Source organism: Pedococcus cremeus, from assembly GCF_900111375.1.
Lineage (GTDB): Bacteria > Actinomycetota > Actinomycetes > Actinomycetales > Dermatophilaceae > Pedococcus_A > Pedococcus_A cremeus.
In genome coordinates, this window is sequence record NZ_FOHB01000005.1 from 225,697 (window position 1) to 283,367 (window position 57,671).

General features: G+C 72.3%; 47 protein-coding genes and 2 tRNA genes (1 of these 49 running past the window's edge). 25 read left to right on the top strand and 24 right to left on the bottom strand.

The features are described 5' to 3' along the window. The 8 genes from BMW78_RS11875 to BMW78_RS11910 all read right to left on the bottom strand — a co-directional run. On the bottom strand, positions 1–463 hold the beginning of the coding sequence (locus BMW78_RS11875; protein WP_091759727.1) for a pirin family protein. The gene continues 527 nt to the left of window position 1, outside the view; 463 of the gene's 990 nt are visible here — the first part of the coding sequence; its start codon is at positions 461–463; its stop codon lies beyond the left edge, outside the window. A 219-nt stretch (positions 464–682) separates the two neighbouring features. Next, positions 683–940 (bottom strand): hypothetical protein, encoded by a 258-nt coding sequence (locus tag BMW78_RS11880; protein ID WP_143056237.1) that lies wholly within the window; start codon positions 938–940, stop codon positions 683–685. Further along, positions 937–1,539, bottom strand: a complete 603-nt coding sequence (locus BMW78_RS11885; protein ID WP_091759734.1) for a hypothetical protein — start codon at positions 1,537–1,539, stop codon at positions 937–939. Before BMW78_RS11885 ends, BMW78_RS11880 begins: the two co-directional genes overlap by 4 nt. A 104-nt stretch (positions 1,540–1,643) precedes the next feature. After that, positions 1,644–3,272 carry an AMP-binding protein gene (locus BMW78_RS11890; protein WP_091759737.1) on the bottom strand — a complete coding sequence of 543 codons (1,629 nt, stop codon included), beginning with the start codon at positions 3,270–3,272 and terminating at the stop codon, positions 1,644–1,646. Between the two features lie 74 nt (positions 3,273–3,346). After that, positions 3,347–4,174: an SDR family oxidoreductase gene (locus BMW78_RS11895; RefSeq protein WP_091759740.1), complete on the bottom strand. Its 828-nt coding sequence runs from the start codon at positions 4,172–4,174 to the stop codon at positions 3,347–3,349. A gap of 161 nt (positions 4,175–4,335) precedes the next feature. Then, a complete protein-coding gene (locus tag BMW78_RS11900) occupies positions 4,336–5,226 on the bottom strand; it encodes an ABC transporter permease (protein ID WP_091759743.1) in 891 nt (296 codons plus the stop codon). Next, positions 5,213–6,163: an ABC transporter ATP-binding protein gene (locus tag BMW78_RS11905; protein WP_245735809.1), complete on the bottom strand. Its 951-nt coding sequence runs from the start codon at positions 6,161–6,163 to the stop codon at positions 5,213–5,215. The genes BMW78_RS11900 and BMW78_RS11905 overlap by 14 nt, the downstream gene beginning before the upstream one ends. 44 nt (positions 6,164–6,207) lie before the next feature. Next, positions 6,208–7,359, bottom strand: a complete 1,152-nt coding sequence (locus BMW78_RS11910) for a LolA family protein (RefSeq protein WP_091759746.1) — start codon at positions 7,357–7,359, stop codon at positions 6,208–6,210. Positions 7,360–7,487: 128 nt separating this feature from the next. Here BMW78_RS11910 and BMW78_RS11915 point away from each other — a divergent pair, with 128 nt between their 5' ends. Further along, positions 7,488–8,144: a response regulator transcription factor gene (locus BMW78_RS11915; protein ID WP_091759749.1), complete on the top strand. Its 657-nt coding sequence runs from the start codon at positions 7,488–7,490 to the stop codon at positions 8,142–8,144. Then, positions 8,141–9,622 (top strand): sensor histidine kinase, encoded by a 1,482-nt coding sequence (locus BMW78_RS11920; protein WP_218144330.1) that lies wholly within the window; start codon positions 8,141–8,143, stop codon positions 9,620–9,622. Before BMW78_RS11915 ends, BMW78_RS11920 begins: the two co-directional genes overlap by 4 nt. On the opposite strand, the gene BMW78_RS11925 is transcribed toward BMW78_RS11920, so the two are convergent. Then, positions 9,561–11,030 carry a pyridoxal phosphate-dependent decarboxylase family protein gene (locus BMW78_RS11925; RefSeq protein ID WP_091759752.1) on the bottom strand — a complete coding sequence of 490 codons (1,470 nt, stop codon included), beginning with the start codon at positions 11,028–11,030 and terminating at the stop codon, positions 9,561–9,563. The genes BMW78_RS11920 and BMW78_RS11925 overlap by 62 nt on opposite strands. Then, a complete protein-coding gene (locus BMW78_RS11930; protein WP_091759755.1) occupies positions 11,027–12,445 on the bottom strand; it encodes an MFS transporter in 1,419 nt (472 codons plus the stop codon). Before BMW78_RS11930 ends, BMW78_RS11925 begins: the two co-directional genes overlap by 4 nt. Before the next feature lie 23 nt (positions 12,446–12,468). Between BMW78_RS11930 and BMW78_RS11935 the strand changes: the two genes are divergently transcribed. The 6 genes from BMW78_RS11935 (at position 12,469) to BMW78_RS11960 (ending at position 16,370) form a co-directional block, all read left to right on the top strand. Then, the gene (locus BMW78_RS11935; protein WP_091759758.1) at positions 12,469–13,116 is read left to right on the top strand and encodes a hypothetical protein; all 648 of its coding nucleotides are present in this window, start codon (positions 12,469–12,471) and stop codon (positions 13,114–13,116) included. Positions 13,117–13,230: 114 nt separating this feature from the next. After that, positions 13,231–14,445, top strand: coding sequence for a pyridoxal phosphate-dependent aminotransferase (locus tag BMW78_RS11940; RefSeq protein ID WP_177180365.1), 1,215 nt, complete (start codon positions 13,231–13,233; stop codon positions 14,443–14,445). Continuing rightward, entirely contained in the window at positions 14,445–14,852 is a 408-nt protein-coding gene (locus BMW78_RS11945; RefSeq protein WP_091759760.1) for a fluoride efflux transporter FluC, read from the top strand. Before BMW78_RS11940 ends, BMW78_RS11945 begins: the two co-directional genes overlap by 1 nt. Then, complete coding sequence (locus tag BMW78_RS11950) at positions 14,849–15,220, top strand: fluoride efflux transporter FluC (RefSeq protein WP_177180366.1); 372 nt, start codon at positions 14,849–14,851, stop codon at positions 15,218–15,220. The genes BMW78_RS11945 and BMW78_RS11950 overlap by 4 nt, the downstream gene beginning before the upstream one ends. 65 nt (positions 15,221–15,285) lie before the next feature. Further along, entirely contained in the window at positions 15,286–15,744 is a 459-nt protein-coding gene (locus tag BMW78_RS11955) for a VOC family protein (RefSeq protein ID WP_091759769.1), read from the top strand. A 179-nt stretch (positions 15,745–15,923) separates the two neighbouring features. Then, positions 15,924–16,370, top strand: coding sequence for an SRPBCC family protein (locus tag BMW78_RS11960; protein ID WP_091759773.1), 447 nt, complete (start codon positions 15,924–15,926; stop codon positions 16,368–16,370). Here the strand turns inward: BMW78_RS11960 and BMW78_RS20815 are convergent. Together BMW78_RS20815 and BMW78_RS11965 are read right to left on the bottom strand one after the other, a co-directional pair. After that, positions 16,360–16,524 carry a hypothetical protein gene (locus BMW78_RS20815; protein ID WP_177180354.1) on the bottom strand — a complete coding sequence of 55 codons (165 nt, stop codon included), beginning with the start codon at positions 16,522–16,524 and terminating at the stop codon, positions 16,360–16,362. The genes BMW78_RS11960 and BMW78_RS20815 overlap by 11 nt on opposite strands. 253 nt (positions 16,525–16,777) lie before the next feature. Further along, a tRNA-Arg gene (locus tag BMW78_RS11965) sits at positions 16,778–16,850 on the bottom strand. Between the two features lie 437 nt (positions 16,851–17,287). Between BMW78_RS11965 and BMW78_RS11970 the strand changes: the two genes are divergently transcribed. The 7 genes from BMW78_RS11970 (at position 17,288) to BMW78_RS12000 (ending at position 31,256) form a co-directional block, all read left to right on the top strand. Next, positions 17,288–19,144 carry a phosphoenolpyruvate carboxykinase (GTP) gene (locus BMW78_RS11970; protein WP_091759776.1) on the top strand — a complete coding sequence of 619 codons (1,857 nt, stop codon included), beginning with the start codon at positions 17,288–17,290 and terminating at the stop codon, positions 19,142–19,144. Between the two features lie 135 nt (positions 19,145–19,279). Beyond that, positions 19,280–22,969, top strand: coding sequence for a DUF4132 domain-containing protein (locus BMW78_RS11975; protein WP_091759779.1), 3,690 nt, complete (start codon positions 19,280–19,282; stop codon positions 22,967–22,969). Further along, positions 22,969–24,072 (top strand): ATP-binding protein, encoded by a 1,104-nt coding sequence (locus tag BMW78_RS11980; RefSeq protein WP_091759782.1) that lies wholly within the window; start codon positions 22,969–22,971, stop codon positions 24,070–24,072. Before BMW78_RS11975 ends, BMW78_RS11980 begins: the two co-directional genes overlap by 1 nt. A gap of 16 nt (positions 24,073–24,088) precedes the next feature. Beyond that, entirely contained in the window at positions 24,089–26,509 is a 2,421-nt protein-coding gene (locus BMW78_RS11985) for a DUF5682 family protein (RefSeq protein ID WP_091759785.1), read from the top strand. Beyond that, positions 26,506–27,624 carry a VWA domain-containing protein gene (locus BMW78_RS11990; protein WP_091759788.1) on the top strand — a complete coding sequence of 373 codons (1,119 nt, stop codon included), beginning with the start codon at positions 26,506–26,508 and terminating at the stop codon, positions 27,622–27,624. Before BMW78_RS11985 ends, BMW78_RS11990 begins: the two co-directional genes overlap by 4 nt. Continuing rightward, a complete protein-coding gene (locus BMW78_RS11995; protein WP_091759792.1) occupies positions 27,621–29,690 on the top strand; it encodes a hypothetical protein in 2,070 nt (689 codons plus the stop codon). Before BMW78_RS11990 ends, BMW78_RS11995 begins: the two co-directional genes overlap by 4 nt. 93 nt (positions 29,691–29,783) lie before the next feature. Beyond that, the gene (locus tag BMW78_RS12000; RefSeq protein ID WP_091759796.1) at positions 29,784–31,256 is read left to right on the top strand and encodes a hypothetical protein; all 1,473 of its coding nucleotides are present in this window, start codon (positions 29,784–29,786) and stop codon (positions 31,254–31,256) included. Between the two features lie 97 nt (positions 31,257–31,353). Here BMW78_RS12000 and BMW78_RS12005 read toward each other — a convergent pair whose 3' ends face one another. Genes BMW78_RS12005 through BMW78_RS12020 form a run of 4 tightly spaced genes read right to left on the bottom strand, consistent with a single transcriptional unit; the run spans position 31,354 to position 34,758 of the window. Further along, a complete protein-coding gene (locus tag BMW78_RS12005; RefSeq protein WP_091759798.1) occupies positions 31,354–31,761 on the bottom strand; it encodes a universal stress protein in 408 nt (135 codons plus the stop codon). Beyond that, positions 31,758–32,597: an ATP-binding cassette domain-containing protein gene (locus BMW78_RS12010; RefSeq protein WP_091759802.1), complete on the bottom strand. Its 840-nt coding sequence runs from the start codon at positions 32,595–32,597 to the stop codon at positions 31,758–31,760. The genes BMW78_RS12005 and BMW78_RS12010 overlap by 4 nt, the downstream gene beginning before the upstream one ends. After that, a complete protein-coding gene (locus BMW78_RS12015; protein WP_091759804.1) occupies positions 32,594–33,619 on the bottom strand; it encodes an ABC transporter permease in 1,026 nt (341 codons plus the stop codon). Before BMW78_RS12015 ends, BMW78_RS12010 begins: the two co-directional genes overlap by 4 nt. A 5-nt stretch (positions 33,620–33,624) precedes the next feature. After that, positions 33,625–34,758: a substrate-binding domain-containing protein gene (locus BMW78_RS12020; protein ID WP_091759807.1), complete on the bottom strand. Its 1,134-nt coding sequence runs from the start codon at positions 34,756–34,758 to the stop codon at positions 33,625–33,627. Positions 34,759–34,864: 106 nt separating this feature from the next. Here BMW78_RS12020 and BMW78_RS12025 point away from each other — a divergent pair, with 106 nt between their 5' ends. Continuing rightward, the gene (locus BMW78_RS12025; protein ID WP_245735810.1) at positions 34,865–35,911 is read left to right on the top strand and encodes a LacI family DNA-binding transcriptional regulator; all 1,047 of its coding nucleotides are present in this window, start codon (positions 34,865–34,867) and stop codon (positions 35,909–35,911) included. Between the two features lie 149 nt (positions 35,912–36,060). Here BMW78_RS12025 and BMW78_RS12030 read toward each other — a convergent pair whose 3' ends face one another. Beyond that, entirely contained in the window at positions 36,061–36,537 is a 477-nt protein-coding gene (locus tag BMW78_RS12030; protein ID WP_091759812.1) for a hypothetical protein, read from the bottom strand. Between the two features lie 141 nt (positions 36,538–36,678). Between BMW78_RS12030 and BMW78_RS12035 the strand changes: the two genes are divergently transcribed. From BMW78_RS12035 to BMW78_RS12055, 5 genes are all read left to right on the top strand, one after another. Then, complete coding sequence (locus BMW78_RS12035; protein WP_091759814.1) at positions 36,679–37,419, top strand: response regulator transcription factor; 741 nt, start codon at positions 36,679–36,681, stop codon at positions 37,417–37,419. A gap of 68 nt (positions 37,420–37,487) precedes the next feature. After that, positions 37,488–38,885 carry a sensor histidine kinase gene (locus BMW78_RS12040; protein ID WP_091760102.1) on the top strand — a complete coding sequence of 466 codons (1,398 nt, stop codon included), beginning with the start codon at positions 37,488–37,490 and terminating at the stop codon, positions 38,883–38,885. A gap of 70 nt (positions 38,886–38,955) precedes the next feature. Then, positions 38,956–39,870 (top strand): LLM class flavin-dependent oxidoreductase, encoded by a 915-nt coding sequence (locus BMW78_RS12045; RefSeq protein WP_091759818.1) that lies wholly within the window; start codon positions 38,956–38,958, stop codon positions 39,868–39,870. Between the two features lie 80 nt (positions 39,871–39,950). After that, positions 39,951–42,014, top strand: coding sequence for a glycosyltransferase family 39 protein (locus BMW78_RS12050; protein WP_091759821.1), 2,064 nt, complete (start codon positions 39,951–39,953; stop codon positions 42,012–42,014). After that, positions 42,011–43,267: a bifunctional glycosyltransferase family 2/GtrA family protein gene (locus tag BMW78_RS12055; protein ID WP_091759824.1), complete on the top strand. Its 1,257-nt coding sequence runs from the start codon at positions 42,011–42,013 to the stop codon at positions 43,265–43,267. The genes BMW78_RS12050 and BMW78_RS12055 overlap by 4 nt, the downstream gene beginning before the upstream one ends. Positions 43,268–43,405: 138 nt before the next feature. Here BMW78_RS12055 and BMW78_RS12060 read toward each other — a convergent pair. After that, a tRNA-Ser gene (locus BMW78_RS12060) sits at positions 43,406–43,498 on the bottom strand. Positions 43,499–43,700: 202 nt separating this feature from the next. Then, a complete protein-coding gene (locus BMW78_RS12065) occupies positions 43,701–45,329 on the bottom strand; it encodes an LCP family protein (RefSeq protein ID WP_245735811.1) in 1,629 nt (542 codons plus the stop codon). 301 nt (positions 45,330–45,630) lie between these two features. On the opposite strand from BMW78_RS12065, the gene BMW78_RS12070 reads away from it, so the two are divergent. Beyond that, complete coding sequence (locus BMW78_RS12070; protein ID WP_177180368.1) at positions 45,631–47,544, top strand: penicillin-binding transpeptidase domain-containing protein; 1,914 nt, start codon at positions 45,631–45,633, stop codon at positions 47,542–47,544. Positions 47,545–47,726: 182 nt separating this feature from the next. Here BMW78_RS12070 and BMW78_RS12075 read toward each other — a convergent pair whose 3' ends face one another. Together BMW78_RS12075 and folP are read right to left on the bottom strand one after the other, a co-directional pair. Further along, positions 47,727–47,930: a cold-shock protein gene (locus BMW78_RS12075; protein ID WP_056915917.1), complete on the bottom strand. Its 204-nt coding sequence runs from the start codon at positions 47,928–47,930 to the stop codon at positions 47,727–47,729. Positions 47,931–48,398: 468 nt separating this feature from the next. Further along, entirely contained in the window at positions 48,399–49,316 is a 918-nt protein-coding gene (gene folP, locus BMW78_RS12080) for a dihydropteroate synthase (protein ID WP_425439055.1), read from the bottom strand. Positions 49,317–49,394: 78 nt separating this feature from the next. Between folP and BMW78_RS12085 the strand changes: the two genes are divergently transcribed. Together BMW78_RS12085 and BMW78_RS12090 are read left to right on the top strand one after the other, a co-directional pair. Next, the gene (locus BMW78_RS12085) at positions 49,395–50,600 is read left to right on the top strand and encodes an acyl-CoA dehydrogenase family protein (protein ID WP_091759831.1); all 1,206 of its coding nucleotides are present in this window, start codon (positions 49,395–49,397) and stop codon (positions 50,598–50,600) included. Continuing rightward, a complete protein-coding gene (locus BMW78_RS12090; RefSeq protein WP_218144331.1) occupies positions 50,597–51,667 on the top strand; it encodes a phosphotransferase family protein in 1,071 nt (356 codons plus the stop codon). Before BMW78_RS12085 ends, BMW78_RS12090 begins: the two co-directional genes overlap by 4 nt. An 84-nt stretch (positions 51,668–51,751) precedes the next feature. On the opposite strand, the gene BMW78_RS12095 is transcribed toward BMW78_RS12090, so the two are convergent. From BMW78_RS12095 to BMW78_RS12105, 3 genes are read right to left on the bottom strand one after another with little or no spacing between them, the layout of a single operon-like run. After that, positions 51,752–53,170, bottom strand: a complete 1,419-nt coding sequence (locus BMW78_RS12095; protein ID WP_425439056.1) for an NAD(P)/FAD-dependent oxidoreductase — start codon at positions 53,168–53,170, stop codon at positions 51,752–51,754. A gap of 31 nt (positions 53,171–53,201) precedes the next feature. Then, a complete protein-coding gene (locus tag BMW78_RS12100; RefSeq protein ID WP_091759838.1) occupies positions 53,202–54,572 on the bottom strand; it encodes an aspartate aminotransferase family protein in 1,371 nt (456 codons plus the stop codon). 36 nt (positions 54,573–54,608) lie between these two features. After that, positions 54,609–56,108, bottom strand: coding sequence for a CoA-acylating methylmalonate-semialdehyde dehydrogenase (locus BMW78_RS12105; protein ID WP_091759841.1), 1,500 nt, complete (start codon positions 56,106–56,108; stop codon positions 54,609–54,611). 61 nt (positions 56,109–56,169) lie between these two features. Here BMW78_RS12105 and BMW78_RS12110 point away from each other — a divergent pair, with 61 nt between their 5' ends. Then, positions 56,170–57,519, top strand: coding sequence for an aminotransferase class I/II-fold pyridoxal phosphate-dependent enzyme (locus BMW78_RS12110; protein ID WP_218144332.1), 1,350 nt, complete (start codon positions 56,170–56,172; stop codon positions 57,517–57,519). Positions 57,520–57,671: the final 152 nt, after the last annotated feature.

Consider the following 57,671-nt stretch of genomic DNA (forward strand, 5'->3'; position numbering starts at 1 on the left):
GCTTGTCGACCCGCGGCAGGTTCACCCACAGCTGGAAGCCGTGGAACAGGCCACCCGAGACCACCAGGTGCTCCGGCGGGGCCTCGATGTGGAGGATGCCGGCGCCCGCGGTCATCCACTGGGTGTCGCCGTTGGTGATGGTGCCGCCGCCACCGAAGGAGTCGTGGTGGTCGAAGACGCCGTCGATGATGTAGGTGACGGTCTCGAACCCACGGTGCGGGTGCCACGGGGTGCCCTTGGGCTCACCGGGCGCGTACTCCACCTCCCCCATCTCGTCCATGTGGATGAACGGGTCGAGGTCGCGCAGGTCGACGCCGGCGAAGGCCCGCTTCACCGGGAAGCCCTCACCCTCGAGGCCGCCCGGGGCGCTGGTGATGGAGCGCACCGCTCGCTGGCGCGCGGCGGGGGCCACGGCTGCGACCCGCGGCAGGATGGTGAGGTCGGGGACGGTCACAGCAGGCATCTCGGCTCCTCGAGTGTGGGTCGTTCAGGCTGGGTAGTTCATATTTCAACTACTTGCCTGAACGTGCACCGGTGCAGATGCATTCCCAGGAACACGTCATTCCCGGGGAGTCACGACGGGGGTCCTGACCCGGCGGAAGCGCACCGGAAGGCCAGTATCGGCATTCCGGTGCGCTTCCGGCATACGTCGAACCACGTGGGCGTGCGCCCACGGCCGCGCTCAGCGCTGGTCGGGGTCGGGGTGGGTGCCCGGTGGCGTGCTCGGCGGGTTCCCCTCGCCGGTGTCGCCGGCGTCGGGGTGCTTCGGCGTCCACGCGGCCCCGGAGGGCCCTCGCAGGTCCTTGGGCTCGTCCAGGTGGCCGGTGTCGCTCTTGGCCAGCCGGCTGTAGAGGAACCACAGGAGGCCCAGGACGACGACGAACCCGAGCATCCAGATGAGCGGAGAACCCACGAGGGGGTCCCAGGGAGCTGCTTTCATGCACCCTCTCCGCGGGGGGCGTCACTACGGGGAGCGTCGGCGGGGCCGGCACCGCCCACGCGGTTGCCCTCGTCGTCGACCCAGCCCTCGTGCCTGCCGGACTGCTCGCTCTCGAGGCGGTTGGAGTCGTCGACGCGGTTGGCGTCGTCGAGGCGGTTCGTGTCGTCGACCCGGTTGGCGTCGTCGAGGCGGTTGCCGTCCTCGATCCGGTTGCCGTCCTCGTCGATCCGGTAGCCCTCCTTGTCGGTGCGCACGTCGGGGTCACGGGCGTCGGCGCGGCGCAGCTGCTCGTCGCGGTCGACCCGGACGGCCTCGGCGTGCTCGCCTCGCCGCTCGGCCTCCGCCTCGAGGCGCTTGGCCTCGGCCGCCCGCTCGTCGGCCTCCGCGCGGGCCCGACGGGCTTGCGCCTCCGCCTCCTCGGCGTGGGCCTCCCGCTCGCGCAGCTCACGGTCGTGCTCCTGCGCCTCCTGGCGGATCTGCTCGGCCTGGTCGCGGTGGACCTCGGCGCGCCGCTTCCGCGACATCGACATGAACAAGGCCACGGCGATGATGACGACCACCGCCACGAGCACGATCCAGATGATGGTGCTGCCGTTCATTGAGCCCTCCTGGGTCCGTTGCTGCCGGGGACACCGGCACTGGCAACGTATTGCGGGCTCAGGCGCTGCGCGACTCGAGCGACCGGCGCGCCGGTGCGGCCGGCTCAGCGCTGGTCGGCCAGCCCGAGCTCCGCGACGGACTTCTCGCGCATCTCCACCTTGCGCACCTTGCCCGTCACCGTCATGGGGAACTCGTCGACGACCTGCACGTAGCGGGGGATCTTGTAGTGCGCCAGCTTGCCGGTGGCGAACTCCCGGAGCTTGTCGGCGGTGAGCGGCTCCGCGCCCTCCTTCATCCGGATCCAGGCGCACAGCTCCTCGCCGTACTTCGCGTCGGGCACCCCGATCACCTGGGCGTCGAGGATGTCGGGGTGGGTGTAGAGGAACTCCTCGATCTCGCGCGGGTAGATGTTCTCGCCGCCGCGGATGACCATGTCCTTGATGCGCCCGGTGATCTGCACGTAGCCGTGCTCGTCCATGACCGCGAGGTCGCCGGTGTGCATCCAGCCGTCCTCCAGCACCTCGTTCGTCTTGTCGGGCTGGTTCCAGTAGCCCAGCATCACCGAGTAGCCCTTGGTGCAGAACTCTCCGGTCTGGCCGCGCGGCACGGTCTCACGGGTGAGCGGGTCGACGACCTTGATCTCCAGGTGCGGCCCGACGGCCCCGACCGTGCCGACCTTGCGCTCGAAGGTGTCGTCGGTGCGGGTCTGCGTCGACACCGGTGAGGTCTCGGTCATGCCGTAGCAGATGGTCATCTCCTCGATGCCCGACGCGATGAGCTTCTTCATCATCTCGGCCGGGCAGGGCGAGCCGGCCATGATGCCGGTGCGCACGGTGGAGAGGTCGTAGGACTCGAAGTCGGGCAGGGCCCACTCGGCGATGAACATCGTCGGCACGCCGTACAGCGACGTGACCCGCTCGTCCTGGGTGGCCTTCAGCGTGGCCACCGGGTCGAAGCCGGCGGCCGGGATGACCATCGCCGCCCCGTGGGTGGTGGCCGCCAGGTTGCCCATGACCATGCCGAAGCAGTGGTAGAAGGGCACCGGGATGCAGATGCGGTCGGCCTCGGTGTAGCGGCACAGCTCACCGACGAAGAAGCCGTTGTTGAGGATGTTCCGGTGGCTGAGGGTCGCGCCCTTCGGGAAGCCCGTGGTGCCCGAGGTGTACTGGATGTTGATGGGCTCGTTGCGGTCGAGCCCCGCCTGCACCTCTGCGACCTGCTCGGCGGGGACCTCCTGCGCCCGAGCCAGCAGCCCGTCCCACGACGGCGTGCCGATGAGCACCACCTCGCGCAGGTCCGGGCAGTTCCCCCTGACCTCCTCGACCATCTCGGCGTAGTTCGAGGTCTTGAACTGTGCGGCCGAGACGAGGAACGAGATGCCGGCCTGCTTGAGCACGTACTCGAGCTCGTGGGTGCGGTAGCTCGGGTTGATGTTGACCAGGATCGCGCCGATGCGGGCCGTGGCGTACTGGGTCAGCGTCCACTCGGCGCAGTTCGGCGCCCAGATCCCCACCCGGTCACCCTTGCGGACCCCCGCGGCGAGCAGGGCGCGGGCGAGCTCGACGGTGCGGTCGGAGAACTCGCGGTAGGTCCAGCGCACACCCTCCTGCACGTCGACCAGCGCCTCGCGGTCGGCGAACCGGGCGACGGTCGCGTCGAGGTTGTCGGGGATGGTCTCTTCGAGCAGCGGGATGTCGGTCCGGCCGGAGGTGTGCGAGGGCTGCGCGGTCATGGGGTCATCCCACCGCCTCGCACCCCGCCCGACAACCCCCCGTCCGCGAGCGGCGGACCGCCAGCGGCGAGCGGTCAGCCCAGGAAGATGTCGGGAGCCAGCCCCTCGTCCTTGCCGGTCATCGAGTACGCCGCGAAGTCGCTGACGCCGCGCTCGCGCAGCAGGTCCTCGTCGATGACGGTCTTCCCGTTGAGCTCCTGGCCCTTCGTGGTGAGCACGGCGTATGCCGCGTCGGCGACGATCTCGGGCTTGCGCGAGACCGCGACCATCTGCTCGCCGCCGGGCAGGTTGCCGATGGCGTCGGTGGCGACGAGCGTGGCCGGCCACAGCGCGGTCGAGGAGATGCCGAGGTCGGCCAGCTCGTGCGCGAAGCCGAGGGCCGCCATCGTCATGCCGTACTTCGCCATCGTGTAGGCCGGGTGGGCGCGGAACCACTTGGGGTCGAGGTTGATCGGCGGGCTCAGCGTGAGGACCTTCGGGTCGTCGGCCTGCACCAGGTGCGGGATCGCCGCTCGCGTCAGCATGAAGGTGCCGCGCACGTTGACGTCCTGCATGAGGTCGTAGCGCTTGGGGTCGAGGGCGGTGGTGCCCGAGAGGTTCAGCACGCTGGCGTTGTTGACGACGACGTCGATGCCGTGGAACCGCTCGACGCACTCCTCCACCGCCCGCTCGATCGTCGCGTCGTCGCGGACGTCGCCGACGATGGGCAGCGCCTGGCCTCCGGCTGCCTCGATCTGGGCCGCGGCCGTGTGGATGGTGCCCTGCAGTCGGGGGTCGGGCCGGTCGGTCTTGGCGATGAGGGCGATGTTGGCCCCGTCGGCCGCCGCCTTCAGCGCGATGGCCAGGCCGATGCCGCGGCTGCCGCCGGACATGAGGATCGTCTTGCCGCTCAGCGTCGTCATGCGGGCACCTTAGTTACCGACAGGTAGCCAAGGGAACCGCCATCGGTCGTGTCTCCCGTCACCCAGCAGACTGACCGACTTCGTATGCCGCCTGCCGCCCATGGGCGGTGCGGCGCCCCGTCTCACCGGCTCGCGGCATACGGAGTCGCACCTCCAGGTCGTCAGCTGGTGATGTCCTTGGACGAGAACCGGGCCCAGGCCGCCAGCCAGAACACCAGGGCGTACACGCCGTCGACGAACAGGCCGCGCAGCACGTTGGCCCAGGCGATGGGGTCGCGGAGCAGGTCGCCGAAGGACATCCACTCGTGGACGATCAGCCACGGATGCAGCCAGCTCAGCTGCGGCACGCTGTCGAGGATCCACGACAGGATCGTGAAGATCAGCAGCGCGATGGACGCCGCGATCGGCTGCTCGGTCAGGGTCGAGATGAACAGGCCGACGGCCGCGAGCCCGGCGAGCCCGGCGGCGAGGTAGAGCATCACCAGGACGACCCGCCAGACCGCGACGCCGAACGAGATCTGCGAACCCGACAGGGTCGTCAGGTCACCCGTGCCGAACAGCGCGATGCCGATCACCGCCCCGGGCAGCGCCACCGCGGTCACGCCCCAGAGCGCCCCGATGCACAGCGACACGTACTTCACCGCGAGCAGGCGGGTCCGGCTGACCGGCACGGTGAGCAGGTAGCGGAGCGTGCCGAGGTTGGCCTCCCCCGCGACCGCGTCGCCCGACAGCATCGACATGGCCAGCGGCAGGAACATCGCGATCTCGACCCCGAGCGCGGCGAGCGGCACGAACAGCCCGTTCGAGGTGATCGACGACAGGAAGTTCGGCCCCTCGCCCGGCCCGGGCGTCGACACCTTCACCGCGATCGCCATGATGATCGGCACCGCGGCCAGCACCAGCAGGCCCATCTGGTTGCGCCGCCGGCCCGCGATCAGCCGCAGCTCCGAGCGCAGGAACCGGGTCGACCAGCGCCGTCGCGGGCGGATGGCGGAGCCCGCGCCGACCCCGGCGTCGACGGCGGTCCCGGACCCGACCTCAACCGCTGACATCGAAGCCCTCCCCCGTGAGCGAGACGAACAGGTCCTCCAGGCTCGTGACCGCCACGGTGAACCCCTGCACGCCCACACCGGCGTACACCAGGGCGGAGACGATCTTCTCCGGCTCGAGGTCACCAGGCGTGCCGTGCACCTCACCGACCGTCGTCACCACCTGGGTCACCCCGAGCTCGCGGAGCACCGCGGCCGCCGCCTCGGGCTGCCGGGTCTGCACCCGCACCAGCATGGGCCCGGCACCGCGGACCTCCGCCACGGTGCCCTGGGCGACGAGCCGGCCCTCGCGCATGACGCCGAGGTGGGAGCAGATCTGCTCGACCTCGGCCAGCAGGTGGCTCGAGACCAGGACCGTGATGCCCTCGGCAGCCAGGGAGCCGATCAGCGAGCGCACCTCCCGGGTGCCCTGCGGGTCGAGGCCGTTGGTCGGCTCGTCGAGCACCAGCAGGTCACGCGGCGCGAGCAGGGCTGCGGCAATCGCGAGCCGCTGCCGCATGCCGAGCGAGTAGGCGCGGTACCGCTTCTTGGCCGCGGCGCGCAGCCCGACCCGGTCGAGCGCGGCGTCGATGCGACCGGCCGCCGTGCGCGGGTCGGCCAGCGGGTCCGCCGCGTCGAGGCGGGCGAGGTTGGAGCGGCCCGACAGGTAGGGGTGGAACGCCGGCCCCTCGACGAGCGAGCCCACCCGGGGCAGCGCCTGCCCTGCGCCGCTCGGCAGCGGGAGGCCGAGCAGGCTGCGGCTGCCGGAGCTGGGCTCGACCAGGCCGAGCAGCATCCGGATCGTGGTCGTCTTGCCCGAGCCGTTGGGCCCGAGGAACCCGTACACCGCACCACGCGGCACGGCCATCCCGATGGCGTCGACCGCCACCTGCTGGCCGAACCGCTTGGTCAGCCCCTCGGTGTGGACCGCCAGGCCCGAGGCGTCACCCGTCGACGACACCGCTCCCCCCTCTCCGACCAGCCCAGTGGACAACCGAGCCCGCGTCACCGCGCCTTGAGCGCGGCATACAGGCCCTCGGGCTTGACCGCACCGACGGCGTAGCGGCCGTCGTCGGTGAGGACCGCCGAGAACAGTGTGCCGTTCAGCAGGCGCCCGCTGCCCCAGCTCCCGGAGACGCGCGGCAGGTTCTTGAGCAGGGCCTGCAGCTGGTCGCCCTGGCCACGCTGACCGGGCTTGGTCGAGCCGGAGGTCAGCGCACCCGGCGGCAGCGACCCGACGGCCACGGCCGTCCAGCCCTTGCCGACCACGGTCGGGGCACCCTTGGTGCGAGTCTTGTCCTTGCCCTGCGCCTTCGCCTTGTCGGGTGCGGTCACGGGGTGCTCGGTGACCTTCGTGCCCGGAGGCGGGTTGAACGCGAACTGGCGGGCGTCGGGCCGGCCGAAGTCGATGCTGGTGAAGCCGACCTCGAACGCCGGGTTGGCGCGCTTGGTCGAGTAGGCCTGCACGCGCAGCGGGATGTGGCGCTTGGCGTCGACGGAGATCCGCACCGACGCGACGAGGGAGGCGGGGTCGCGCGGCTTGAGAACGAGGTCGTAGGCGCTGCGCCCGGCGACCACGGAGGAGCCGGAGGTCGTGACCGCGGTGGTGGGGTCGAGGGCGGCGAGCGCCCGCTTCGCCGCCTCCTCCGGGGTCTTGGGCAGGTCGGTGGCCCTGGGTGAGGCGGAACCACCGGCCTGCTCGTCATGGGTCCGACCGGCCGGCTTGGCAGGCAGCCGGTAGTGCTCTGCCGTCTTCTGGTCACTCGACCAGAGCCACAGGTCGCGGCCGTTGCGGATGACGTCGGACTCGCCGAGGCTGCCGACCAGGGCGAGTCGCTGCTGCTGCTCACCGCCGTACCAGACCCGCCACGTGTGGGTGCCGGTCACCACCGACTGGAGGGAGGAGCTCCCCTGGCGGCCGCCGCCGAGTGCCGACAGGTCGGGCAGGCCGAGGTCGGCCGACTGCACGACCGTGCCGGAGACGTAGGCGAGCTGGGCCCGCTGGACGTCGGCGAGCAGCTGGGCCGCGCTGCGCGGGGGCAGGCTCGGGTCGGCGCTCGCGGTGAGGTTCGTGACGAGCGTGCCCGCCGCCACGACCGCGACGGCAGCGGCGGGTGCGGCCCAGCGAGCGCGGGGGTGGTCGGTGAACAGGCTCATGACGCCATCGTGCTGGGCGACCGCTGAGACGACCCTGAGAGCAGGGGGGCCTCGGCCTTGCCGCGGCGCAGACAGGGGCAGTGCCCGTAGGCGGCCCGACCGACAGCACCGCGTGTCATGGTGTGCACGTGCGACTGCTCGTGGTGGAGGACGAGGCCCGGATGGCGGCTGCGCTCGCCCGCGGGCTGGAGGCCGAGGGCTTCGTCGTCGACGTGGCACCCGACGGGCCCTCGGGCCTGGAGGCCGCCCGGTTCGGTTCCTACGACGCCGTGGTGCTCGACGTGATGCTGCCGGGGATGTCCGGCTACACCGTGGTGCGCACCCTGCGCTCGGAGGAGAACTGGGTGCCGGTGCTGATGCTCACGGCCAAGGACGGGGAGTACGACGAGGCGGATGGCCTCGACTACGGCGCCGACGACTACCTCACCAAGCCGTTCTCCTTCGTGGTGCTGCTGGCCCGGCTGCGCGCGCTGCTGCGCCGCGAGCCCACCCGTCGCCCGGCGCTGCTGACCGTCGGGCCGGTCACGCTCGACCCCGCCTCGCACCGCGTGGAGCAGCACGGCGAGGAGGTGCAGCTGTCGCGACGCGAGTTCCTCGTGCTCGAGCACCTCATGCGGGCCCACCCGACGGTGGTGAGCAAGGAGTCGGTGCTCGACGCCGTGTGGGGCGCTCCCGACGAGGCCGATCCCAACATCGTCGAGGTCTACGTCGGCTACCTGCGCCGCAAGCTCGGCCGCGACCGCATCGAGACGGTGCGCGGGGTCGGCTACCGGCTGGCGCCGTGACCGGCCGGTGGGCGCGCCTCGGCCTGCGGCCGCGCCTGCTCGTGGTCAGCGTCGTCGGCGTCGCCGTGGCGCTGCTCGTCGGTGGCCTGCTCCTGTATGCCGTGATGACGGCCGCGCTGAACCGCGCCGTCGAGGGCGAGGCGAGGTCCACCGCCCGCGAGGTGGCGGCCCTGGTCGACGCGGGCCGCCTGCCGGAGTCGCTGCCGGTGACCGGCGCCCAGGTCGTGCAGGTGCTCGACCGCCAGTACCGGGTGGTCGCCGGCTCGCCCATGGCCGACCGGCTGACGCCGCTGGTGAGCGCCGACGAGCTGCAGCAGCTGAAGGGCGGTGGCTCGATCACCGTGCCGGGCCGGCGGACGGGTCTCTCCGGCGACCTGCAGGTCGCGGCGGTGCAGGCGGGCCCGGCGACCGAAAGGGTCACCGTGGTGGCGGCGCTGCCCACCGCCGACCTCGAGACCAGCCAGCGCCTGCTGCGCCGCCTGCTCCTCGTCTTCTTCCCGCTGTTCCTGGTGGCGCTCGCCGCGATCGTCTGGCGGGTCAGCGGCTCGGCCCTGCGTCCGGTGGAGGAGCTGCGCGAGGGCGCCGAACGCATCGGCGCCGGTGGCGCCGCGACGAGCGGAACCTCCGAGCGGCTGCCGGTGCCCCCGACCCGTGACGAGGTGGCCGCCCTCGCCACCACCCTCAACGGCATGCTCGACCGGCTCGCCGGCGCCCAGGAGCGGCAGCGTGCGTTCGTCGCCGACGCCGCCCACGAGCTGCGCAGCCCGCTGGCCACCATGCGCACCCAGCTCGAGGTCGCCGAGCGGCTCGGCGACGGCGGCGACCTGCCGAAGGAGCTGCTGCCCGAGGTCGAGCGCCTCAGCGCCCTCGTCGAGGACCTCCTCGTGCTCGCGCGGTCGGCCGACCGCACGGCCCGGCGTCCGGTGGTGGACGTCGACGTGCGCGGCCTCCTCGACGACGTCGCCCGCCGGTATGCCGCGGCGCGCGTGCCCGTGGTGCCCACCGCGCCTGCCGTCCCCGGCTCCCTCGCCGTCCCCGGCACGTCGTCGGCTGGCATGCAGTCCGGTGGCATGCCGTCCGGTGGCACCGCTCCGCTGGTGGTCAGGGCGGTCCGCGACGAGCTGTTCCGCGCCGTCGCCAACCTGGTCGACAACGCCGTGCGGCACGCCGACTCGCGCGTGCAGCTGGCTGCTGCCAGGCGCGGCGGGACGGTGGAGGTGGTCGTCACCGACGACGGGCACGGCATACCCGAGGGTGAGCGTGAGCGGGTCTTCGACCGGTTCGCCCGGCTCGACGAGGCGCGCGACCGCGACTCCGGCGGCACGGGGCTGGGGCTGCCCATCACCCGCGAGCTGGTCCGGCGGGCCGGTGGTGCGGTGCGCCTGGAGGACGCCGCGCCCGGGGTGCGGGCCGTGGTCAGCCTGCCGGCGGCGCCTGCGCAGTCGGACCCTGCGGCTCCTGTGGCGTCGGGCGGCTGAGCCGGTCGAGCACGGCCACGAGCAGCGCCTCGCGCAGCGCCGGTGGCGCGAGGTTGAGCAGGGCGTTCACCGGGGCCAACCGCTCCGGCAGGGCGAGGCGCCCGTCGTCACCGGCCAGCCCGGCGAGCTGCAGCAGCCCGGCGAACGCCGCCTCGTCGAGGGTCGCCGGGTCGAGGGACGCCGCCGCCTGCGCCAGCTCCGGCGCCACCCGCACGGGACCCGCCTCGACCGCTGCAGTGACGGCCTCCTCGAGCGCCACGAGGAACTCGGGCACCAGCGGCGCGGTGGCCGCGCTGAGCGTCAGGTGGAGCGTCGGCGGCAGGTCGCGGAACGCCATCTGCGGCTGGACGAACCAGCCGCGGGACAGCATCTCGTCGCTGATCGTGAACACGTCACAGGTGTCGTCGGCCGCGAGGGCGAGCAGCGTCGAGTCGGGTACCGCCACCGGTGCGACGTGCGCCTGCTCCGCCACCCCGGCCACCAGCTCGCGCAGGCCGTCGGCGACCTCACCGGCGAGCCGCTCGTAGCCGTCGTCGCCGATCGCGTTCACGACCGCCCAGGCCGCCGCGAGCGGGCCGCCGGACTTCGTCGACTGGGTCGTGGAGTTGAGCATCGTGTAGCCCGGCCAGTCGGCGCAGGCGAAGAACTGCGGCCGTCGCAGCTCGGCGGTGCGGTGGAGCAGCAGCGAGACGCCCTTGGGGGTGTAGGCGTACTTGTGCAGGTCGACGGAGATGCTGGTGACGCCGTCGACCGCGAAGGTCCACGCCGGCACCTCGGCACCCGACCGCTGCAGGTACGGCAGGACCCAGCCGCCGATGCAGGCGTCGACGTGGCAGCGCGCGCCGGCCGCCGCGGCCGCTGCCGCCACCTCGGTCACCGGGTCGACGACACCATGGGCGTAGGACGGCGCCGACGCCACGACCAGGACGGTCCGCTCGTCGACGGCCGCCGCCATGGCCGCCGGGTCGGCGCGGAAGGTGCGGGGGTCGACGTCGACGACGACCGGCTCGACGCGGAAGTAGTGGGCGGCCTTCTGGAACGCCGCATGCGCCGTCGAGGGCAGCACCATCCGGGGCCGCTCGACGTCGGGCCGTGAGTCGCGGGCCGCCTGCACCGCCAGCAGGATCGACTCGGTGCCACCGGAGGTCACCGACCCGGCGAAACCGTCGGGGGCGTCGAGCAGCCCCCCGGCGAACCCGACCAGGTCGTTCTCCATCTGCAGCAGGCTCGGGAAGGCCGTCGGGTCGAGGGCGTTGGACGACGCGAACAGCTCGAGGGCCCGCCGCCCGACCTCGTCGGCCTCGGCGATCCCGGAGTCGTAGACGTAGGCCAGGGTGCGACCGCCGTGGGTCGGCAGGTCGGCGGACTGCAGCTCGTGCAGCCGGTCGAGCACCTCGTCGGGGGTCATGCGTCCTCCTTCGGTGAGCGGGCTGGGGCGGCGTGGGTGGCTGCCGCGACGGCCCGCTCGTCGAGCCGGTAGCGGGACAGGGCGGCCAGGCTGGCGAGCACCAGCACCGCGGGCACCAGGGAGAAGCCGAGCGTGATGGCGGTGACGGCGGAGCCCGGCTGGGTGGCGGCCGCGTCGGTCGACGAGACGTAGCCACCGAGCGCCAGCACCAGCGCGTAGAGCCCCGGGCCGAGGGCCAGCCCGAGGGTCTCGCCGGCCGTCCAGACGCCCGTGTAGACCCCGACCCGGTTGACTCCGGTGCGGGCGGCGTCGACCGCGGCGGCGTCGGGCAGCATCGCCATCGGGAACATCTGTGCCCCGGCGTACCCCACCCCCACCACCGCCACCGCGGCGTAGACCCCGGCCGCCGGCAGCTCGCGGGCGGCGACCAGGGTGAGTGCCCCGACGGCGAGCAGGAGCGAGGCGACGGCATACCCGGTCTTCTTGCCACGCGCCTGCCCGATGCGCTGCCACAGCGGGGTGACCACCAGCGCAGGCCCGACGAAGCAGACGAAGAGCAGCGTGGAGGCCGCCCGGGTGCCGATGACGTGGCGCGCGACGTAGTCGACGCCGGCGAGCATGGCGCCGGTGGCCAGCGCCTGGAGCACGAAGGTCAGCAGCAGGAGCCGGAAGTCGCGGGCCGCGGCCACCACGGCCAGCTGCGTGCGCAGGCCTCCTGATGCCGAGAGCCGGTGGCCGGTCGGCGCGGCCGCGGTGCCCCACCACGCGCCGAGCGCACCGACCAGGATGAGGAGCCCGATGGCGAGGCCCATCAGCCGGTAGCCCTGCTCCGGCCCGACGGCGTCGCGGATGGCCGGTGCCGAGGCCCCGCTGAGCAGGATCGCCAGGGCCAGCACGGCCACCCGCCAGGTCATGAGCCGGGTGCGCTCGTCGTAGTCGTCGGTCATCTCCGCGGGCATGGCGACATAGGGCACCTGGAAGAACGCGTATGCCGTGGCGCACGCCAGGAAGGCGACGACGACCCAGGCGGCCGCCACGCCCTGGGGTGCGGCGGGGCCGGCGAAGAGCAGCGCGAAGCAGGCGGCGAGCGCAGTGCCCGCGCGCAGCAGGAACGGCCGCCGCCGGCCCTGCGGCGACTCGTGGCGGTCGGAGACGCCGCCCGCCACGGGGTTCAGCACGACGTCCCACGCCTTCGGCAGGAACACGATGACCCCGGCCAGCGCGGCCGCCACGCCGAGGCGGTCGGTGAGGTAGGGCAGCAGGAGCAGGCCCGGCACGGTGCCGAAGGCACCCGTCGCCACCGAGCCGAGCGCGTAGCCACGGCGAGCCCGCGGGCTGAGCGTCGCACTGCGCGCGGCGCCGGACACGGCACCGGTAACGGCACCGGGCACGGCACTGGGCTCGGCACCGGTCACCGGGCCACCCTAGGGTTTCCCGCATGGGTGACGGGCGGCATCGGCAGAGGTTCCACGGCCAGATCGCCGGCCTGGGCAGCGCCAGCGGCACCCGCGTCGTCGTCGGCCGGTGGGCCACCTCGCCGTTCGGGTCCTTCGCCGACGTCATGCTCGAACGCGCCGACGGTCACCGGGTGCTCTACGCGCCGTCACGGGAGGTCGGTGACTTCATCGCCGACACCTACGTCTTCGACGAGATCCGCACGCTGCCGGTGGTGGTGGAGGTCGTCGACGGACGCTGGTCCGTGCACGCCGACGACCTGCACCTGCAGTTCACGACCGGCCGGCGCCTGCCCCTCGGCTGGGCGCTGCACGTCGTGCCGCGACCTCTCGCCCAGAGCACCACCTGGGCCGGGCTGGTCGACCCGGTCGCCCGGCGGGTGCTGCGCGGCGTCAGCACCCGCGGACAGGCGAGGTCGGGGCGCCGCGAGTGGTACGGCGCCACCGACCTGCACGCCGTCACCTCGCTTCGCGGAAGGCTGGGCGGCGTGCCGCTGGGCGCCCTGACGAGGGTCGACCCGCCCACCCGCTTCGGCTTCTCCTCCACCCCGCCGCGACCCTCGGTCACCACCGTGGTGACCACCGTCGAGGTGCTCCAGGCACTGCGTCGACCGGGTGGCGCCGTGCCCTGAGCACTGCGCCGAACAGCAGGCGCCGTCCCACGATGCGGGAGCAACACGGCATACCCGCATGTCCTGGGGCACACCTCCCCTGCCCCGTCGCGGACGCGGTGCGAGGATGGGCGCGTGCGCCCGATCCTCCAGTCGTCCAAGCTCCAAGACGTCCGCTACGACGTGCGCGGACCGATCCTGGAGGAGGCCCACCGGCTCGAGGCCGAGGGCCACAAGGTCATGAAGCTCAACATCGGCAACCCGGCGCCGTTCGGCTTCGAGGCGCCCGAGTCGATCCTCGTCGACATGATCCACAACCTGCCGGAGTCGCAGGGCTACAGCGACTCGCGCGGCATCTACTCGGCGCGGACGGCGGTCGCGAACTTCTACCAGGGCGAGGGGCTGCGCGACGTCACGGTCGACGACGTCTTCGTCGGCAACGGTGTCTCCGAGATGATCTCGATGACGCTGCAGGCCCTGGTCGACAACGGCGACGAGATCCTGGTGCCCGCGCCCGACTACCCGCTGTGGACCGCGGCCGTCACCCTCTCCGGAGGCAAGGCCGTGCACTACCTCTGCGACGAGGACAACGACTGGAACCCCGACCTCGAGGACATCGAGCGGAGGATCACCGAGCGCACCAAGGGCATCGTGCTGATCAACCCCAACAACCCGACGGGGGCGGTCTACTCCGAGGCGGTCGTCAAGGGGTTCGTCGACATCGCCCGGCGGCACGACCTCGTGCTCATGGCCGACGAGATCTACGAGAAGATCCTCTACGACGGCGCCCGGCACGTGCACGCCGCCGCGTACGCGCAGGACATCCTCTGCCTGACCTACAGCGGGCTGTCCAAGGCCTACCGGGTGGCCGGGTTCCGCAGCGGCTGGGTCGTGGTCACCGGAGCGCGCGAGCGGGCGGCCAGCTTCCTCGAGGGCCTGACCCTGCTGGCCAACATGCGCATGTGCGCCAACGTGCCGGCGCAGCACGCGATCCAGACCGCACTCGGTGGCTACCAGAGCATCAACGACCTGATCCTGCCCGGCGGCCGGCTGCTGGCCCAGCGCGACGTGGCGCACAAGCTGCTCAACGACATCCCCGGCGTCTCGTGCGTCAAGCCCCGCGGCGCGCTCTACCTCTTCCCGCGGCTCGACCCCGAGGTCTACCCGATCGAGGACGACCAGGCGTTCGTCATCGAGATGCTGCGGGCGACGCACATCCTCATCACCAACGGCACCGGTTTCAACTGGCCGACCCCCGACCACGTCCGCGTCGTCACCCTGCCCAGCGTCGAGGACCTCGAGTACGCCATCGACCGGATCGCGGGCTTCCTGGAGACCAAGCGCCGCTGATGGCCCGCGACGAGGTGGGGCCGGGGCTCCTCGCTGCCATCGGGGCCGGCGGCGTGCTCGGGTCGCTCGGCCGGTGGGCCGTCGGGCTGGCCCTTCCGCACACGCCCTCCCAGGTGCCGTGGGGCACCTTCCTCGTCAACGTCACCGGCTCGGCGGCGATGGGGGTGCTCGTGGTGTGGGTGCTGTCGATGGACCGCCCGCACCCCTGGCTGCGCCCCTTCCTTGGGGTCGGCGTGCTGGGCGGCTGGACCACCTTCTCCTCGTATGCCGTGGAGGGGCGCGACCTGTTCGCCTCGAGCTCGCCGTGGCTGGGGCTGGGGTACGTGCTGGGGTCGCTCGTCGTCGGCCTGTTCGCGGTCGGCGTGGGGGTCACGGCCGGCGAGCGGCTCTTCGGGCGGCGCCGGTGACCGCGCTGCTCGTCGCCGCGGGCGCCGCCGTCGGTGCGCCCACCCGCTTCCTCGTCGACCGCTGGGCGCGCCACCACTACCGCGCCGGCACCATCCTCGGCACCCTGCTCGTCAACGTCGTGGGCTCGTTCGTGCTCGGGCTGGTCGTGGCCGTGTCCCGCGAGCCGGGCGCCCCCTCGTGGCTGCTGCCGCTCGTGGGGGTCGGGTTCTGCGGCGCGCTGACCACCTTCTCGACGCTGGCCGTCGAGACGTGGGTGTTCTGGGAGGAGCGGGCGTGGAGGCCGTTCGTTGCCAACCTCGCCCTCAGCCTCGTCCTCGGCGGCCTGGCGGCCGTCGCCGGGTATGCCGCGGGGGCCGTCCTGTCCTGACCGACCGCCGGTGTCGACCGCCGCTGTCGACCGCCGGTGTCGGCGGCCGGTGCCACACTCGCGGCATGACGACGACGTGGCAGCTCACCATCGACTGTGCCGACCCGCAGAGGCTGGTGGCCTTCTGGTGCGAGGCCCTCGGGTACGAGCCGGAGCCGGCACCGGAGGGGTGGGAGAGCTGGCTGGCGTACTGGCGCTCGCTCGGCATCCCCGAGGAGGACCTCGAGGGCGCGGAGAACGGCAGCGGTGGGGTCATCGACCCGAGCGGGCGGTACCCCCGCATCTGGTTCCAGCCGGTCCCGGAAGGGAAGGCCGTCAAGAACCGCCTGCACCTCGACCTCAAGATCACCGGTGGCCCGCTGGTGGTGCCCGACCGTGCCCAGCGCAAGGAGCGGGTCGACGCGGAGGTGGAGCGCCTCGTCGGGCTGGGCGCGTCCATCGCCTACCTCAACGCCCCCGAGGGGGCCAACTACTACGCGGTCACCCTGCACGACCCGGAGGGCAACGAGTTCTGCCTCGTCTGACGACTGCCGGAGTCGGACGCGGGTGTGCCGACGGCCCGGGCTGCTGCGCCTGCGTCACTGCTCCGCCCGGCGGAGCAGTGACGCAGGCAGGCGCAGGGAGGACTTTCCGCCCTGCCACGGGCCCCCCAGACGGGTGACCGTCGTGTTGAGGGGCGTACGAACCGTCCGGGGAGGGCTCCATGGCCAGGATCAGCGGAGAGGTCGTCATCCGGCGCACCCCGAAGAAGGTCTTCGAGTGTGTCGCCGACGAGCGGAACGAACCGAGCTGGAACCCGCGCATGAAGCGGGTGGAGCTGCTGACGCCCGGCCCGGTGGGAGTGGGCACGCGCTGGGCCGCGACGGCCGGCACCCCACGCGGTTCGACCGACATGGTCATCGAGGTGACGGGTTACGAGCCCGCGCGCCGGCTGGACTCGGTCACCCAGCTGCCCGGGATGGACATCGTGGGCTCGGTGCTGTTCCAGGGCGCCCCTGAGGGGACCCGGCTCCGCTGGCGGTGGGACGTGCGGCCCCGTGGGGCCCTTCGGGCAGTGGGGCCGCTCCTGGGCCTGGTGGGGAGGCGTCAGGAACGGCAGGCCTGGGAGGGGCTGAGGCGCCACCTCGAGCGTGAAGGGGTCAGGCGCTGAGGCGGTGCCGACCGGCCAACCCGAGGAGCTCGTCGATCTCCGACTCGCTGAGCCGGCTATGGCTCGCGGAGGCCACCACGACGAGCTCGGCGACGAGCTCGATCTCGTCGCGCAGTGCGGTGTCGGTCAGTTCCCGGGTGTAGCCCTTCATCACGTCGAGGACCGTACGTCGTCCGCCGGACACCTCCCGACCGCTTCCCGGGGTGTCGCGGGAGATTGGCCCGCAAGATGACCCGTTGTAGCCACGAGGACTAGTCACTCATCCGTCTGCAGTAGTCAGAAAAGGCGATTGCCCGCGACCGACCTTCCCGCCTCCCCGGGGAGACAGCAGAAGCCCCGGTCCACTGGACCGGGGCTCCTCACTTCTGTCTCAACACAGACCTGGCTGGTCGCTCTCGCAACCGACGCGCGCCCGAAGGGATTCGAACCCCTAACCTTCTGATCCGTAGTCAGATGCTCTATCCGTTGAGCTACGGGCGCAGGTGTCGCACCGAGGATCACCCAGCGCAACGGGTCGAAAGATTACCCGGTCAGCGCCGGGGGACGAAATCCGGGGTCGGGCGCACGGTCCGGGGCCGCGGCATACGACGTCTGGTGGAGGACCAGTCACCGTTCCGGGCGCCGACGCAGCTGAGAGGTCGAGGTCACGAAACCACCTCTCCACGACCCGATCTCGTCGGTTTCTTGCAGCCGCCTGAAAGAACCCGACAAGCCTCTGACCTGTACCGATGGGTTGTGAGCAGATTCACGAGCGCCCGCACCGTCTGCGGTTTCGCCGCCCCTCGGCCCCGGGCTACCGTGGCTGAATCAGCGCGCCCACCATGTGGACACCCTTGGGTGCCGCTTGGGGGCACACAACCTCACTGATCCGGGGCCGAGCCGAGCAACAGGCACCGGGCGAAAGGGACGGCCGAGCAATGACGATCGAGTCGACGGAACCCGCGAAGGCGGAGAACCCCAACACCGAGAGGGTCGGCGGCACCACGCACGCCGGCCTCCAGCAGTGGGTGGACGAGGTGGCCGCCCTGACCACCCCTGACCGCATCGAGTGGGTCACCGGCTCCGACGCCGAGTGGACGCGCCTGACCGACAAGCTCGTCGAGGCCGGCACCTTCGTGCGCCTCAACGACGAGAAGAAGCCGAACTCCTTCTACGCGGCCTCCGACCCGACCGACGTCGCCCGCGTCGAGGACCGCACCTTCATCTGCTCCGTCGACGAGAAGGACGCCGGGCCCACCAACAACTGGATGGACCCGAACGAGATGAAGACCCTCATGCGCGACCTCTACCAGGGGTGCATGAAGGGCCGCACGATGTACGTCATCCCGTTCGTCATGGGCCACCTGAACGCCGAGAACCCGATGTTCGGCGTCGAGATCACCGACTCCGAGTACGTCGTCGTCTCGATGCGCGTCATGGCCCGCTGCGGCGTCAACGTGCTGCGCCGCATCGAGGAGCTCGGCGAGGCCGCCAACTACGTCCCGGCGCTGCACTCCCTGGGTGCCCCGCTCGAGCCCGGCCAGCAGGACGTGAAGTGGCCGTGCAGCGACACCAAGTACATCGTGCAGTTCCCCGAAGAGCGCGCCATCTGGTCCTACGGCTCGGGCTACGGCGGCAACGCTCTGCTCGGCAAGAAGTGCTACTCGCTGCGCATCGCCTCGGTCATGGCGCGCGACGAGGGCTGGCTCGCCGAGCACATGCTCATCCTCAAGCTCACCTCCCCGGAGCAGCAGACCTACTACGTCGCGGCGGCCTTCCCGAGCGCCTGCGGCAAGACCAACCTGGCCATGCTGAAGCCGACCATCCCCGGCTGGAAGGTCGAGACCCTCGGCGACGACATCGCCTGGATGCGCTTCGGTGAGGACGGCCGGCTGTATGCCGTGAACCCCGAGTTCGGGTTCTTCGGCGTCGCGCCCGGCACCAACGAGAAGACCAACCCGTACGCGATGGAGACCATCGCCAAGGGCAACTCGGTCTTCACCAACGTCGCGCTCACCGACGACGGCGACATCTGGTGGGAGGGCATGGAGAACACCCCGGCCCACGCCACCAGCTGGAAGGGCCAGGACTGGACGCCCGACTCGGAGGAGCTGTCCAGCCACCCGAACAGCCGCTACTGCACCCCGATCGAGCAGTGCCCGATCCTCGCGGACGAGTACAACGACCCGAAGGGTGTGCCGATCTCGGCGATCTTCTTCGGTGGCCGCCGCGCCTCCACGGTGCCGCTGGTGACCGAGTCGCGCGACTGGGTGCACGGCACCTTCATGGGCGCCACGCTCTCCTCGGAGACCACGGCCGCCGCGACCGGCCAGGTCGGCGTCGTCCGCCGCGACCCGATGGCCATGCTGCCCTTCATCGGCTACAACGCCGGTGACTACTTCCAGCACTGGATCAACCTGGGCAAGGACGCCGACGCGCACAAGCTGCCGAAGATCTTCTACGTCAACTGGTTCCGCCGTGACGCTGACGGCAAGTTCGTCTGGCCGGGCTTCGGCGAGAACAGCCGCGTGCTGAAGTGGGCCATCGAGCGCATCGAGGGCAAGGCTGCCGCGGTCGAGACCCCGATCGGCCACGTGCCGACCCCTGAGGCGATCGACACCGACGGCCTCGACATGGACCCCGCCGAGCTCGCCAAGGCGCTCCACGTCGACGTCGACGAGTGGAAGGCCGAGATCCCGCACATCGAGGAGTGGTTCGCCAAGTTCGGCGACAACCTGCCGACCCAGCTGCGCGTCGAGCTCGACGGCCTGAAGGCCCGCCTCGGCGTCCAGTGACGTGAGCTGACCCGTATGCCGCGTTGGCGGCATACCAGCCGAACGGCCCGGAACCTCTCGGTTCCGGGCCGTTCGGGTCTCCTCCTCGGCTAGGTTCCGCTCCGTCGGTTTCGACGCGGCGCAGGAGGGGACGCCATGGCGGCGTGGTTCAGCAGGGGGACCCAGGTGGGCACGACCAAGGAGTTCCGGCGCGCACTCGACGCAGTGCTCGCACAGGTGCATCCGCCGCTCGCCGGGAAGATCCGTGACTTCGTGCTGAGCGGAGGAGACTCGGGCTGGCTCCCGCAGCTGGCCCCGGGCGCCTTCGGGCAGCAGCAGGTGCTGCTCACCGGCCACATCTACGGGATCCACCCCCAGGCCGGCCCGTACCAGCAGCTCACCACGGCGATGGGCGACGTCTCCCCTGATGTCCTGCTGCGCTGGGCCCAGGTCGTCGAGGCGTGTTTCGGCCCCTCGGCGTGGGCCTTCGAGCTGGCGGACCTGGACGGAGGACACACGGTCGAGAGCCTGCTCCTCGTCGTCGCGAACACCCACCAGGCGCAGCTGCAGAAGCCGTCCGGCACCGTGCCGCTCGCCCACTCGACGCTCGAGGACGTGCTCGCCACGGGTGGCAGCCCGCGGTCGTCGATCCTCGTCCGGGCGTTTCACCAGAACCCGCAGCGCTACATGTCGGGGCTGGGCCGTCTGCGACCGCTGCTGCGCCGCATGCCCGGCTATGAGGACGCGGTGCAGCGCCACGCCCCGGAGCTGCGTCCGCATGTGGCGGCCGGTGACGTGCGCGACCGCCTCGTCGCCGCCGAGATGCTGCAGGGCCTCTCGCGCGAGACGCTGGCGCTCTTCGCCGACGAGCTCGCCCAGCTCGCGACCGCCTCCGGCGCACAAGTGCGGGAGGTGGCCGCGCCTCTCGTCATCACCTGCGGGTCGGCCGCCTCTGAGCCGCTGCGGGCGCTGGCCACGAACGGGAAGCCGGACCAGCGGCTGCAGGCTCTGCGACTGCTCTGGTCACACGCCACCGACGAGGAGGACCGGGCCTGGGCGCAGCGCACCGCTGCAGAGGACCGCGCCGCCAGCGTCCAGGCCCTCGCCGTCGAGTGGGCCGCGGAGGCCTCGGCCGCAGACGAGCCCGACATCCCGTTGGAGGCCGGGCCGCGTCCGGTCATCGACTGGGCCGTGACCGCGACGCCGGCCTTGCACGTCCTCGTCACCCAGCTGTGGGAGGACGCGAACCGCGACATCGAACGGACCAACGAGATGACCCGCCGCGCAGCGGACGCCTGGGCTGCCCAGCACGGTCAGCGACCCGCGTGGGCCAACGTCACCGCGCCCATGGCTGCCGCCGATGCCAATGACCTGCTCCGTCGCATGACGAGCGGGCGGCCACCACGCGCGAGCAACGAACCGAAGCCACGGGTCGAGGCCCACCACGTACGAGACGCGTTGCCGAAGCTGGCGACGAGTCCCGAGGCGAGCCTGCCCGTCCTGGGGCACCTGCTCCACCACTTCGGACTGCTCGTGGACTGGCGTGGAGGGCTCAACCACACCGCTGCGGCCTGCTTCAACGGCCGCCAGAGAGCCCTCGCGGAGCCATCGCTCAGTCAGGTCGCCGTCCTCTACGACGACATGGGCCTCGACGGCACCAATGCAGTGATGCGCTCGTGGAGCTCCACCTGGGGCGAGCGCGTGGGGCAGGGCTGGCCACGGGAGGCGGTGGCCCCCTTCGTCGCAGAGCACCTCGACGCGTTCGCCGCCGGCCTCGGACGGCAGACCGACTGGTACTCCCGTACGGATGCGGTGTACGAGGCGCTCAGCGCACTCGACCGATTGCCCCGACAGGTCACCGAGGCGCTGTGGCCCGTGGCCCTCACCGGCCTGAAGGCACACCGCCGGCTGGCGCAGGACGTCCTGCGGGCGACGCCGGACCGAGACGCGCGTGTGGCCACGGCCCTCGCGGACGGGAAGGGGGACGTGCGCACCGAGGCGGCGCGGTGGATCGCTCGCGACCACATCAGCAGCGCGGTGCCGGCCCTTGAGGCCGCCTTCGCCAAGGAGAAGCAGGACGTCGCCAAGGGCGCGCTGCTCGACGCCCTCGAGGCCCTCGGCCAGCCGGTCGAGACGTACCTCGACCGCGACCGGTTGGCGGCCGACGCCGCGAAGACGGTCGCCAAGGGACTGCCCAAGGACGTCGACTGGTTCCCGTGGGACGCACTGCCCGAGGTGCGCTGGGCCGACAACGGGCAGCTGGTCGCGCCCATCACGCTGCAGCACCTGTTCGCGCAGGCCGTCAAGGCCAAGTCGCCCGAGCCCAACGCCCTGCTGCGGCGCTACTGCTCACTCTTCGAGCCTGCGGACCGCGAGCGGCTCGGGCAGCTCGTCCTCGACACCTGGGTGGCGCAGGACCTCAGGCCGGTCGACCGGGCCACCGCCGAGGCCGCGGCTGCGCGGCAGGCCTCGAGCACCTTCCACTGGATGCAGACCTACCCGCAGCACTTCAAGGACGACCCGACGTACGGCCTGTCCGTCGATCAGCTGACGGCCCACTTCCTGCCGGGCGCCCTGAGGCAGCCCGCCGGGTCCGCCACGGCATCGAAGGGCCTGCTCGCCGTGGCCGCCGCCTGCGCCGGCGAACGCGCCGCGGCGACCGCCTCGCGCTACCTGCAGGAGTGGTACGGCATGCGCGCTTCGCAGGGCAAGGCGCTCATCGCCATGCTGGCGTGGGTCGACCACCCGAGCGCGACCCAGCTGGTGCTGTCGGTGGGGTCACGGTTCCGCACCAAGTCGTTCCAGGACGAGGCGACCCGTCAGGCCGAGGCCCTCGCCGAGCGGAAGGGGTGGACGCTGACCGAGCTCGCGGACCGCACCATCCCCACTGCCGGTCTCGACGAGGACGGCGTGCTGCGCCTGAGCTACGGCGACCGGACCTTCACCGCGGCCCTCCTGCCCGACCTGTCCCTGGAGCTGCGCAACCCCGACGGCAAGAAGGTCGCCTCGTTGCCCACCCCGCGCCAGACCGACGACGAGGGTAGGGCCAAGGAGTCGAAGAAGGCGCTCGCGGCAGCTCGCAAGGAGGTCAAGGCCGTCCTCAAGCTCCAGGCCGAGCGGCTCTACGAGGCCCTGTGCACCGACCGCGACTGGTCGTTCGAGGACTGGGACCGCTACCTGAACCACCACCCGTTGATGCACCTGCTCGTGCAGCGCCTGGTCTGGACCGCTTCGACCAGTGACGAGGCGCCGGTCGTGTTCCGTCCTCTCGACGACCACACCCTCACGGATGTCGACGACACCGAGGTGGTGGTCAAGCCAGACGCCCGGGTCCGCCTCGCCCACGACAGCAACCTCTCGCCCGATGACGTGCAGGCATGGCAGGAGCACCTCGCCGACTACGAGGTCTCGCCCCTGTTCCAGCAGTTCGGCAAGGGCATCTACGCGCTCGACGAGGCCAAGGCGGATGCGAGGGAGATCGAGGACTTCCGCGGGTCGCTCGTCGAGGCCTTCCGGCTTCGGGGCCGGGCCACCCGGCTGGGGTACACCCGCGGCGCCCCGGGCGACGGCGGCTGGTTCTCGACCTACGAGAAGCGGTTCCCCACGCTCGGCCTCACGTCGGTGGTCAGCTTCTCGGGCAACTCCCTGCCCGAGGAGAACCGCACGGTCGCCCTGATCTCACTGTCCTTCGAGCGACGCGCCGAGCAGGCGGGTGCGGCCACGACGACGCTGCGGCTCCGGGAGGTGCCGGAGGTGCTGCTCTCCGAGGCGTGGAACGACGTGCGCATCCTCGCGGGTGAGGGCACCGGGCCCGACCCGGACTGGGAGAAGAAGGTGACCTACTGATGGCGGCTCCCTCGACCCAGGCGGTCCTCCGGGCCCCCGCCGAGCAGGTGTATGCCGCCGAGCTCGCCTCCCTCGTCGAGCGCGACGCCGGGGCGCGGCCCGAGGGCTGGCGGCTGTCACCGCGAGCGGTGCGTGCCTTCGTCCTCGGCGACGAGAAGGCAGGGGTTTCCCGGAAGTACTACGGCGACGACGCCCTCGTCGACCGTTGCGTCGTCACCCTGATGAGCAACCGCGGGCTGCTCCTCGTCGGCGAGCCGGGCACCGCGAAGTCGATGCTCTCCGAGCTGCTGACGGCGGCGATCACCGGTGACTCCACCTGCGCCGTCCAGGGCGCGTCCGGGACGACGAGCGACCAGATCACCTACTCGTGGAACTACGCACTGCTCCTGGCCGAGGGGCCCACGCAGCGCGCCCTGGTCAAGGGACCGGTCTACCAGGCGATGGAGCAGGGGCGGATCTGCCGCTTCGAGGAGGTCACCCGGGTCCAGCCGGAGATCCAGGACACCCTCATCGGCCTGATGTCCGACAAGGTGCTCCACGTGCCCGAGCTCGACGGGGCGGAGGCCACCGTCTTCGCAGGGCGGGGTTTCAACATCGTGGCCACGGCGAACCTGCGCGACCGCGGCGTCCACGAGATGTCGAGCGCGCTGAAGCGCCGGTTCAACTTCGAGACCGTGCGCCCCATCGGCGACCGACGGCTCGAGGCCCGCCTGGTCCGTGAGCAGACCGACGCCCTGCTGGCGCAGGCTGATGTCGACACCCGGGTCGAGCGTGACGTGGTCGAGCTGCTGGTCACCGCGTTCCACGACCTCCGCGACGGCGTGACACCCGAGGGCACGGTGGTCGAGAAACCGACCGCCGTCATGTCCTCCGCCGAGGCGGTGGCCGTGGCCTACGCCGCCGCGCTCGACGCGCACTACTTCGGCGACGGTGACGTGGGTGGCGAGCACGTCGCCCGGCAGCTGATCGGCACGGTCCTGAAGGACAACCCCGAGGACGGCACGAAGCTGCGCCACTACTTCGACGTCGTGGTCAAGGAGCGCGCCCGCCGCGACCGCCAGTGGAAGCGGGTGCTCGAGGCGCGACGCGAGCTCGACCGCTGAGCGACCCAGCCTGCCCGTGACCACCCCCGCCGCCCTGACGTCGCACGACGTGGGCACCGTCGCCTCCCGGCTCCTCACCGAGGAGCTCGTGGTGCTGCCGGTGCGGCACCACTCGCCGGCATGCGCCCTCCAGGTCGAACGCGTGGTCCGCGAGCGCCGGCCGTCGGTGGTCCTCGTCGAGGGACCGCGGAGCATGACCTCGCTCGTGCCGCTCCTCACCCACCCCGAGGCGCGGATGCCCCTGGCCGTCTACACGTATGCCGTGCGGCCGCCCGGCGACGGGGCTCCCGCCGGGCGGTGGGCCGGGTACTACCCGTTCTGCGACTACTCCCCCGAGCTCGTCGCCCTCCGCGAGGCGAGCGCCCGCGACGTGCCCGCGCGGTTCATCGACCTCGACTTCGCCGAGCAGTGCCTGGTCACCGAGCCGAAGGAGAACGGCTCGCTCCTCGACGAGGGGCACTACCAGCACAGCGAGCGCCTCCAGGCGCTCGCCGAGCAGCAGGGCTGCCGCGACCACGAGGACCTCTGGGAGCACCTCTTCGAGGCCGACGCCGGCACCACGGCGACGTCGGAGCACATCGCCCGCGTCGCGGCATACTGCCTCCTCGCCCGGCGTGACCACACGCCCGGCCAGCTCGACGCGGACGGCACCACGGCCCGTGAGGCGGAGATGGCCTGGCACGTCCGCCAGGCGCTCGCCGAGCGGCAGCCCGATGACGGGCCGGTGCTCGTCGTCCTGGGCGGCTTCCACGCCGTCGCCCTGCCCGCCCTGCTCGACGACCCGCCGCAACGGCCGCGCGTCGCGACCACGGACGTCACCGGCGACACCGCGCTGATCCGCTACACCTTCGAGCGGCTCGACCGGCTCAGCGGCTACGCGTCGGGCATGACCTCTCCGGCCTGGCACCAGCACCTCTGGACCCTGCTGACAGCGGGCGCCGACGAGCCGCGCGCCACGGCCACCCTGACCGCGCTCCTCGACATCACCGCCGAGCTGCGGCAGCGCCACCGGATGCCCGTGCCGACACCGGCCGTCGCTGCCGCCTACGAGCAGGCCCTGCGACTGGCGGTGCTGCGGGAGCGGGTCGCACCCCTGCGCAGTGACCTCCTCGACGCCCTCACGAGCTGTTACGTCAAGGGCGACGTCGACGTCGACGGTGCCATCGTCCGTGCGGCGGCCCACCACGTGCTGACCGGCACGGCGGTCGGCACGGTGCCGCCGGGGGCCGGCACGCCGCCGCTGGTGGCCGACGCGACCACGCGGCTCACCCGTGCCCGGCTCAACCTCGACGGCCTCGAGCGGCGGACCGCCGCCCTCGACCTCTACCGGCGGTCCGAGCACCGCGACACCAGCCGGCTGCTGCACGGGCTCACCCTGCTCGCCGTGCCGTTCGCGCACCGCACGGCCGGCCCGGACTTCGTGCGTGGCCACGGCCTCGGACGCCTCCAGGAACGCTGGGACTACCTCTGGACACCCGCGACCGAAGGAGCGCTCGTGGAGGCGGCGGTGCTGGGGTCGAGCGTGCCGGAGGCGGTGGCCGCGAAGTTCGACGAGCACCTCGCCACAGCCCGCGAGGCCGGCGCTCGTGACGGCGCGCGCGAGGCGACGGCCCTGCTCGCGCAGGCCTGCGTCCTGGGCCTGCACGACCACGCGGCCGAGGCCCTGGTGCTCGCCCGGGAGGCCGTCTCGGCCGATGCGGTCTTCGACGCCGTCGCGGATGCCGCGGTGCGGCTGGCCCTGCTGTGGGAGTCGCGCGAGCCGCTCGAGGCGCGTCGCCTCAGCGAGCTCGAGCCGATGGTCCGCACCGCCTACGAGCGCGCGATCTACCTCGGGCGCGAGCTGACCTCGTCGCAGGGCGAGCCCCTCGCCGCAGCAGGCGCACTGGTGGCCCTGCGCGAGCTGCTCGTCAGCGCTGCCGGCGAGGGCCTCGACCCGGAGCCCTACTGGCAGCTGGTGGGGCGGCTGGCAGACCAGCACCCGGCCGCCCTCGTCCGCGGTGCGGCCGCCGGGCTCTGCTACTCCTCCGGACGCCTCGGGTCCGCAGACCTCGGCAGGGCCGTCAACGGTCACCTCGCCGGCACGGTCACCGCCGCCGAGTCGGTGGGGTTCCTCCGCGGGCTGCTCATGACGGCCCGTGAGGCAGCGTGGCAGGAGCTCGAGCTGGTGTCGCGTCTCGACGGGCAGCTGGCCGCCTGGGACGCCGGGACCTTCGTGGCCCACCTGCCCGAGATGCGGCTGGCGTTCGCCGGCATGACCCCGGCCGAGACGGACCGGGTGGCCCGGCTCGTCGCCCGCCTGCACGGCCTCGAGGAGCTCGGTGCGCTGATCCACCGCGACACGGACGAGACGGGCGTCCAGCACCACCTGCTCGTGTCGCGCACGGCGGCCGACCTGCTGGCCCGCGACGGGCTCGGTGGCTGGGTGGGACGGTCATGAGCGGCGTGGAGCGGTGGCGGCTGGTGCTCGGACGGTATGCCGCGCGGAGGCTCGGGCAGGCGGCCGCCGGCACCGAGGCGGCCCGGATGGAGACTGCGCTCGAGTACCTCTACGGACGGGAGTACGAGGAGCGCGACGTGCGCACCGACGAGCTCGGCCCGGGTTCGCTCAGCGACTCCGCCCCGTCGCTCGTGACCTGGCTCGGGGAGGTGCGCGACCTCTTCCCGCGCGAGACCTGCGAGGTGCTCGAGGGGCACGCCCTCGACCGCTACGGGCTGACGGGTCTCGTGACCGACCCCGAGACGCTCGAGCGGCTCGAGCCCAACGAGAACCTCCTCAAGACCCTGCTGGCCCTCAAGGGCCACCTCAACGGCGAGGTGTTGGCGGTCGCCCGCCGCATCATCCGCCAGGTCGTCGACGAGCTGCGCGCCCGGCTGGAGATGGACGTGCGGCGCGCCATGGCCGGGCGCCTCAGCCAGCACCGGCACTCCCCGCACGCCGTCGCCGCCAACTTCGACGCCCTCGGGACGGTGCGGCGCAACCTCAAGCACTACGACGTGGAACGACAGCAGCTGGTGCTCCAGGAGCTGCTGTTCTTCGAGCGCAACACCCGGCGGCTGCCGTGGGACGTCATCGTCTGCGTCGACCAGAGCGGCAGCATGGTGGGCTCGGTGATCCACAGCGCCGTCATGGCCGGCATCCTCACCGGCCTGCCGTCCTTCCGCGTGCGGCTGGTCGTCTTCGACACCAACGTCGTCGACCTCACCGACCAGGCCGACGACCCCGTCGAGGTGCTGCTGCGGGTCCAGCTCGGGGGCGGCACCGACATCGGGCAGGCGGTGCGCTACTGCAGCCAGCTCGTCGAGCACCCCGAGCGCACGGTGCTGGTCCTCGTGACCGACTTCTGCGAGGGAGCGCCGCCGGGGGAGCTCGTCCGCGCCGTGCGGGGCCTGGCCGAGTCGCGCGTCACCCTGCTGGGGCTGGCCGCCCTCGACGGCCAGGCCAACCCCTTCTACGACCGGGGCATCGCCCAGCGACTGGCGGACTGCGGCATGCGCATCGCCGCGCTCACCCCCTCACAGCTGGCGTCGTGGCTCGTCGAGGTGACGTCGTGACCGCGGGCCGACCGGTCCGCGAGGCGCTGGCTGCCCAGCTCCGGGCCTGGGACGACGAGGCGTGGGTCGCACTGGCGAACCGGGGGCTGTTGCGCCGGGCCCGCAAGGACCTCGAGCAGACCCAGCCCACCCTCGAGGAGGAGGGCCAGGAGGAGCTGCGGGTGCGGATCGGGACGCACGTGGTGCGGTTCGACGCCCGAGGTCCGGCGCAGGCGGTGTGCACCTGCCCCAGCACCGGACCCTGCCAGCACCTCGTCGCCGCGGGACTCTGGCTCACCAGCCAGTCGGGCGGATCCATCCCGGGCCCCGCCACGGCTCAGGACGAGGCGGGCCCCCACGACGAGCTCATGGGGTTCGGTGCCGCTGAGCTCGTCGCCCATGCCGGGAGGGCAGGCCACCGGTGGGCCCACCAGTACGCCTGCGACCTCGAGCTCGAGCGCGACGTCCGGGTCATCCGGGGCCGGTCGACCTCCATCACGCTCGCCTCACCGCGGGTGACGTTCCGCTACATGGGTGGCGGCCTCGCGGGTCTCGTCGCGGACATCCCGCTGCCCTCGCTCGGGAAGTACCAGGCCGCCGCGGTGCTCGCCTACCAGCGAGCCCACGGCACCGAGCCCGAGCCACCGGCGCCTGCCCAGCGGCGGGCAGTGGAGCGCGAGGAACCGCTCGAGCCCAGCCGGGCACGCCTGCGGGAGGCCACGCGTCGGCTGCTGGTCGACAGCGTGCGGCTCGGCCTGTCCCACCTGTCGCCGGCGGTGCACGAGCGGTTCGAGACGGTGGCGGTGTGGGCCCAGGGCGCGTCCTACCACCGGCTGGCCCTGCTGCTGCGCCGGCTGGCCGACCACGTGGAGCTGCTGCTCGCCCGATCGGCACAGGCCGACGAGGAGCGCCTCCTCGACGAGGCAGCCCTGGCGTTCGGGCTCGTCGCAGCGCTGGAGGCGGCGGCCGTCCATGGCGCCGCGCCGGCGCACCTCGTCGGACAGAGCCGCAGCCGCTACGACGCCGTGCGGCGGATGGAGGTCGTCGGCCTCGGGTCGGCGCCGTGGCACACCGGCTCGGGCTACCACGGCCTGACGACGCTGTTCTGGTGGCCCGAGGAGCAGCGCTTCCTCTCCCTCACGGACGCCCGACCGGACACCCTGGCGATGTGGGACCCCCGCACCCGGCACGGCGCACCCGGCCCGTGGCAGGGCCTCGCCTCGCCCTCGGCTGCCGCGGGTGCCCGGCTCCTGCTGACCGACGCCCAGCTCAGCGGCAACGGCCGGCTGTCAGGGGTCGAGCGCACCCAGGCCGCCGTGAGCCGGCTCGACGGGGCCCAGCTCACGCAACAGCTGCCCGTCGTGACCGCCTTCGGCGCCCTCGGCGAGCGCGCGGCCGAGCGGGCCTCCCTGCTCGCCACACCCGACCCGCTGCGGGACTGGGCGGTCCTCGCTCCCGCGGAGTTCTGCGCCGCGTCGTTCGACCCGGTCGGGCAGCGCCTGCTGTGGCCCGTGCGTGACGCCGACGGCACGCAGCTCGTCCTGACCCTGCCGTGGACGACGCTGACCGCTCCCGCCGTCGAGCACATCGAACGCGTGGCCGCTGCGGGCGTCCGGGCAGGCACGCTGGTCGTGTGCCGACTGCTCGCGACGCCCCAGGGGCTCACGGCCGAGCCGCTCAGCCTCGTGCACCCTCACCGACCGGCCGCCGAGGCACCGGTCCAGGAGCTGCACTTCGACGAGTCCGGACACCGGGCCGAGCCGCCCTCAACACGCACCCGCGTCGATGAACACGACGCCGGGGCGGTCACGACGACGAGCGCGCGGCTGCCTCGCGAGCTGACCGACCTCACGTCGTGGCACCGCCGGCAGGCCGAGCGCGGCACGGCCGCAGCCTCCTCTCCGGCGCTGGCTGCCGAGCTCGACCGGTTGCACGCACGACTGCGCGAGACCGGTCTCGACGTGTTCGGGTCCGACGCCCAGGACAGCACCGTTCCGGGACACGACCTGGCCGAGCGGCTCCTTGTCTCGCACTTCGTGGCCCGTCAGGTCCAGGCGCTCCTCACCGGTTCCCCAGACGCCGAGTGAGCGGGCGGCCCCACGCTCGTCGACCCGAGGCGCAGGGCCAACCCGCCCCGGCGGGTGACGTGGCGGAGGTCCATCTCCGCGATACTGCCGACCATGGCGACAGGCACCGGAGTGGTCTTTCCCGACACGGGCGGCGGCAAGCGCAGCACCTCGGCCCTCGGGCGGGCGGTCGTGCACGACGCGCTCGAACCCGTCGACCCGGTGGGCGCCAAGGCCGCCGAGCGCGAGACCAACTGGCGCCAGGGCTACCTGCACCACTTCCGCCGCCTCGTGGAGGCCGGTCTGGTCTCCGACGACGCCGCTGTGACCAGCGCCCGGGCAGGACTCGACTCGCTGCAGCGGCAGATGCGGGCCACGACGCCCGAAGGCGAGGTGCCCGTCGGCGAGATCTTCACGCAGGCCCCGGTGGACCAGCCGCTCGAGATGGTGACGGTGCACGGCAGGGCCCCGCGGTCGCGTGAGCTCACCATCCCCTTCCACGGTGAGCGCCTGCGCGGTGACGCCCTGCAGCGACAGCTCGACGTCTGGACGGTCACCGGTGCCATGGAGCCCAGCGCCGCCGAGGCGGTGCGCGAGGTCATGGCGAACCCCGACTGGCTCGAGCTCGCCGACCAGCGCGTGGTGGTGCTCGGCGCGGGCGCCGAGATGGGACCGCTGCGCGCCCTGCTCTCGTGGGGTGCTGCCGTGGTGAGCGTCGACCTTCCCCGCCCGGACCTCTGGCGCACGGTGCTGCAGGTCGCCCAGGCGTCGGCCGGCACCCTGCACGTGCCGGTGCACTTCGGGTCGGGCGTCGGCGACGAGCGGCTCGACGAGCGCGCGGGCGCCGACCTGCTGCACGACCTGCCGGCCGTCGCCGACTGGCTGACGGGCCTCGAGGGCCCGATCGTCCTGGGCAACTACGTCTACGCCGACGGCGCCACCAACGTGCGCGTCTCGGTGGCCGTCGACACCCTCACCTGCGAGCTGCTGCGGCGCCGGTCCGAGGTCGGCCTCGCCTTCCTGGCCACCCCGACCGACGTGTTCGCCGTGCCGGCCGAGGCCGTGGAGCAGTCGGTGCGCAGCTGGCGCCGGCCGTCCCCCGGGATGCGGCTGACCCGGCCCGCGCTGCGCACGCTCAGCGGCGGCCGCCTGCTCAGGCGCAACTACGCGCCCGGCTCCGACCCCGGCCTCAACGACAGCCTCGTGCCCCAACAGGGACCCAACTACGCCCTCGCCAAGCGGCTCCAGCGGTGGCGAGCCACCGTCGCGCGTCAGGACGGGGTCGCCGCGTCTCTGCGCGTCGCTCCGCCGACCCGCACCCGCTCCGTGGTGAAGAACCGCGCCCTGGCCGCCGCCTACGCCGGCGCCCACCGGTTCGGCATCGAGGTGTTCGAGCCGGCGACGAGCAACACCCTCATGGCGGCGCTGCTGGTCCACGACCTCCGATCGGGGCGCACGCCCGACCCGACCCCCTGGCGGGAGGAGGCGTATGCCGCCGTGCACGGCGGGCTCTGGCGCACGGCATACGACCCGCGCAGCGCGCTGGGACTCGCCGTCGTGCTCGGCCTCGGCTCGGCCCGCGCCTGAGTTCCGAGCACCGGCCGGCCGGGGGCGGTGATGCCTCCGACCGGCCGGGCGTCCGGGGTGACGCCGGCCCGTGGTGCACGGGCGCACTCAGGCGCGCTCAGGTGCGCTCGGGCGCCTTCACGGCGAGCACCGAGCACGGTGCGTCGAGGAGCAGCTGCTGGGCGGTGCTGCCCATGAAGAGCTTCCCCACCGGTGAGCGGCGTCGGAGCCCGATGACGAGCAGGTCGGCGTCGCGGTCGGCGACCACCCGCAGGATCTCCTCGGCCGGTGTGCCGTTCGTCGTGGGCTGCACGACCTCGTGCTTGAGCCCGGCCTCGGTGAGCTCGGACTCGATCGCCTCGAGGTCCTGCGCCTTGGCGAAGCTGGGCTTGGCGAAGTTGCCGGACTCGCCGCTGTTGACGACGACGAGCGACTCCGCGCGCAGCACGGCCTCGTTCTTGGCCCGCTCGAAGGCGGCCACCCCCTCCGGGGAGGGAATGTAGCCGACCACGATGGTCCCGCTCATGCCGCGTCCTCGGGCGTGAGCCGCTTGGCCCCGGTCATGATGGCGACCCCCTCACCCATGTCGTGCGACTGCGGGGTGATGACGCCCGCGCGGCCGCCCAGCCGCTGGATGTGGATGCGGTCGGCGACCTCCCACACGTGCGGCATGTTGTGGCTGATGAGGATGATCGACAGCCCCTTGTCGCGCAGCTGCTTGATCATGTCGAGCACCATGCCCGACTCCTTCACGCCGAGGGCGGCGGTGGGCTCGTCGAGGATGACGACCTTGCTGCCGAACGCGGCGGCGCGGGCGACCGCGACCGCCTGGCGCTGGCCACCGGAGAGCGTCTCGACGGCCTGGCTCATGTTCTGGATGGTCTGGATGCCGAGGTCCTGCACCGACTGGCCGGCGCGCTTCTCCATGCCCTTCTTGTCGAGCATCCGGAACACCGAGCCGAGCACACCCTTGCGGCGCTCCTCGCGCGCGAGGTAGAGGTTGCTCGCGATGTCGAGCGCGGGGATGACCGCCAGCTGCTGGTAGACGGTCTCGATGCCGGCCTCGCGGCTGTCCTGCGGCCGCTTGAAGTGCACCGGCTTCCCGTTCATCGTGATCTGGCCGGAGTCGGGCGTGTACGCGCCGGTCAGGCACTTGATCAGCGTCGACTTGCCCGCACCGTTGTCGCCGATGACCGCGAGCACCTCGCCGGGGTAGAGGTCGAGGTCGACCCCGTCGAGGCCGATGACACGACCGAAGGTGATGACGAGCTTGCGCGCCGAGAGCACCGGCTCCTGGCTGTAGATGTGCTCCTTGCCCGCCGGGACGCCTCCGTAGGCGACCTCCATGGTTGTTGCAGTCATGCCTTGACCTTCCTGATCCACTGGTCGACCGCGACGGCCACGATGACGAGGATGCCGGTCGCGAGGACGCGCCACTGCTGGTCGACGCCCATCTGGGAGAGCCCGAACTGCAGCGTCTGCACGATGAGCGCACCGATCGCGGTGCCGATGAGCCGGCCGCGTCCGCCGAAGAGGCTGGTGCCCCCGATGACGACCGCGGTGATGCTCTGGAGGTTGGCGTCGGGGACGGCGTTGGGCGTCGCCGCACCCGCACGACCGATGAGGACCCACGCCGCCAGGCCGTAGATGAACCCGGCGAGCGTGTAGACCGCGAGGAGGACGCGCTTGCTGGCCACACCGGAGAGGCGGGCCGACTCCCGGTCGTCGCCGACGGCATACACGTAGCGGCCCCAGGCCGTCTGGGCCAGCACGAATCCCACGACGAGGTAGATGAGGATCACCACGACGATGCCCCAGGTCAGGCTGATCCCGAACAGGCTGAAGCCGTCACCGAGGAAGTTGAGCAGGTCAGGCAGGTGGTTGGCCTGGATGCTCTCACCGCCGGAGTAGAGCAGCGCGATCGCGGTGAAGATGCTCAGCGTGCCCAGCGTGACGATGAAGGGCGGCAGGTTGATGCGGGTCACGAGGAACCCGTTGAGGGCGCCCGCCGCCGTGGCGAGCACGATGCCGATGAGCAGCGCCAAGATGCCCGGCATGCCGCCGTCCCGCGAGAGGGAGGCCATCACCATCATCGACAGCACCATGATCGCGCCGACCGAGAGGTCGATGCCGGCGGTCAGGATGACGAGGGTCTGCCCCACCGCCAGCGCCGCCACCACCGCAGTCTGCTGGAGCAGGATGCCCATCGAGTTGGCGGTGAGGAAGGTCGGCGTGGCGATGAAGAACGCCAGGAAGGCGACGAACAGCAGGAAGAGCGGGCTCAGCCAGGGCCTTCCGTGCAACTGGTGCTGTACGCGCTGCAGGGGCGAGTGCTGCCGCCGAGCGAACTCGGCGGCAGCCGCGGACGTGGTCGTCGCTGCCATCGGACTCAGTTGCCCCAGCAGAGCTCGGCGCCCTTGGCGGAGTCGATGCTCTTGACACCGTCCACGGGCTTGTCGGTCACCAGCGCGACACCGGTGTTCTTGAAGTCGAGGCCGGGGTCAGGGGTCGGCTTGGCCCCACCGCGGGCGACCTGGGCGATCGCCTCCATGCCAAGGGTGGCCATCTTGAGCGGGTACTGCTGCGCCGTGGCCCCGATGACACCGCTCTTGACGCTGGCGACGCCCGCACAGCCGCCGTCGACCGACACGATCGTCGCGGTCTTGCCGGCCGCCTTCAGCGCCGCATTCGCGCCGACCGCCGTGGGCTCGTTGATGGTGTAGACGAGGTTGATGTTCGGGTTCTTCGCGAGGCACTTCTCCATCGCGGTGCGCCCGCCGTCCTCGGCACCGTTGCCGGCCTCGTTGCAGACGATGGTGTAGTCGCCGCCCTTGCCGCCGGTGTACTTGCCGGTCTTGGCCTCGTCGCCGTTCTTCTTCGGGTCGTTCACCGGGATGCCCATGCCTTCGAGGAAGCCCTGGTCACGGTTGTAGTCGACCGAGACGATCTTGTCGTTGAACAGGTCGAGCAGGGCGATGACCGCCGGCTTGCCCGCCATGGTCGCCGCCGCCCACTGGCCGTCGAGCTTGCCGGCCTCACGGTTGTCGGTCGCGAACGTGATGTCGACGGTGTTGGCCGGGTCGGGCGGGGTGTCGAGGGCGATGACGTAGAGCCCCGCGTCGCGGGCCTTCTTGATGGCGGCGTTGACGCCGGTGCTCATCGGGGTGATCAGGATGCCCTTGTCGCCGCGGGCGATGGAGTCCTCGATCGCGGTGATCTGGCCCTGGTCGTCACCCTCCTGCTTGCCGGAGGCGACGGTCAGCTTGACGTTGTTCTTGGACGCGTCGGCCTTGGCGCCCTTCTGCATGGCGACGAAGAAGGGGTTCGTCGAGTCCTTGGTGATGAGGGCGACGCCGACCGTCTTCTGCCCCCCGCTGCTTCCACCGGTGTCGGAGGAGGAGCTGCGGTTGCATGCGGCGAGGCCGAAGGCCGCCGAGAAGGCCGCGACGGCGGCGATGGAGGCGCGGACGGTGCGGCGTCCGGCTGCCGCTCCGGTAGAGCCCGGGCGCTGGGTGGAAGTCATCAGTGACCCACTTTCTGAGGGATGACCCTCTCGGCGACAACGTTGTCAAGCATCTTGTATAGGGGTCCTCTTGGCACAGCGTCAAGAGTCCTGTACAAATCGAGGCGTGAAATTGACATCGTTGTCACCCGGCCAGTCCGCCCGCCGGCCGCGGGCGACCATGCGGGACGTCGCCGCGCTGGCCGGCGTCAGCCTGAAGACGGTGTCGCGAGTGGTGAACAACGAGGCGGGCGTCTCCACCGACGTGCGCACCCGGGTGGAGCGGGCGATCGGCCAGCTCGGCTACCAGCACAACCTGGCCGCGAGCACCCTGCGGCGCAGCGACGGGCGCAGCAACACCGTCGGCGTGCTGCTGCAGGACGTGAGCAACAGCTTCTCCGCGGGCATGCTGCGGGCCCTCGAGGACGCCGCCCGCGAGCGCGACGTGGCCATCCTCGCCTCCAGCCTCGACGAGGAGCCCGACCGCGAGCACTCGCTGGTGGGCAGCCTGATCCGTCGGCGGGTCGACGGCCTGGTCATGATGCCGACGACCCAGCGGCAGGACTACCTCGCCGACGAGCTCCGCAGCGGGCTGCCGGTCGTCTTCGTCGACCGCGGGCCGAAGGGGGTCGACGCGGACTCCGTCGTGGTCGACAACCGTGCGGGCGCGCTGCTCGCCACGACCCACATGCTCGAGCACGGGCACCGGCGCATCGCCTACCTCGGCGACCTCAACCGCATCAGCACGGCCGCGGCACGACGGGCGGGGTACCGCCAGGCGCACAAGGACGCCGGCGTGCCGCTCGACCCGGCTCTCGAGGTGGGTGACCTGCGGGGTGACACCGATGCCCGCGAGGCGATGGACCGCCTGCTCGACCTCGACGACCCTCCCACGGCGGTCTTCGCGGCCCGCAACTCACTCGCCATCGGGGCCGTGCAGAGCCTGCGGGCGCGCGGCCTCGCGCACCGCGTGGCGCTCGTGGGCTTCGACGACTTCCCCCTGGCCGACCTGCTCGACCCACCCCTGACCGTGGTGCGCCAGGACGTGCGGCGGATCGGCACGGAGGTGGCCCGGCTGCTCTTCGCGCGCATCGACGGCGACGACGCACCGCCCCGGCACGTCGTCATCGAGCCGGTCCTCGTGGTGCGCGGCTCAGGCGAGATCGCTCCCTGAGGCCGCGGCCTGACGGCGCTGCGACGCCAGCGGGCGCACCGACGTGCCACAGGCCGGCAGAAGCCCCGGCCCCGTTGCCGCAGAACGGTATGCCGCGTGGTCGCGGCGTCGTGCCGGCCGCCGGAAGGCCCCCACCACGGCTCGGGCGTTCATGTCGTCGTCGCGTCGTCGTCGTGGTCGTCGCCGTCGTCGCCCGGCACGCCGGGGACCTGCCCGCCCGGGACGCCCTGCTGGTTCAGCTGGCCCTGCTGACCCTGCTGACCCTGCCCGTTCTGCCCGGGGAACCGGCCCCCGCCGGGCAGCTGGCCCCCGCCGGGGAACCCGCGGCCGCCCTGGTCGGTCTGGGAGGACCCCGCCGGCAGGACCGCCGAGGCTGCGACAGCACCCACGGAGGCGAAGCCGATGGCGAGAGCCGCGGCGATGGCGGTCTTCCTGCCCGACCAGACCGGAGGTGCGACGGCAGGGGCTGACCCGGGCGGGGCCGAGCCTGCCGGCACCCCTTCCGCATGCCCGGGCACCGCCGGGCGGGACTGCGGGTCGACCGTCGGGAGGGTGGTGGTGCGGGCCCACGGGATCTCGGCGGTCTCGTCGGGCCCTGGCGGAGTGGAGCGCTGGTCGTTGTCCATGTCGCCGAGCGTGGGCAGCGAACCTGTGCCGGCGCTGTGGTGCCGGTATCGAGTGGCTGGGGCCTGCCACCACAGACCGCTCACAGGATTCACACAGGCAAAACACCTCGCTCTCCCAGCCCTGTGCAGTGTGCTGTGCCCATGAGCATGCAGAACCCTGCGGCCACCCCGGCCCGCCTCCAGCGTTTCGACGGGTCCCCTGTCCGCGTCCTCGTCGTCGACGACGAACGCAACCTCACCGAGCTCCTCAGCATGGCGCTGCGGTACGAGGGCTGGGACGTGCGCACGGCGAGCACCGGCAACGCAGCGGTCCGGGCGGCCAAGGAGTTCGAGCCCGACGCGGTGGCGCTCGACATGATGCTCCCCGACTTCGACGGGCTCGAGGTGCTCCGCCGGATGCGAGCGCACAGCCCGAACATCCCGGTGCTCTTCCTGACCGCCAAGGACGCCGTCGAGGACCGGGTCGCCGGGCTCACCGCCGGAGGCGACGACTACGTCACCAAGCCGTTCAGCCTCGAGGAGGTCGTGGCCAGACTGCGGGCCCTCATGCGGCGCACCGCGGTCATGGCCGAGGAGTCGTCCTCGATGCTCGTCGTCGGTGACCTGACCATGGACGAGGACAGCCACGAGGTCTCCCGTGGCGGTGACCCGATCCAGCTCACCGCCACCGAGTTCGAGCTGCTGCGCTACCTCATGCGCAACCCCAAGCGGGTCCTGTCCAAGGCGCAGATCCTCGACCGGGTCTGGAACTACGACTTCGGCGGCCAGGCCAACGTCGTCGAGCTCTACATCTCCTACCTGCGCAAGAAGATCGACGCCGGTCGCGAGCCGATGATCCACACCATGCGCGGGGTCGGCTACGTGCTCAAGCCGACGTCGTGAGCCCGACCCACCTCTCGGAGCGGCTGCACCCCTCACGGTGGCGGCTGAGCACCAAGCTGGTCGCCTCCATGGTGGCCCTGTTCGTGGCGGTGACCCTGCTGACGGCCAGCCTCACGGTCGTGCTGCTCAGGAGCTTCCTCATGACGCAGCTCGACCAGAACGTCAGGGCGTCGGCGATGCGCATCGAACCGCACCCGCGCGACGAGGGCGATGACGGCCGACTTCCCGAGCGCCGGCCCGGTGGCGGTGAGTCCTTCGTGACGCTGGTCGTGGACGACTCCGGCAAGGTCTACGACAACTACGTCGCCTACGAGAGCAACACCACCCAGCTGACGACCGGGCAGGTCCAGCGGATCGACGCGGCGCAGCTCGGGCCGGCACCGAAGACCGTCAACCTCGGTGGGGACCTGGGGTCCTTCCGGCTGGTGGGCATGCGAGACCGCAGCGGGTTGACCGTCGTGACGGGACAGCCGCTTTCGACGGTCAACGAGACCGTGGCCCAGCTCGCCACGGTCGTCATCGGCGGCACGGTCATCGGGCTGGTCGTCATGGGGGCCGGCGGTGCCTGGCTGGTGCGCCGCAACCTCGCGCCGCTCCAGCGGGTCGCCCACACGGCCACCAAGGTCTCCCGCCTCAAGCTCGACTCCGGCGACGTCGCCCTGGCCGAGCGGGTCCCGGAGGGCGACACCGACCCCCGCACGGAGGTGGGGCAGGTCGGCCTCGCGCTGAACAGCATGCTCGACAACGTCGACAGTGCGCTGCAGGCCCGTCACGAGAGCGAGACGCGGGTCCGGCAGTTCGTGGCGGACGCCTCCCACGAGCTGCGGACGCCGTTGGCGTCCATCCGCGGGTATGCCGAGCTGTCCCGTCGCGAGCCCGAGCCGGTGCCACCGTCGGTCACCCACGCCCTGGCACGGGTGGAGTCGGAGGCGACCCGGATGAGCGCCCTCGTCGACGACCTGCTCCTGCTCGCCCGCCTCGACGCCGGGCGACCACTCGAGCGCCAGCCGGTCGACCTGACCATGCTGGCCGTCGACGCCGTGTCCGACGCCCGCGCCGCGGCACCCGACCGGCAGTGGCGGCTTGACCTGCCCGAGGAGCCGGTGGAGGTGACCGGCGACGCGCACCGCCTGCACCAGGTCGTGGCCAACCTGCTCGCCAACGCGCGCACCCACACCCCGGCCGGGACGACCGTCACCACCACCGTGCGCCAGGAGGACGGCGGCGTGCGCATCGCCGTCCACGACGACGGCCCCGGCGTGCCAGCGGCCCTGCAGCCCAACGTCTTCGAGCGGTTCACCCGCGGGGACGACTCCCGGTACCGCAGCCAGGTGAACGGGAGCGGCAACGGCAGCACCGGCCTCGGCCTGAGCATCGTCGCCGCGGTCACCCATGCTCACGGCGGGCGCGTCGAGCTGGTGAGCCGGCCGGGCGACACCACCTTCGCCGTCACCCTGCCTGCCTGACGCGGCATACCGTCCTCGCCCGCCACCCACCTGCCACCACGGTCCACCGCGCACGCCTAGGGTGTGCGGCATGAGCCGCCCGTGCCGCGTCGGAGTCCAGCTGCCCGAGGTCGAGCGACCGGTGGGCTGGCCGGAGCTGTTCTCGATGGCGCGGACCGCCGAGGCTGCGGCCCTGGACTCGCTGTGGCTCGGCGACCACCTGCTCTACGACCTCCCCGGCGGCATCACACGCGGCCCCTGGGAGGTGTGGACCTCCCTGGCCGCCATCGCCGCCGTGACCTCGCGCATCGAGATCGGCCCGCTCGTCGCCTCGACCGGCTTCCACACCCCGGCGATGCTGGCCAAGCAGGCGGCCACCGTCGACGCCATCTCCGGTGGGCGGCTGGTGCTCGGGCTCGGCGCCGGCTGGAACGAGCGGGAGTACCGGGCCTTCGGCCACCCCTTCGACCGACGGGTCTCCCGCTTCGAGGAGGCGTTCACCGTCATCCGCACGCTGCTGCGGGAGGGGCGGGTCGACTTCCACGGCCGGTTCTACGACGTCGACGACTGCGTGCTCGACCCCATGCCGGTGCGGCCGGGCGGCCCGCCGCTCATGCTCGGCTCGGTCGGCCCGCGCATGCTGGGCATCGGACTCCCCCACGTGGACGCCTGGAACGTGTGGTGGAGCGACTACGGCAACAGCGCCGCCGGTTTCGGCGAGCTGCGGGAGCGGGTCGAGGAGGCTGCTGCCGCAGCCGGTCGGGGGCCCGGCGAGGTCGCGGCCACGGCAGCGGTGCTGGTGCAGCTGCCCGACGGCGGCGGGCGCCTCATGGGTGAGACCTACAACCGCCCCGTCGCACCCGTGGTCGGCACACCGCAGGCCATCGCCGAGCACGTCCACGCGATGGCCCAGGCGGGGGCGAGCCACGTGCAGCTGGTGCTCGACCCCATCACCGAGCAGTCGATCGAGGTGGTGGGCGAGGCGGTGGTGCTGCTCGACGCGTGAGCTTCTAACCCCTCGGAGGACACCGGCGCACCTCAGCCACGTCACAGGAGGCGCACAGTGGTGGCCCCGAGCGTGGAGGCATGGACACGACGACAGCCCTCCCACGCAGCGCTCCCCCAGCGCCCAGCCCCCGGTCCGCCCGCCTCGAGCAGGCGCCCGCGACGGCCACCGCCCCTGACGACAGCCGCGTGCGCCGCTTCTGGCGCGGCCCGGCTGAGGACCCGTCGTGGGCCCGCCCCGCCCTGTTGGGGCTGCTGCTGGCCACCACGCTGCTGTACGTCTGGAACCTCACGTCGAGCGGCTGGGCCAACGCGTTCTACTCCGCAGCCGTGCAGGCCGGAAGCCAGAGCTGGGAGGCGTTCCTGTTCGGCTCGTCGGACGCCGGCAACTCCATCACCGTCGACAAGCCGCCGGCCGCCCTGTGGGTGATGGCCCTGTCAGTGCGGGCCTTCGGCCTCAGCTCCTTCTCCATCCTGCTGCCCGAGGTCGTCATGGGGGTCGCGACGGTCGGCGTCGTCCACGCCACGGTGAAGCGACACTTCGGTGCGGCCGCCGGCCTGCTGAGCGGTGCGGTGCTGGCCCTCACACCAGTTGCCGTGCTGATGTTCCGCTTCAACAACCCCGACGCGCTGCTCGTGCTGCTCATGGCGCTCGGCGCCTGGGCGACGCTGCGCTCCATCGAGCAGGGCTCGCCGAAGTGGTTCGCCATCGTGGGCGTCCTCATCGGCCTCGGCTTCCTCACCAAGGCGCTGCAGGTGCTGCTCGTCGTGCCGGCGTTCGGGCTGGCCTACCTCCTCTTCGCCGACACGACCCTGCGCCGGCGTGTCACCGGGGCCCTTCTCGGCAGTGCAGCCATGGTGCTCAGCGCCGGCTGGTGGGTCGCGCTCGTGGAGCTGGTCCCGGCGAGCATGCGCCCCTACATCGGTGGCAGCCAGGACAACTCGTTCCTGTCGGTGACCTTCGGCTACAACGGCCTCGGCCGCCTGAGCGGTGACGAGACCGGCTCCGTCGGCGGCGGCAACGGGTGGGGCCAGCCGGGGCTGACCCGCATGTTCAGCAGTGCCATCGGCGGGCAGATCTCATGGCTGATCCCCTCTGCCCTGATCCTGCTCGCTGTCGGGCTCTACCTGCGCGGCCGGGCCCCGCGCACGGACCCCCGCCGCGCGGCATACGTGGTCTGGGGCGGTTGGCTGCTCGTCACCGGCCTGACCTTCTCGCTCATGGCCGGCATCTTCCACGAGTACTACACGGTGGCGCTGGCGCCGGCCGTGGCCGCGCTGGTGGGCATGGGCGCGACGGAGGCGTGGGAGCACCGGCGCCACCCGGTGGGCTCGATCGCGCTGGCGGCGGCCACCGCCGCGGCGGCGACGTGGGGGTTCATCCTGCTCTCGCGCGTCGACTGGGTGCCGTGGCTGCGGGTCGCGGTGCTGGCTCTCGGCATGGCCTCGGCGCTCCTGCTCCTCGCCATCACGCAGCTGCACCGCCGGTGGGTGCCGGCGGTGGTCGCCACCGCGCTCGTCGCGGCGCTGGCCGGTCCCGCGGCCTACAGCCTCTCGACCGTTGCGAGCCCGCACACCGGTTCCATCGTGACCGCCGGCCCGGCCAGCGCCGGTGGCCGGGGTCCGGGAGGTATGCCGGGCGTGCAGGCCGGTGGTGCGCCCGCCGGCGGCGCCCCGACCGGTCGCGGTGGCGGCCCGGGCGGGCTGCTCGACACCTCGACGCCCGACACCGCGGTGGTCTCGGCCCTCAGCGCGAACGCCTCCCGCTACACCTGGGTGGCGGCGGCCATCGGGTCGCAGAACGCCGCAGGCCTGCAGCTCGCCACCAACTTCCCCGTCATGGCCATCGGCGGGTTCAACGGCAGCGACCCGTCGCCGACCCTCGCGCAGTTCCAGGCCTGGGTGCAGCAGGGGAAGATCCACTACTTCGCCGCGAGCAGCGGTGGCCGGGGTGTCGGCTTTGGTGGGCCCGGCGGCGGCGGCCCCGGCGGCCTCGGGGGGTTGGGCACCGGCAGCCAGATCAGCACCTGGGTGCAGGAGAGCTTCACCGCGGTGACGATCGGCGGGTCCACCTTCTACGACCTCACCCAGCCGGCCGGTGCGGCGACCTCGTCGACGACCTCCTCGACGGCGGCGACGTCATGACCGCGCCGGTGCTGGACGTGGTGGTGCCCGTCCACAACGAGCAGCACACCCTGCGGGCCTGTGTCACGCGGCTGCACGACCACCTCGTGCAGACCTTCCCCTACCCCTTCCGCATCACCGTGGCCGACAACGCCAGCACCGACGACACCTGGCAGGTGGCCTGCGCGCTGGCAGCTGAGTACGCCGCGGTCGCGCCGGTGAGGCTCGAGCAGAAGGGGCGGGGGCGGGCGCTCAAGGCGGTGTGGCTGGCGTCCGACGCGCCGATCCTGGCCTACATGGACGTCGACCTCTCCACCGACCTCGATGCCCTGTGGCCGCTGGTCGCGCCGCTCATGTCCGGCCACTCCGACCTCGCCATCGGCACGCGGCTGCACCGCAGCTCCCGCGTGGTGCGCGGGCCGAAGCGTGAGCTCATCTCCCGCTGCTACAACCTGGTGCTGCGGGCATCGCTCGGCGCCCGGTTCAGCGACGCCCAGTGCGGGTTCAAGGCCATCCGCGCCGACGTCGCCGCCGAGCTGCTGCCGCTGGTCGAGGACACGTCGTGGTTCTTCGACACCGAGCTTCTCGTGCTCGCCGAGCGCAGCCGGCTGCGCATCCACGAGGTGCCCGTCGACTGGTACGACGACCCCGACTCGCGGGTCGACATCGTCAGCACCGCCCTCGACGACCTGCGGGGCGTGGCCCGAGTGCGCCGAGCGCTCTCGAGCGGTTCGCTGCCGGTCGACGACCTCGCCGCCCGCATCGGCCGCGGAGACAACGGCGCCCGGCTCGGCGACCAGCTCGTGCGGTTCGCCGGGGTCGGCGTCGTCAGCACCGTGCTCCACCTCGGCCTCTTCGCGCTGCTCCGGCTCGGCGTCGAGTCCGCGCAGGTCGCCAACCTCGCGGCCCTCGCCGTCGCCACCATGGCCAACACGGCGATGAACCGGCGTTGGACGTTCGGGATGCGCGGGCGCGAGCGGGCGGCCCGCCAGCAGGCCCAAGGGCTGGCGGTGTTCGCGCTCACCCTGCTGATGACCTCCGGCGCACTCGGCCTGCTCGGGCTGTGGGCGCCGGGTGCACCGACCTGGCTCGAGACGGGCGTGCTGGCCGGGGCGACGGCGGTGTCGACGGTGGTGCGGTTCGTCGCCATGCGTCGCTGGATCTTCCGGCCGGCTGGTTCGACCGTCCGGTCTCGGGACCCCGAGTCCGTCGAGCCCGACGAGGCTCGGGTCGTCGAGGCCAACGAGGCACAGGTCGTCGAGGCCGCCCGCTGAGGCGCCTCGCCGAGGGAGGCGGAGGGAACCGTCGCTCGCTCGTTCCTCGCTCGCTCCTCCCAAATCCCACGGGGTCGCCGAAGCCAACATGACAGCAGCCCCTGGCGCCGAAGGCGGCACCAGGGGCTGCTGTCATGTTGGCGGAGGCGGAGGGATTTGAACCCTCGATGGGCGGTTAGCCCAAACCGCATTAGCAGTGCGGCGCCATAGACCGGACTAGGCGACGCCTCCACGCCCGGACATCGTCGCACGCGCGAGTCGACCGGGCCCGCACAGGGTATCCGCACCCTGCGCGCCGGAGCAAAACACCCCCGACACCCGGTGGCCACCGACCGTCACCCACCCGCGGCGAGACGACCGCGCAGCCGTGACACAGCATACCGGCTCTCCGCCGTGGCGGCTGACGGGACGTTCTGCACGCCCACGGTGGGCGTCAGCTGCAGATGTCCTGGTTGGCCGTGCGCGCCTTGATCGTGACGGTCGAGGTGGGCACCGGCGGGGCCGTCACCGTCGGCGAGGGGATGGGCTTGTTGCCGATGCGGTTGGGCACCTCGACGACGTCCTTCGACCCCTGGCCGACGCTGACCTCGATCGTCGAGCCGAGCTGGTCGTCCTGGCGGATCTTCGCGCCCGGGAAGGCGGCGGCCACCGTGCGGGCGGCCTCCTTCATGCCCTTCCCGTAACGGACCACCGTGCCCTTTCCGGGCACGCCGGTGCCGTTGACGTAGCCCTGGATCCGGAAGCCCTGCACCTCGAGGGCGCCAGCGGCCTGACGGGCCAGACCCGCGGCACCCGAGTCGTTGGTCACCCGGACGCGGATGAGGTTGGGCGCCACGGTCAGCGGCTCGGAGGTCGTCGGCGTGGGGGTCGGGGTCTTGGTGCCGGGCGGCGGCTTCTGGCCGGGAAGCGGCTTGTCCTCGCGGATCGCCTCCCACAGCGCGTCGGCGGCGGGCGCCCACTGGACCCGGTTCTTGTCGGCCGGGTAGGCCTCGATCGGCACGGTGACGAACCGGATCTGGTCCATGCCGATGCGCGCCACGCTCTGTGCGACGTCGCGCATGTTGCCGATGCCGAAGTCGCTGTCGGTCGTCATCGAGTGGGTGGCCGCGTCGAGGAAGCGGAACAGCTTGTCGGGGCGCAGCAGGAGCGAGGAGCTCGTGGCCTCCTGCACGACCGAGGAGAGGAACGCCTGCTGCCGGTTGATGCGGCTGATGTCCGAGCCGTCGCCGACGGTCTTGCGAACCCGGACGTAGCCGAGGGCCTGCTTGCCGTTGACCTTCGTCTTCCCGGCCGGCAGGACCAGCTTGGCCTCCTTGTCGTCGATCGGCACCGGCGTGCACACCGTGACGCCACCGAGGGCGTCGACCATGCTCTGGAACCCGCGGAAGTCGATCACGACGAAGTGGTCGATGTAGATCCCGGTCAGGCCCTCGAACGTCTTGATGACGCACGCCTCCTGCCCCAGGGTGAAGTTGGCGTTCCACTGCCGGACCACGCCGGTGTCGGGCGACCACTCCTTGTCGGAGCAGCTGCGCGGCGCCTTGGTCATCGAGTCGCGCGGGATGGACACCACAACGGCCGACTTCCGGTCGGCGGAGAGGTGCACGACCAGGTTCGTGTCGGAGCGCGCCCCGGAGATGGAGCCGCTGGAGCCGTACTTGTCGTTGCCCGACCCGGCGCGGGTGTCCGAGCCCATCACCATGATGTTCATCGGGCCCAGCTTGGTGTTGACGTCGGTGGTGGCCTGCTTCTGCGGCCGCTTGCCGAGGGCTTCGGTGATGTCGATGCGGTTGATGTTCCCGGTGAGCTTCACGTAGGCGACGACGCTCAGCACGAGGATGACGGCCAGGGCTGCCGCGACCGCGATGCCGCCGCGGCGCAGCCACGGGTGCTTGTGGTCCTTGTGGCGGTCGGAGCGACGCCGGAGGGGCGGCTCCCCCGTCCCCGCCTCGGGGCCCGTGTGCGACTCCGTGGGGTGGGTCTCGCTGGGGCCCACCTGCGGGCTCGACGCCGAGCTGTCCCCGGGCTCGCTCGGGCCAGAGCCGGGCGTGGGCTCGCTCACAGGGGGACCTCTCTCGTCGAACAACATGCTTGTCCCGAAGGACGCGCGCGGGCACACCGCGCCTCGGGGAGTGTAGACGGCCAACCTAGAGATGACGGACGTCACATGGTCCCACGACCACAGACGCGCAGGCCTGCTCGAAGGTTGCGCCCGTCGTGGGACGTCTCCGCACCGGACTCCCCCGCCGGACTCCCCGCCGGACTCCCGGATTCCTCACCGCAGGGACCTCCCCCAACCCCCGGGCCCCGGGCCCCGGACGCCCCGTACCGGGTGGCGGGTCGCGATGCGGTTGTATGTATCCATGGGGAAACGAACGGTCATCGCAACCCTGGTGGGGGTCTTCGTCGTCGCGGCGGCAGCCGGCGGGCTCTGGTGGCGGCACACGTCGCAGGAGCAGCAACGCGACGAGCAGGCCCGCGCGGCAGTGCAGTCCTTCGCCGCTGCCTGGCAGAAGCGGTCCTTCGACACCGCGTCGCTGCGCTTCGCCGGCACCACCCCGGCCGACGTCAAGAAGGACTTCACGACGGCGACGTCGGGGCTGGGGTCCGGCCCCGTGAAAGTCTCCGTGGCGAGCCTCGACCGCAACGGCAAGACCGCCGACGCCGTGCTCGACGTGACGTGGACCCTGCCCGGCTCCGTGCCCTGGAGCTACCGCGCGCCGGTCAGCGTCGGTGAGACGGCAGACGGCTGGGCGGTGCAGCCGGCCGCCTCCGGCAGCTGGTGGCACCCCCAGCTGAAGGCCGGCGAGAAGCTCACCGCGACCCGCACCCAGGGCAAGCGGGGCGACCTGCTCGACGCCAAGGGCGACCCGCTGATGCCGCTCGGCAAGGTCTACCCCGTGCAGCTCGACCCGTCCCGCGCGACCACCGAGACGGCCACGGCCCTCGAGACGATCGTCGACGAGCCGAAGGGGTCGCTGGTGAAGAAGCTCGAGGCGGCCAAGAAGTCGGGCAGCCAGTCCCCCATCGCGGTGATCACCTACCGGCAGTCGGACTTCGACGCCAGGCGCAAGGAGCTCGACGCCCTCAAGGGTGTCATCTACCCGGCGCGCCAGCAGCCGCTCGGGCGCACCCGCACCTTCGGCCAGCCGCTGCTGGGTTCCTACGGACCGGTCAGTGGCGAGGTCGTGGCCAAGAGCCAGGGCCGGTATGCCGCGGGCGACTACGCCGGGCTCAGCGGCCTCCAGGGGCAGTACGACTCGGTGCTCGCCGGCACACCCGGTGTCACCGTCACCTCGAGCGGCAGCCCGGACCGCCCCCTCTTCGAGAAGCCCACGACGGACGGCAAGGACGTGCAGCTCACCCTGGACCCGCGCGTGCAGACGGCGGCCGAGGCCGCCCTCGCCCGCACCGGTGACGTGCCGTCTGCCCTGGTGGCCGTCGACGTGAAGACCGGCGACGTTCTCGCGTCGGCCAACTCGCCCGAGCTCGGGATCGACCGCGCCATCACCGGCCACTACCCGCCCGGGTCGTCCTTCAAGGTCGCCACGACCCTGAGCCTGCTCAGCCAGGGCAAGGTCGCGCCGACCACCCCGGTCGCCTGCCCCAAGACCACCGTCGTCGACGGCCGCACCTACAAGAACTACGAGGGCGAGACGCTGGGTTCCCCCGACTTCGCCGAGGACTTCGCGCACTCGTGCAACACGGCGTTCATCGACCTCGCGGCCAAGCTCGGGGACGGTGACCTCGCCGCGGCGGCCAAGAAGCTGGGCATCGGTGCGGGCTGGGCGAAGTCGCTCGGCGTCGCCAACGCCTTCGACGGCAGCATCCCGGTCAACAACGGCAAGACCGACAAGGCGTCGGCCGCCATCGGCCAGGGTCGCAACGAGGTCTCGCCGCTGGCCCTCGCCGTCATGGCCTCGAGTGTCGCGCGCGGCTCCTCCATCCCGCCGGCGCTCGTCACCGACCCGAAGCAGCCGGGAAGCCGCGCCCCCCAGCCGCTCGACGGCGCCGTCGTCGCCCAGCTGCGCACCCTGATGCGTCAGGTCGTGACCGGCGGCACCGGCACGGTCATGAAGGACACCCCGGGCGGCCCGGTGCACGGCAAGACCGGCACGGCGGAGTTCGGCAGCCAGAACCCGCCCGAGACGCACGCGTGGTTCGTGGGCTACCAGGGTGACGTGGCGTTCGCGGTGCTCGTCGAGAAGGGCAAGAGCGGTGGCACCGTGGCCGCCCCGGTGGCCAAGGACTTCCTCACGCGCCTGGCCAAGGGCTGACGCGAGAGGCTGGGGGCGCGACCGCGGCGCGACCGGGGCGGGCCACCGCGGCGCCCACGTCGGCGCGCCCCTGACGGCGCGCCGACGACGAGAGCGGACGCACGGCATACACGACGAGGCCCCCACCGGAAGGGAATCCGGTGGGGGCCTCGCTCAAAGACTGTTGGTCGAGCAGTCCTCGATCAGATCGGGCGAACGGCGTCAGCCTGCGGGCCCTTCGGGCCCTGGGTGACCTCGAACTCCACGCGCTGAGCCTCGTCCAGCGAGCGGTAGCCCGAGGAGTCGATGGCCGAGTAGTGGACGAACACGTCCGGGCCGCCACCGTCCTGAGCGATGAAGCCGAAGCCCTTCTCAGCGTTGAACCACTTAACGGTTCCCTGTGCCATGGGGTAACTCTTTCCTTGATAGCCAACGGAATCCCACACCTCGTGAGATCCCCGGCTGCCGCACTCACCCCCACGACGGGACATGCCCGCCTCAGATGAAAACAGCCCGCTCCGGTGGTGCTGGGGCGGGCACTTCTTCGTCCTGCGAGGAACTGCAACTGCAACCGCGACAGACGCTAGCACGCATGATCCCCCGATCGTGGGCTGAGTTGCGGCGAAGAGGGTAAAGGACTGTTCAGGTCAATCACCGCACATGGTGCACAGCGGCTGGACCGAACGGGTGATTTTCTCTCCGTCCTTCATCCAGAACCCTGGTCCGACGATCGCCGCAGGTCAGACACCGTGACACGGTGTGCCACGAACCACCGCCGGCCGGCGGGGCCGGCGAGGTGAAGCTCTGCGCCTCGGGGGAAGCGCAGACGAGCGGGGGCTGGGGCCCAGGAGGCCCCGGCCTCCGTGCGCGAGTCGTCAGGTGCCGCGCACGGCCAGCCGGGGCGGCCGGTCGCCGCGGATCACAGCCACCATGTCGACCACCCGACGCGTCGCCTGCACGTCGTGGGCCCGGAAGACGGTCGCCCCGAGCCACGCCGCCACGGCCGTCGCCGCGAGCGTCCCCTCGAGCCGCTCGTCGGGTGGCAGGTCGAGCGACTCGCCCACGAAGTCCTTGCGGGACAGCGCCTGCAGGATCGGGTACCCGAGTGCCGTGAGGTCGGCCGTGTGCCGCAGGAGCTGCAGGGAGTGCGCCGTGGTCTTGCCGAAGTCCAGGGTCGGGTCGACCAGGACCCGCTCCGCCGGTATGCCGGCCTGCTCGGCCCGGTGCGCGCCTTCGGCGAGGGTGCGCAGCACGTCGACGACCACGCCGGTGGGCTCGGGCGGGTACGTCACTGCGTGCGGGTCGGTCCGCGGCGGAAGGCCGCCCGTGTGGGAGCACACGACCCCGGCCCCGACCTGCGCGGCGACCGACACCAGCTCGGGGTCGTGCCCGGCCCAGGTGTCGTTGACCAGGTCGAGGCCGAACCGGCCGGCCTCGCGGGCGACCTCGGAGCGCCACGTGTCGAGGCTGAGCACCAGGTCGGGGTACTGCTCCCGGGCGTGCGCGAGGAAGGGCAGCACGCGGTCCATCTCCTGCTGGGTGTCGACCTGCTCACCCTCCTGACCGGCCCGCACGCCACCGACGTCGACGATGTCGGCACCCGCCTCGACCGCCCGGTCGAGGGCGGCCTTGGCCGAGTCGAGGTCGGCGTGCCGGTTGTTCGCGAAGAAGGAGTCGCTCGTGCGGTTGACTATGGCCATGACCGCGGGCCGGGAGGCGTCGAACACCTGGCCCCTCAGCACCAGGGGCGGCGTGCGAGGGAGGTCGAGGTCACGCGGCTCGGGCAGCTCCACGGCGCCATCCTCGCACCGGGCCGCCGCCCGGGCGCGGGAGGGCGGGCCACACCCGGCCGCTCTGGCTAGGCTCGGTGAATGGCCTTCGACTTCACCATCTCCCCGCACGTCGAGGAGCAGCGCCGACGCATCGCCGACTTCGTGGCGAACGAGGTGGTCCCCGTCGAGCAGCAGGTGTTCCGAGAGGGGTTCACCGACGAGCTCCGGCTCGAGCTGCAGAGCCGGGCGAAGGCGGCCGGCGTGTTCGCGCCGCAGGCCCCGGCGTCGCTCGGCGGCGGCGGCTTCCGGTTCGACGAGGCGGCGGTGCTGCTGGAGGAGGCGGGCTACAGCCTGCTCGGCCCGGTGGCCCTCAACTGCGCCGCTCCCGACGAGGGCAACATCCACCTGCTCCACATGACCGGCACCCCCGAACAGCAGGCGAGGTACCTCGAGCCGCTGGTCTCAGGAGAGGTGCGTTCCTGCTTCGCCATGACCGAGCCCCCGCCGGGTGCCGGCTCCGACCCGTCCGCGCTGCGCACCACCGCCCATCGGGTCGACGGGGGCTGGGTGCTGAACGGCGAGAAGTGGCTCATCACGGGCGCCCAGGGTGCGGCCTTCTCGATCGTCATGGCGCGCAACGAGGGCGACGACGTGCCCGAGGGCGCCACGATGTTCCTGACGCCGACCGACAACCCGGGCTTCGTGCTCGGCGAGCACCTCAACACGATCGACGGCACCTTCCTCGGCGGGCACCTCCGGATCTCCCTGCGCGACTGCTTCGTGCCCGACGCGGACGTGCTCGGTGAGCCCGGCAGCGGCTTCGCAGCCGCCCAGGTGCGCCTCGCCCCGGCACGTCTCACGCACTGCATGCGGTGGCTCGGTGCGGCCCGCCGGGCGCACGACATCGCGGTCGAGCGGTCCGTGGAGCGCGAGCTCTTCGGCTCGCGGCTGAGCGACCTCGGCATGGCGCAGTCGCTCATCGCCGAGAACGAGATCGACCTCGCCGCCGCCCGGGCGATCCTGTGGCAGACCTCGTGGGTGCTGGCCGAGGGCAGCCGGACGAGCGAGGAGTCCTCGCGCGCCAAGGTGTTCGTCTCCGAGGCGGCCTGCCGGGTCGTCGACCGGGCGGTGCAGCTCGCCGGTGGGATGGGTACGTCCGAGGAGCTCGTCCTCGGCCGGATCTACCGCGACATCAGGTCGTTCCGCATCTACGACGGCGCCACCGAGGTGCACAAGATGTCGATTGCCAAGCGGGCCGCCCGGCGAGCCGCCGCCCGCATCGCCGCGAGGGAGAAGCGGGCGTGAGCGGTGCCGAGGGGAAGCCACTCGAGGAGACCCCCGGGCTGCCCAGCGAGGAGACGCCCGGGCTGCCCCGCGAGACCTTCACGCGCTGGGCCTCGGGGAGGCTGCCCCAGCTCGGGGACGACTGGCGCGCCCAGGTCATCTCGGGCGGCCTGTCCAACCTCACCTACCGAGTGCGGGGCGAGCAGGCCACGGTGATCGTGCGCCGGCCGCCGCTCGGGAAGCTGCTGCCGAGCGCGCACGACATGGCGCGCGAGCACCGCGTGCTCTCGGCCCTGCAGGACACCGACGTACCGGTGCCCCAGGTCCTCGCCCTGTGTGACGACCCCGAGGTCGCGGGCGCTCCCTTCTACGTCATGGCCGAGGTCGACGGTGAGGTCTTTCGCGACCCGGGGCAGACCGCGCGCCTGACGGCAGAGCAGCGACGGGCCCTCGCCGACGACCTCGTCGAGGTGCTCGCCCGCATCCACGCGGTCGACCTCGAGGCCACCGGGCTGGCCGACTTCGGACGCCACGGCGGCTACGTCGAGCGCCAGCTGCGCCGCTGGACCGCGCAGTGGGAGGCCAGCCGCACCCGGGAGGTCGCCGGCATGCCAGAGCTCCTCACCGCGCTCGCCCGGCAGCAGCCGCACCAGGCCGAGACCACCCTCGTGCACGGCGACTACCGCCTCGACAACACCATCATCAGCACCGACGAGACCCCGCGCGTGGCCGCGGTCGTCGACTGGGAGCTCTCGACCCTCGGCGACCCCCTCGCCGACCTGGCCACCTGGCTCACCTACTGGAGCGGGCCGGGCGAGGACGGCAGCGCCGTCCCGGTGGCCCAGGGGCTCACCGACCTGGAGGGCTTCCCCACCGGCGACGAGATCGCCGATCGGTATGCCGCGCGCACCGGGCGCGACCTGTCGCACCTCGCGTTCTACCGGGCCTTCACCGACTGGCGGCTCGCGGTCATCCTCGAGGGCGTGCATGCCCGGTACCTCGCCGGGAAGTCGCTGGGCGAGGGCTACGACCGCGTCGGCCCCGCCGTCCCGCTGCTGGTGGAGCGCGCGCTGGCCCACCTGGCCTGACCCGACTTCTGGCCACTCACTCGCCGTCGACCCCCCGCTGAGCCGGTCGGATGCCGAGGCGGTGGCCAGAAGTCGGGAGGTGGGTCAGCTGTCGAAGCCGAGGCCGAGGCGGTCGAGGGTGCGCAGCCAGGCGTTGCGCCGGCCGGCCTTCGCATCGGCCCGGGCCAGCGACCACCGGGTCAGCTGGATCCCCGCCCAGGCGAAGGGCTCCGGCGGGAACGGCAGCGGGCGTCGGCGCACCATCTCGAGCTCGGTCACCTCGGACCGCCGGCCGTCGAGCAGGTCGAGCATGACCCGGGCACCGAACCGGGTCGCGCCGACACCCAGGCCGGTGTAGCCCAGGGCGTAGGAGACGCGCCCTCCCATCGCCGTGCCGAAGAAGGCGCTGAACCGGGTGCAGGTGTCGATCGCCCCGCCCCAGCGGTGGGTGAACCGCAGCCCCTCGAGCTGGGGGAACGTCTCGAAGAAGTGCTCCGCGAGCTTGCGGTGCGTCTCCGGCCGCTGGTCGCGACGCGGGTCCACGCGGCGGCCGTAGTGGTAGACCGCGTCGTAGCCGCCCCACAGGATCCGGTTGTCACGGGTCAGCCGGTAGTAGTGGAACTGGTTCGCCGAGTCACCCACTCCTGCCCGTGACTGCCAGCCGATCGAGGCGAGCTGCTCGTCGGTGAGCGGCTCGGTCATCAGGACGTAGTCGTAGACGGGCACGGTGTGCAGGCTGACCCGGCGCAGCAGCGAGGGGAACGCGTTCGTCCCCAGAGCCACGTGCCTGGCGGTGACGACGGCGCCGGTGTGCGTCTCGAGCCGTACGCCGGCGCCGTGCCGGGTCAGGCCGGCGACGCGGGTGCCCTCGGCGATCCGCACCCCGAGCGACTCGGCGGCCCGGGCGAGACCCCAGGCCAGCCGGGCGGGGTCGACCAGCGCCGTGCCGTCCGGGTCCCGCAGTCCCGCGAGGTAGGTCGGGGAGTCGAGCTCGGCGCGCACGGCGGCCCGGTCGAGGAGCTCACCGCTGCCCTCGGCTGCCGCCTCCTCCAGCCACGCGACCTCGTGCGGCGCCGTGGCCACGGTCAGCTCACCGGTGCGCTCGAAGTCGCAGTCGATGCCGTAGCGGTCGATGGTGTCCTCGATCGCGTCAAGGTTCTCGCGGCCCAGCCGGTCGAGGGTGGCGTACTCCTCAGGCCACCGGGCGCGCCCGTTGGCCTCGCCGTGGGTCAGGCTCGCGGAGCAGAAGCCGCCGTTGCGCCCGGAGGCCGCCCAACCGATGCGGCCGGCCTCGAGCAGCAGCACGTCGCGGCCGGGGTGTCGCTCCTTGGCGAGCAGCGCGGTCCACAGGCCGGTGTAGCCACCGCCCACCACGACCAGGTCGGCGTCGGTCGAGGCCTCCAGCGGCGGACGCGGGGCAGGGCGTCCCGGCTGCTCGAGCCAGAAGACGCCGGGCTCGGCGTCGACGAGCGACGGGTGCCCGAGGTGGCCGAACTGCCCACGGGGGCTGGGCCGCCCGGGCAGCCCGGTGCCCCCGGGCTGCGCGGCAACCACGTCAGCCCGCGGTGGTGTGGCGGTCGGCGACCGCGAGCGCCTCGTCGAGGATGGCGATCCCCTCACGCACCTCGTCGGCCGTCGTGGTGCACGGGGGCACGACATGGGTGCGGTTGAAGTGGGTGAACGGCCACAGCCCGCGCTGCTTGCACGCGGCCGCGAACTCGTTCATCGGCGCGGCATCCGCCCCGGCCGCGTTGAACGGCACCAGCGGCTCGCGGGTGTCCCTGTCACGCACCAGCTCCAGGGCCCAGAAGACCCCGAGGCCGCGCACGTCGCCGACCGAGGGGTGCCGCTCGGCGAGCGCCCGCAGCTCGGGGCCGATGACCTCCTCGCCGAGAGCGCGGGCGTGCTCGACGATGCCCTCCTCGCGGAAGATCTCGATCGACGCCACGGCCGATGCACACGCCAGCGGGTGTCCGGAGTAGGTCAGCCCGCCCGGGTAGGGCCGCTCCGAGAACGTGGCCGCGATGCGGTCGGAGATGACCACGCCGCCGAGCGGCACGTAGCCGGAGTTGACGCCCTTGGCGAAGGTGATGAGGTCGGGCGTGACGCCCCAGTGGTCGACGGCGAACCACTCACCGCAACGGCCGAAGCCGGCCATGACCTCGTCGGCGATCATGACGATCCCGAACTCGTCGCAGATCTCGCGGACGCCCTGGAGGTAGCCCGGCGGGGGCACCAGGATGCCGTTGGTGCCGACGACGGTCTCGAGGATGACCGCCGCGACGGTCTGCGGGCCCTCGACCATGATGACGTCGCGCAGGTGCTGCAGCGCGCGCTCGGACTCCTCCGCCTCGGAGGTCGCGTGGAAGGCCGAGCGGTAGGGGTACGGGCCCCAGTACCGCACCACACCCGGCATACCCGGCTCTGACGGCCACCGGCGCGGGTCGCCGGTGAGGGCGATCGCGCCAGCGGTGGCACCGTGGTAGCTGCGGTAGGCGGCGAGCACCTTGTGCCGGCCGGTGTGCAGGCGGGCCATGCGCAGGGCGTTCTCGTTGGCCTCGGCGCCGCCGTTGGTGAAGAACACCATGTTCAGGTCACCGGGCGCGATCTCGGCGATGAGCCGGGCGGCCTCGGAGCGGGCGTCGTTGGCGAACGCCGGACTGACCGTGGTGAGCCGCGCCGCCTGCTCCTGGATCGCCGCCACCAGCTTGGGGTGCTGGTAGCCGATGTTGACGTTGACCAGCTGGCTCGAGAAGTCGAGGTAGCGGTTGCCGTTGTAGTCGGTGAAGTACGACCCCTCCGCCGAGGCGATCGGCAGCGGGTCGATCAGGCCCTGCGCCGACCATGAGTGGAAGACGTGGGCGCGGTCGTCGCGGCGCACCTGCTCCTCGGAGGCGCCGGCCAGTCCGGTGAGGGTGTCGGTCATGCTCGTCCTTCTCGTGCTTCTCGTAAGCTCAACAGGTCAGCGGGTGCGCGGGAAGCCGAGGTCGACCGACGACGTGGCCGGGTCGGGCCAGCGCGAGGTGACGACCTTGCCGCGGGTGTAGAAGTTCACGCCCTCCGGGCCGTACATGTGGGTGTCACCGAAGAGCGAGTCCTTCCAGCCGCCGAAGGAGTAGTAGGCGACCGGCACGGGGATCGGCACGTTGATGCCGACCATGCCGACCTCGACGTCGAACTGGAACTGCCGGGCGGCGCCGCCGTCACGGGTGAAGATGGCGGTGCCGTTGGCGTAGCGGTTGGCGTTGATGAGGGCGACCCCCTCCTCGTAGGTCGCGACGCGCACGACGCCGAGCACCGGGCCGAAGATCTCGTCGGTGTAGACCGTCATCTCGGGAGTCACGTTGTCCAGCAGCGTGGTGCCGAGGAAAAAGCCGTCCTTGGGCACGTCGGCCTCGCGGCCGTCGACGACCACCGTGGCGCCGGCCCGCTCGCCGGCGTCGATGTAGCCGGCCACCTTGTCGCGGTGCTCGCGGGTGATGAGCGGTCCCATGTCGGTGCCGGCCGCGGCGCCGTCGCCGACGGTCAGCTTGGGCAGCCGCACCGAGATCGCGTCGACCAGCGGGTCGGCGACCTCGCCGACGGCGACGGCCACCGAGAGCGCCATGCAGCGCTCACCGGCGGCACCGTATGCCGCGCCGACCACCGCGTCGGCGGCCATCTCGACGTCGGCGTCGGGCAGCACGAGGGCGTGGTTCTTGGCGCCGCCGAGGGCCTGCACCCGCTTGCCGTGGGCGGTGCCCGTCTCGTAGATGTACTTCGCGATCGGGGTCGAGCCGACGAAGCTCACCGCTGCGATGCCGGGGTGCGTCAGGATCGCGTCGACGGCCTCCTTGTCGCCGTGCAGCACGGTGAAGACGCCGTCGGGCAGACCGGCCTCCTTCCACAGCTGGGCGAGGAACAGCGACGCCGAGGGGTCCTTCTCGCTGGGCTTGAGGATGAAGGCGTTGCCGCACGCGATGGCGTTGGCGCACATCCACAGCGGCACCATGGCCGGGAAGTTGAACGGGGTGATGCCGGCGACGACGCCCAGCGGCTGGCGGATGTTGTAGACGTCCACGCCGGTCGCGGCCTGCTCCGAGAAGCCACCCTTGAGCAGCTGCGGGATGCCGGTGGCGAACTCGACGTTCTCCAGGCCCCGGGCGATCTCGCCGGCCGCGTCGGAGAGCACCTTGCCGTGCTCGGCGGTGATGATCGCCGCCAGCTCGTCGGTGCGCGCGTGCAGCAGCTCGCGGAACGCGAACAGCACGGCCGAGCGCTTCGACAGCGAGGAGCTGCGCCACGCGCGCGCGGCCGCGGTGGCCCTCGCGACGACGGCGTCGACCTCGGCGGCGCTCGCGAGGTCGACCTCGGCGGTCTGCTGCCCGGTCGCGGGGTTGAAGACGGGGGCGGTGCGGCCGGAGGTGCCGGCGCTCTCGCGTCCGTCGATCCAGTGGGAGATGCGCGTGGTCGTGCCAGTCATGCTGCGACCGTACGTCCCAGACATCTGGTGGCACAATAGTTCGGTTGCTATGTTACAAAGCGTGAAGGCCGTCCTCTCCGCCATCGAGCAGCACCTCGACGAGCCCAGCGCCCGCGGACTCGCCCAGGCTGTGGCCGCGGTCATCCGCGAGGGAGGCCTCCAGGCGGGTGACCGGCTCCCGCCGATCCGCACCGTGGCCTCCGAGCTCGCCCTCTCCCCCACCACCGTCAGCGCCGCCTGGGGCCGACTGGGACGTGCCGGTGCGGTGCGCACCGACGGCCGCCGCGGCACGACCGTCACCGACCAGTCGCGGCCCACCGCCAGCCGCTACCAGCAGGCCTTCGAGCGCCCCGCCGCCCTCGCCCTCGACCTGTCCACCGGGGTCCCCGACGCCGAGCTGCTGCCCGGCCTCGGCCGCGCGCTCGCCTCGCTCACCACCGCCGGCACGCCGGGGAGCTACCTCGACGAGCCGGTGCTGCCCGAGCTCGCCGAGGTGCTCCTGGCCCAGTGGCCGTATGCCGTGCCGCGCCTCGCCGTCGTCGACGGCGCCATGGACGGCATGGAGCTGGTGGCACGCACCGCGCTGCGCTTCGGCGACCGGGTCGTCGTCGAGCACCCCTGCTTCCCGCCCATGGTCGACCTGCTCGAGTCGGTGGGCGTGCAGGTCGTGCCCGTGCGGGTCGACGAGGAGGGCCTGGAGCCCGACGGCCTGCGCGATGCCCTCAGAGCGCCGGTGGCAGCAGTGTTCCTCCAGCCGCGCGCGCAGAACCCGACCGGGGTGAGCCTGACCGAGCGTCGGGCCCACGCCCTCGCCGACCTGCTCGAGGGCACGACGACCCTGGTGGTCGAGGACGACTCGGCCGGCGCCGCTCTCGGCGGCGAGACGGTGAGCCTGGGCCGCTGGCGGCCGGAGCACACGGCATACATCAGGTCGTTCTCCAAGTCGCACGGACCGGACCTGCGGCTCGCCGCCCTGAGCGCCCCGGCCGACCTGCTGCGCGCCCTGGAGGCGCGGCGGCAGGTGGGGCAGGGGTGGAGCAGCCGGCTGCTGCAACGCATCCTGCTGAGCCTGCTCACCGACCCGGTCGCGGTCGAGGAGGTCGAGCAGGCGGCACAGGAGTACGCCCACCGCCGGGCCGTGGTCGTCGACGCGCTGGCGGGGCACGGGGTGGAGGTCGACGGCACTGAGGGCATCAACATCTGGGTGCCGGTGCAGGACGAGACCGCGGCGGTGGTCCGGCTGGCGAGCGCCGGCATCGGGGTGACGCCGGGGTCGCCGTTCACCCTGCTGCCCGGGGAAGGTGACCACGTCCGCGTCACGGTCGGGCTCGCCCGCGACGGGCACGCGGAGCTGGCCGCCGAGATCGCCGCCGCCGCCCGGACGCCGGGGTGGCGGCCGGGCGTCCGGTAGACCTCGGACCCGGCGAAGGCCGGACAGCACGAAGGCCGGAGAGCAGGGGGTGCCCCGGCCTTCGCACCGCCGCCGTGAGGCGGACGTCTGGGTGTCGCCCACGACGCTACGCGGTCGCCTCTGGGGCGGGGATCCGGCAAAGCGCGTACCAG

Coding starts and splice junctions, on each gene's coding strand:
- BMW78_RS11935 (WP_091759758.1), top strand. CDS start 12,469: ATGGGTGACGGGCGGCATCGGCAGAGGTTCCACGGCCAGATCGCCGGC.
- BMW78_RS12015 (WP_091759804.1), bottom strand. CDS start 33,619: ATGGCAGCGACGACCACGTCCGCGGCTGCCGCCGAGTTCGCTCGGCGG.
- BMW78_RS11955 (WP_091759769.1), top strand. CDS start 15,286: ATGACGACGACGTGGCAGCTCACCATCGACTGTGCCGACCCGCAGAGG.
- BMW78_RS11975 (WP_091759779.1), top strand. CDS start 19,280: ATGGCGGCGTGGTTCAGCAGGGGGACCCAGGTGGGCACGACCAAGGAG.
- BMW78_RS12030 (WP_091759812.1), bottom strand. CDS start 36,537: ATGGACAACGACCAGCGCTCCACTCCGCCAGGGCCCGACGAGACCGCC.
- BMW78_RS12005 (WP_091759798.1), bottom strand. CDS start 31,761: ATGAGCGGGACCATCGTGGTCGGCTACATTCCCTCCCCGGAGGGGGTG.
- BMW78_RS12105 (WP_091759841.1), bottom strand. CDS start 56,108: ATGACTGGCACGACCACGCGCATCTCCCACTGGATCGACGGACGCGAG.
- BMW78_RS11880 (WP_143056237.1), bottom strand. CDS start 940: ATGAAAGCAGCTCCCTGGGACCCCCTCGTGGGTTCTCCGCTCATCTGG.
- BMW78_RS11980 (WP_091759782.1), top strand. CDS start 22,969: ATGGCGGCTCCCTCGACCCAGGCGGTCCTCCGGGCCCCCGCCGAGCAG.
- BMW78_RS11990 (WP_091759788.1), top strand. CDS start 26,506: ATGAGCGGCGTGGAGCGGTGGCGGCTGGTGCTCGGACGGTATGCCGCG.
- BMW78_RS11925 (WP_091759752.1), bottom strand. CDS start 11,030: ATGACCCCCGACGAGGTGCTCGACCGGCTGCACGAGCTGCAGTCCGCC.
- BMW78_RS12070 (WP_177180368.1), top strand. CDS start 45,631: ATGGGGAAACGAACGGTCATCGCAACCCTGGTGGGGGTCTTCGTCGTC.
- BMW78_RS11945 (WP_091759760.1), top strand. CDS start 14,445: ATGGCCCGCGACGAGGTGGGGCCGGGGCTCCTCGCTGCCATCGGGGCC.
- BMW78_RS12045 (WP_091759818.1), top strand. CDS start 38,956: ATGAGCCGCCCGTGCCGCGTCGGAGTCCAGCTGCCCGAGGTCGAGCGA.
- BMW78_RS11895 (WP_091759740.1), bottom strand. CDS start 4,174: ATGACGACGCTGAGCGGCAAGACGATCCTCATGTCCGGCGGCAGCCGC.
- BMW78_RS12020 (WP_091759807.1), bottom strand. CDS start 34,758: ATGACTTCCACCCAGCGCCCGGGCTCTACCGGAGCGGCAGCCGGACGC.
- BMW78_RS11885 (WP_091759734.1), bottom strand. CDS start 1,539: ATGAACGGCAGCACCATCATCTGGATCGTGCTCGTGGCGGTGGTCGTC.
- BMW78_RS12075 (WP_056915917.1), bottom strand. CDS start 47,930: ATGGCACAGGGAACCGTTAAGTGGTTCAACGCTGAGAAGGGCTTCGGC.
- BMW78_RS11890 (WP_091759737.1), bottom strand. CDS start 3,272: ATGACCGCGCAGCCCTCGCACACCTCCGGCCGGACCGACATCCCGCTG.
- BMW78_RS11900 (WP_091759743.1), bottom strand. CDS start 5,226: ATGTCAGCGGTTGAGGTCGGGTCCGGGACCGCCGTCGACGCCGGGGTC.
- BMW78_RS12035 (WP_091759814.1), top strand. CDS start 36,679: ATGAGCATGCAGAACCCTGCGGCCACCCCGGCCCGCCTCCAGCGTTTC.
- BMW78_RS12085 (WP_091759831.1), top strand. CDS start 49,395: ATGGCCTTCGACTTCACCATCTCCCCGCACGTCGAGGAGCAGCGCCGA.
- BMW78_RS12050 (WP_091759821.1), top strand. CDS start 39,951: ATGGACACGACGACAGCCCTCCCACGCAGCGCTCCCCCAGCGCCCAGC.
- BMW78_RS12055 (WP_091759824.1), top strand. CDS start 42,011: ATGACCGCGCCGGTGCTGGACGTGGTGGTGCCCGTCCACAACGAGCAG.
- BMW78_RS12100 (WP_091759838.1), bottom strand. CDS start 54,572: ATGACCGACACCCTCACCGGACTGGCCGGCGCCTCCGAGGAGCAGGTG.
- BMW78_RS12040 (WP_091760102.1), top strand. CDS start 37,488: ATGGTGGCCCTGTTCGTGGCGGTGACCCTGCTGACGGCCAGCCTCACG.
- BMW78_RS11910 (WP_091759746.1), bottom strand. CDS start 7,359: ATGAGCCTGTTCACCGACCACCCCCGCGCTCGCTGGGCCGCACCCGCC.
- BMW78_RS12010 (WP_091759802.1), bottom strand. CDS start 32,597: ATGACTGCAACAACCATGGAGGTCGCCTACGGAGGCGTCCCGGCGGGC.
- BMW78_RS11970 (WP_091759776.1), top strand. CDS start 17,288: ATGACGATCGAGTCGACGGAACCCGCGAAGGCGGAGAACCCCAACACC.
- BMW78_RS11960 (WP_091759773.1), top strand. CDS start 15,924: ATGGCCAGGATCAGCGGAGAGGTCGTCATCCGGCGCACCCCGAAGAAG.
- BMW78_RS12000 (WP_091759796.1), top strand. CDS start 29,784: ATGGCGACAGGCACCGGAGTGGTCTTTCCCGACACGGGCGGCGGCAAG.